We start from the raw sequence: 56,767 nt of genomic DNA on the forward strand, positions 1-56,767 counted from the left end.
AATGGATGACACAAGATCAGTCCAGCCCGACCTTGGAGGAAGATCGTGAACCATCAGCTTGCCGTCGTCGATCACGATATCGCCCTTGGAGGTGGACCGCTCCCCTTCGCGCAGTGGGATTCGAACCCGCACGTCAAACTGGGTCAGCTTGGCGCGGAACCGCCGCTTCCGGAGATTGCCGCCGAACTCCAGAAGTCGCTGCACAGCTTTGCCGAAAAGGTGATGCGGCCGATCGGCACCGAACTCGACCGGTTGAGCGCGGACGCGGTGGTGGACAAGGCCTCGCGCTACTGGGAATTCCGCCGCGCCTACGCCGACCTCGGCATCAACATGGAGACGCTGGCGTCCTTCTCGGCAGAGGAGATGCCGCACGTGTTCGCGATCCTCTTCGAAGAACTCGGCTGGGGCGATTCCGGCCTCGCCATCTCCGCAGGCGCCGGCCTGCTGCCGCACTACATGGCGGCGAAATTCGGCAATGATTTCGTGGCCCGCACCTACCCTGAGTCGCTGATCGGGAGCTGGGGCATCACGGAGCCCGACCGGGGGAGCGATTCGATCGACCCCGGCGGGCACGCCGCTCACGCCGCGGGAAAGCCGAACCGGCCGAACTGCGTTGCGCGCATCTCGGATGGCAAGATCGCTATCAACGGTCAGAAATCTGCGTGGGTTTCGAACGGGCCTGTCGCGGATCTCTGCATCCTTTACTGCGCTGCCGAGACGGGCTCCGGCTACGATCCTGCGCGCGGCGCGGTGGTCATCGTGCCGCTCGATGCGCCGGGCGTGTCGAAGGGTAAGCCGCTTGAGAAGATGGGCCAGCGCGCGCTGCCGCAGGGCGAGATCTTTTTCAACGACGTGACGCTCGACATCGATCATCTGCTGGTGGCGCCTGAGGACTATCTGAAGGGCGTTTACGCGATCCACAGCGAGGCGAACGCGCTGATGGGGGCGACGTTCGCGGGCTGTGCACGCGCCGCTTATGAACTCGCCCACAGCTACGCGCATGAGCGCCGGCAGGGCGGTGTGCCGCTCGTTCGGCATCAGGACGTGGCGCGGCGGCTGTTCCACATGGCACGCAAGGTCGAGATTTCGCGCGCGTTGGCGCGGCGGGTGACGGCGTTCAACATGAACAATGCCATGCCCGCATTGCAGGCGGCGATGTTCTCCAAGGTGACGTCGACGCAGCACGCGCTCGAGGTGACGAGCGATGCCTTGCAGATGTTCGGCGGCAATGGGCTGACGCGCGAATATCCGATGGAGAAATTGTTTCGCGATGCCCGCGCCTCGCTGATCGAGGACGGATGCAACGAGGTCATCGCGATCAAGGGGGGAATGCTGCTGACCGATCCGGATCTGCTGCCCGGCTGACGGCGGAAACACAGAAATGAAATCGCGCGGCCGAACGGGTTTTCGGCCGACGGGGAAGGTTTGTCCGAGGGGATGGAATGAAGCAGAATGCGATCATCGCCGGTGTCGGAATGACCCGCTTCGGCAAGCATCTGGACCGCAGCCTGTCCAGCCTCGCGCACGAGGCGATCGGCGAAGCGCTCAAGGATGCGAATATCGAGGCGAAGGAGATCGAGGCGGCATGGGCCGGAAACGCTGCCGCGCCGCTGGTCACCGGGCAGGCGTGTATTGCGGGGCAGGCCATTCTGCGCGGCATGGGCATCGGACGTATTCCGGTCGTGAACGTGGAAAATGCCTGCGCGACGGCCTCCACGGCGTTTCAACAGGCGTGCACGATGGTGACGCTTGGCGTTTATGATGTGGTGCTGGCGTTTGGTGTCGAGAAACTTTTCCACGAGGACAAGGCGAAGAGCTTCGCGGTGTTTCTTGGCGCGGTCGATGTCGAGAAGCCGGAAGAGCTTTACGCCTACGTGGACGGTGATCGACCGGCGAGCGACGAGCCGGGACGGCAGCGTTCGCTGTTCATGGATATCTACGCCCGCATGGCGCGCGACTACAGCGCGCGCAGCGGCGCGACGGCGCGGCATTTCGCTGAGGTTTCCGCGAAGAACTCGCTGCACGGCAGCCTTAACCCGCGCGCGCAGTTTCGCGATGTGCTCGATGCCGACGCGGTGCTCGCCGCGCCGCTGATCTCGGCGCCACTGACGCTGCCGATGTGCTCGCCGCTCGGTGATGGCGCGGCGGCGGCGGTGATCGTGTCGCCGAAGTTCGCGCGTGAACGCGGCATCGTTGATCCGGTGCATGTGCGCAGTTCGCTGATCGCCAGCGCATTCGAGCCTGCACCGGGCGCGCCTGGCATCACCGAATGGGCTGCGGGCGAGGCCTATGCGATGGCGGGTATTGCGCCCGAAGATATCGACTGTGTCGAGCTTCACGACGCAACGTCGCCTGCCGAGCTGATGTATTATGAATACCTCGGGCTGTGCCCCCGCAATGAAGGCGTGGCCTTTCTTGAAAGCGGTGCAACGGAGCTTGGCGGGCGGGTGCCGGTGAACACATCTGGCGGGCTTGTCCGCAAGGGGCATCCGATCGGCGCGACGGGCCTTGCGCAGATCCATGAACTGACCGAGCAGCTTCGTGGCCGTGCCGGTGCGCGGCAGGTTGAAGGTGCGCGGCTCGCGGTTGCCGAGAACGGCGGCGGTTTCCTTGGCCGCGATGCGGCGGCGCTGGTGATGACGGTGCTTTCACGGTGAGCGCAGCGCTCTCTTTGCGCACGCCCGTGCAGATGCTCCGCGATGGTGCGGCGGCGCGCGACGGCGCGATGTTGACGTTTGTCGATATCCGGCCGGACGGGAGTTTCGCGGAGGAAACGCGGAGCTATGCCGAACTGCTGGCGAACGGCGCGCGCATCGCGGCTGCGCTCGCAGGGGAGGGCATGAAGCCGGGCGACAGCTTCGCGCTCGTCATGCCCAACCATCCCGAGTTCGTGGACACGATGATCGGCTCCGAGCTTGCCGCGACGATCTTCGTGCCGATCGACCCGAGGACGCGCGGCGCGCGGCTGGCTTTCATGCTGCGCTTTGCCGGGTGCCGGGGCGCGATCGTGGCGCCGGAAGCGCTGCCGGCGCTCGCGGAAGTGATCGCCGATGTGCCCGATCTCGGCTGGGTGTGGGTGCTGGGCGATACGGCGTTGCCGTTGCCCGGTGTCCGGGTTGCCACGCTCTCGCAGGCACTTGCCGGTGCGGGCGCACAACCTGCCGATCTCGGCGCCGATCTCGCGCGGCCTATGCAGATGCTCTACACCTCGGGCACCACGGGCGACCCCAAGGCGATCCTGGCGCCCTATGCGCGCTATGCCGCGGTTTCCACCTTCGGGCCGCTGCTTCAGGTGCGTGGTGACGACACGCTCTATACGGGCCTTTCCTTTACGCACGCGAACGCGCAGCTCATCACGCTCGGCAATGCGCTTGCGATGCAGCTTCCGCTGGTGGTCAGTCGGCGGTTCTCGAAGTCTCGGCTTTGGGACATTCTCGCGCGCTACGGCTGCACGGTGTTCAACCTGCTCGGCGGCATGGCAGTGGCGATCTTCGCGGAGCCGCCGTCGCCGCGCGACCGGCAGCACAAGGTGCGCATGGTACTGAGCGCGGGGATGCCGCCGAGTATGTGGCGGGATTTCGAGGCGCGGTTTGGCGTTGAGGTGCTGGAGTTCTTCGGGGCGGCGGAAGGTGGGCTTACCATCAACCTGCCGGGCGAGGGGCCCATCGGGTCGATCGGGAAGCCGCCGGCCGGGACAATCTGCGCGATCCTTGATGAAGACGACCGAGACTGTGCGGCCGGGGTTTTGGGGGAAATGTGCTTTCGGCCCGAGGGGAGCGAGACACCTGCGGTCGAGTATTTCCAGAACCCCGAGGCATCGGCGGCGAAGACGCGCGGTGGCTGGTTCCGCACCGGCGACATCGGCTACAAGGACGCGGATGGCTGGGTGTTTTTCTCGCATCGCGCCGGAGATGCGATCCGCCGCAACGGGGATTTCGTGAACGCCGTGCAGATCGAGGCGGAGATCGCCGCGATGGAGGGCGTGGGCGACGTTCACGTCTACGGCGCGGCCACGGCTGAGAATGCACCGGGCGAGAAGGAGGTCGTCGCGGCGATCGTGCCCGCAGGGGACTTCGACCCGCTCTCCGTGTTCGCGCACTGCCGGGATCGGATCGGATCGGCCGCCATGCCCTCGCTGGTGCAGATCATCAGCGAAATTCCGAAGACGGCCTCTGAAAAACCGCAGGCCCGGCATCTCATCACGATGCTCGGCGCGCCGGATGCGGTAATCTTCGGGCCATCAGGACCCACAACAATCACTCTGGGGAGAGCGACGCAATGAGCGCACCTGTCATCGTTTACGGCGCCAGTGGCTACACGGGCAAACTGATATCCTGGCACCTGGCGGAGGCGGGCATCCCGTTCATCGCCGCAGGGCGAGACCAGAAACGGCTCGAGGAGCAGATGGCGCGCGTGCCCGAGCTGAAGGGCGCGAGCTTCGAATGCCGCGCGGTTTCGCACGACGCAGCGTCGCTAGCGAAGCTCTTCGCGGGCGCCAAGGTCGTCTACAACGTCACCGGCCCGTTCATGCAGCTCGGCGATCCAGTTGTGCAGGCCTGCCTCGAAGCGGGGTGCCACTATCTCGACACCACGGGCGAGGCGGACTGGATGCGCCACGTGCGCGAGACCTACGGCGCGAAATTCGCAGCAAAGGGCCTCCTTTTGGCGCCCGCGACGTCTTACATGTGGGCGGCGGGGAATATCGCGGCGGAGATCGCGCTCGAAACCCCCGGCGTCGACTCGCTCGATATCCTTTACCTTGCCGACTCCGCGACCAGTGTCGCCTCGACCAAGTCGTTCCTGCGCATGTGCACGCGGACGCAATATTACATTGAGCACCGGAAGCTCGTCGCCTGGCCAATGGCGACGTCCTACCTCGTGAAGGCGCCGGATTCGCACCGGCTGTTCCGCGGCCTGCCTTGGTCCGGCGGCGGCGAGCCGGTGTGGTACGAAGGCGATGCCCGCGTCAGCAACTGCTCGACGCTCGTCGGCTTCCGCAGCCAGGCGATGTTCGATGCGGTGATCGCGACGCTCGAAACGTTCGAGAAGGAATACAGCCACCTGCCCGACGCGGAGCAGGAGCGCATCTGCAACGAACTTGGCGGGCAATTGACGCAGGTCGAGCCGGACCGCGAGAACCCGGACGTCAACCGATCGGTGATCTCGTGCATCGGGCGCGGCAACACGTCCGGCGTATCGGTGATCCTGCGCGGCAACGCGCCGTACATCCAGACGGGGCTTCTGGCAGCGGAAGGATGCCGTCGCATCCTTCGCGGACAATTGCTCGCTGCCGGTTTCCAGTCTCCGGCGAAGGCTTTCGGCGCCCGCAATATTCTGAACGTGTGGGCGGAGCACGGGTATCACACGTGGGAGGCGCAGGCGACGTGATCGCAGGGCGCGGCAACGCGCGGGGCTGAAGCCCCAAAAATCATTGCAGACGTTACGGCCCGCCGGATGGCTCCGGCGGGAACAGGTGAGTTTTGTCCGCACAAACGATCAGGGGAGGATCATATGGACAGGAAAATGCAAACGACGCGACTGTCGCTGCTGCTGCTTTCGACGGCAATGGCCGCGCCCGCATTCGCACAGGACGCCGCGACCGAAGTTTCGGGCGGCCTTGAGGAAATCGTTGTCACCGCGCAGAAGCGCAGCCAGAATCTGCAGGATGTGCCGGTCGCCGTTTCGGCATTCACCGGCGACGATCTCGCGGCGCGGGGCGTTTCGGAAACCTCCGATCTGATGGGCACGATGCCCAACCTTCAGGTGACGACGCCCTACGGCAAGACGCAGCCGAACTTCTCGCTGCGCGGCATCTCGGTGGCGAACGAATTCACCGCCTCCACGGCTTCACCCGTGGGCGTTTACGTGGATGAGGTCTACCAGAGCTTCCGCGCCAGCCACGGCCAGCAGCTTTACGACCTCGACCGCGTTGAGGTGCTGCGCGGCCCGCAGGGTACGCTTTATGGTCGCAACACCACGGGCGGCGCGATCAGCTTCTTCACGAAGCGCCCCGATCTCGACGGCATGGACGGCTATCTGACGCTCGGCTACGGCAACTACGACACCAAGACCGCCGAAGCCGCGTTCGAAGCGACACTGGTGCCAGATAAGCTCGGTATCCGCTTCGCCGGCACCCGATCCAAGGGCGACGGGTTCATGTTCAACCCGATCCAGGACCGCGACGTCGCCACCACGGATTCGATCGCGGGGCGCGTCACGGTGCGCTTCAAGCCGACCGATGCGCTCGACATCACCGTGAAGGCTTACGCCTCGAAGGACGATCCGTGGGCGGCGCTCGCCTATTCGCAGGGGCAACTGAGCGGCGGGCGGGATGCGCTCGGCTATTCGCGCTACGATCCGCAGGCGGCGCTCGGCGGACGCCTGCTGAACCGGAACGAGGTGGCATCCGACACGGGGGGCAAATATTACAGCTCCTCAAAGGGCGTGGCGCTCACCATCGCTTACGATGTCAGCGACGAGCTGACGCTGACCTCGATCACCGGGTACGACAAGGGCAAGTACCGCAATTCGCCGTTCGACTGCGACGGATCGCCGAACGATCTCTGCTCGCTGCGGTACAATTCGAAGAGCGAGAACTTCAATCAGGACCTGCGCCTGACCTACAATGGCGACCGGATCAACGTGATCGGCGGCCTTTATTACGGCCGCGACAAGGTGGATACGCATAACGAGGTCGATTTCTTCGGCATCCTGCGTCCGATCCTGCTCGGCGCGGGGCTGCCCGGCACCTATAGCAATCCCGCGATCGCGACGCCGGATTCGATCGGCATCCTGCCCGCGTTCGCGCTCGATCCGACGCTTGCGCCGACCGATCCGGGTTTCTGCGCGCCGGTGAACGTCAATCCCACCGGGTTCCTCGATGCGCGTTCTCTCGTTGCGCTGCTGACCGACATCGCCATCGACAACAGCGGCGGCGGCGGGTTCGGCGGGGCCTTTTCAGCCGCGTGCCGTGCGGCGGGTGCGCCGCCGTTCAGCCCCATCCTCGGCGACCAATATTACACGATCACGCGGCCTTCGAAGGCGATCTACGGCGACGTGAGTTTCGACGTGACCGATCAGCTCAATATCAGCGTCGGCCTTCGCTACACGATGGACAAGGTGAAGTACTCGAACGGCCGCACGATCCTTTACGATCTTTCGGGCAACAACATCGTGGCAAGCACGATCCCGTACAGCTTCCCCTACAATCCGAGCCTCGCTGCGGTGAGCCAGCGTGAGAAGGCGAACCGGCTGACCGGCCGCATCAACGTGAGCTACGATTTCACCGACGATATCATGGGCTATGTGAACTACAGCCGCGGCTATCGCAGCGGCAGTTTCAACGGCCTTGCCTATCAGGGCACCAATCAGGTTTATTACATCCAGCCCGAGAAGGTGAACGCATACGAAGGCGGCCTGAAGACGCGGCTGTTCGATCGTAGCGTGCAGCTCAATCTCGCGGGCTTCTATTACGATTATTCGAACCATCAGGTGACGCAGGTGATCGGCGCCACCACCTTCACACGCAGTGCCAACGGGCGCCTTTACGGCGGCGAGGCGGAGCTGGCGTGGCAGGCGCTCGACACGCTGCGCTTCGATGCGTCGCTCGGGCTCCTGAACAGCAAATACAAGGGCAACGTGCTCGATCCCACCAACCCGAGCAGCCCGACGCGCAACGTGAACGGCAATCCGTTCCCGAACGCGCCGGAGATCACGTTCTCGGCTGGTTTCGACTGGGATGTCGCCGAGATCGGGAACGGCACGCTGACGCTGCGTGGCGACACGTCCTACATGGGCAAATATTATTTCGACCCGTTCAAGGACTACGGCCAATCGCCGTGCGACACGCCTGCGCCCGGCTTCAACATCCTGCAGGCCGGCCCCGCCATCGCCTGCGGCAATCCCGGCTACTGGCTGTTCAACAGCCGCCTGACCTACGACATGGAAAACGTGTCGATCAGCGTGTGGGGCAAGAACCTCACCAACAAGTTCTATTACACATACGGGCTCAACATCGATGTGTTCGGCCTCGATTATCTGAACCGGGCATCGCCGCGCACCTACGGCGTCGAAGTCACGGCGCGGTTCTGAGGCGGAGGCGATCATGCGGCGTTTCGAAGGCAAGGTCGTCGTCATCACCGGCGGGGCGCGGGGCATCGGCCTTGCCTCCGCCGAGCGGTTCGCGCGCGAGGGCGCGGTGGTCGTCATCACCGATGTGCTGAGCGGAGAAGTGGAGGCGCAGGCGGCGCGCCTTTCGGGCGAGGGCCTGGCCGTTGAGGCGGCCGTGCAGGATGTGACGCGCGAGGCGGACTGGGACCGGCTCGTCGCGGACGTGATCCATCGGCATGGCCGCCTCGATGTGCTGGTGAACAATGCCGGTATCGCGCGCATTGCTTCCGTGGAAGACACGACGCTCGCCGATTGGCGGCTGACCATGGCGGTGAACGTGGAGGGTGTATTCCTCGGCACCAAAGCCGCGATCGGCGCGATGAAGGAGAGGGGCGGGGCGATCGTGAACATCGCCTCCATCGCAGGTAATGTCGGCGAGCCCTTGCTTGCTGCCTACAACGCCTCGAAGGGGGCGGTGAAGCTGCTCACGCGCAATGCGGCGCTGCACTGTGCGCGGCACGGCTATCCGATCCGCGTCAATTCCATGCACCCCGGCTACACCGATACGCTGCTGGTGTCGGACGCTATCGGCACGATGGAAGCCGAGGCGGGGGCGGCGTTCGCGGCGGAGACGCTGGCGCGGATTCCCATCGGGCGGTTCGCGGTCCCTGACGAAATTGCGGCGCCGATCCTGTTTCTCGCGAGCGACGATGCGCGGTACATGACGGGAAGCGAACTCATCGTGGACGGAGGGTATACGGCGGCATGACCGAGCTTCGATACCGGCACCTTTATGACGCGGACATCGCGCTCACCGCGCCCATCACGATCGGCGCGACGCCGAACGGACAGCGCGCGATCTTCCCGGTAGGCGGTGGTACGATCAAAGGTGAGCGGCTGAACGGCCGATTCATTCCGCCCGGGGGTGACTGGGCACTCGTGCGCAGCGATGGGTCGATCGCGCTCGATGTGCGCGCCACGGTGGAAACCGATGACGGCGCGCTTGTCTATCTCACCTATACGGGGCGCATCGTTGCTGATCCGGCCCTGCTGCCTGCCGTGCTGGACGTGGCGGCGGCGGAGCCCGTCGATCCCTCGCGCTATTATTTCCGCACGCTCGTTCTCTTCGAAACCGGTAGCCCGGCTTATGCGTGGTTGAACGGTATCTGCGCGGTCGGGATCGGCAGCACGGGGAACGGCGGCGTGCAGTACCGCACCTACGAGATACTCTGACGGGAGGGCATCATGGCGACGACGGCAATCGGCGGAGCGGAGACGGAGCGCGAACCCGTTCCGGCGTGGGCGCGCTTCATGCTTTGGATTCATGCGAACCTAATCTTCGAGGCGAAGGGCAGCCCGCGCATCAAGGTCGCGACGGCGGTGAATCTGCACAAGATTTTCACCGTGTTCATCATCTTCGGGATGATGCGGGTGACGGACAATTTCAGCGACGCGGCCTGGGTCTATCTCGCACTGCACGGCTGCTACGGCTATTGCTGGCTGATCAAGGATCTGGGTTTCCGCGACCACCAGCTCGACCGCACGACGGCGTGGTGGGGCGCGGTGAACATGTATGTGATGCTGGTCGCGTGGTACTGGCTGATCCCGTGGCTGTTCCTCTCGCGGCATATCGATCCTTCGGGGCCGATGCTTGCCGCCGCGATTGCGCTCCATACGCTTGGCGTCGTTACGATGATCTCGGCGGACGGGCAGCGGCACTTTACGCTGAAGTATCGTTCGGGGCTTTTTACAGGCGGGCTTTATGCGTACACGCGCAACCCGAATTACCTCGGCGAGATCATGATCTATTCGGCCTATGCGCTGCTCGCGCAGCACTGGATCGCGTGGGCGATCGTGATTTACGCGACCGTCTCCACCTTCCTGCCGCGCATGTACCAGAAGGATCACGCGATCTCGCGTCATCCGGGCTGGGCAGAGTACAAGGCGAAGACGGGGCTTCTGATCCCGTGGGGCCTGCTGAACGGCCGTGCGCTCGCCGATCGCCTTCGGAAATCATAGGAGTTTCACCGCATGTTCAAGGCCATTGTTATCGACAAGACCGACGCCGGGCAGGCGGCGAGGATCGCGACGCTGGAAGATGGTGACTTGCCTCAGGGCAACGTGACCGTGCGCGTCGAATACTCGACGGTGAACTTCAAGGATGGGCTCGCCATCACCGGCGCGATCCCGCTCATCCAGAGCTTCCCGATGGTGCCGGGTATCGATTTCGCGGGCGTTGTGGAGGCGAGCGATCACCCGGACTGGAAAGCGGGCGACCGCGTGGTGCTGAACGGCTGGGGCGTCGGCGAGCGGCACTGGGGCGGGCTTGCGGGCAAGGCGCGGGTGAATGGCGACTGGCTCGTGCGCCTGCCGGATGCCTTCACGACGCGGCAGGCGATGGCAATCGGCACGGCGGGTTACGCGGCGATGCTCTGCGTGCTTCGGCTCGAAAAGCTGGGCGTGAAGCCGGGTGACGGCGACGTGATCGTGACGGGTGCGAGCGGCGGGGTCGGCAGTGTTGCGATCTCGGTGCTTTCGAAACTCGGCTACCGCGTTGTCGCTTCCACGGGACGGCCCGAAGGTGCGGACTATCTGAAGGCGCTTGGCGCGGCGGAAATCATCGACCGCAATACGCTCGCCGAACCCGGTGCGCCGATGCAGGCGGAGCGCTGGGCAGGGGCGATCGACACGGTGGGCAGCCATACGCTCGTCAACGTCTGCGCGCAGACGCGCTATGGCGGTATCGTTGCGGCGACGGGTCTTGCGCAGGGCATCGACCTGCCGGCGACGCTCTATCCGTTCATCCTGCGCAATGTGACGCTTTCGGGCGTCGACAGCGTCATGGCGCCGCGCGCGGATCGGGAGGAGGCGTGGAGTCGGCTGGCCCGCGACCTCGATCCCGCGAAGCTCGAAAGCATGATCCGCGAGATCGCGCTGGAGGACGTCATTCCCTCGGCGGGCGACATCCTCCAGGGCAAGGTGCGTGGGCGGATCGTCGTTACCGTTTAGGCCGCGCTTTCCTTGAGCATGTCGAGCGCGACGTCGACGATCATGTCTTCCTGACCGCCGACCATCTTGCGGCGGCCGAGTTCGACGAGGATCGCGCGCGTATCGAGGCCATACTCCGCCGCGGCTTTCTCGGCGTGGCGCAGGAAGCTCGAATAGACGCCTGCGTAGCCGAGCGTGAGCGTCTCGCGGTCGACGCGGACGGGGCGGTCCTGCAAGGGCCGGACGAGATCCTCCGCGGCATCCATCAGCGCGTAGAGATCGCAGCCGTGGTTCCAGCCGTGAACGTCGGCGGCGGCGATGAACACTTCGAGCGGGGCGTTGCCCGCGCCAGCGCCCATGCCCGCGAGGCTCGCATCGACACGCACCGCGCCGTTCTGGACGGCGACAATCGAGTTCGCGACGCCGAGCGACAGGTTGTGGTGGGCGTGGACGCCGCGCTGCGTTTCGGGCTTCAGCACGCGGTCGTAGGCCTGCAGGCGCGCGGCATACTGATCCATCGTCATCGCGCCGCCGCTGTCGGTGACGTAGACGCAGTGCGCGCCGTAGTCTTCCATCAGCTTCGCCTGTTTCGCTAGGGGCTCCGGCTCCGACATGTGGCTCATCATCAGGAAGCCCGAGACGTCCATGCCGAGGCCGCGCGCGTGTTCGATGTGCTGCTTCGAAACGTCCGCCTCGGTGCAATGCGTCGCGACGCGCACCGAGCGCACGCCGAGATCATAGGCGTGCTTGAGGTCGTGGATCGTGCCGATGCCGGGGAGGAGGAGCGTCGTCAGCACGCTGTGCTCGAGCACATCGGCGACGGCGGCGATCCAGTCCCAATCGGTGTGCGCGCCGAAGCCGTAGTTGAACGAGCCGCCGGAAAGCCCGTCGCCGTGGGCGACTTCGATGGCATCTACCTTCGCGCGATCGAGAACCTTCGCGATCGCCTTCACATGGTCGAGACCATATTGGTGACGGATGGCGTGCATCCCGTCGCGCAGCGTCACGTCCTGAATGTAGAGCTTGGTTTGGGTGGGGTCGAAGCTCATGCGGCGATCCTTTCCGCGATCTTCTCGGCGGTCTTCAATGCCGCGGAGGTCATGATGTCGAGATTGCCCGCGTAGGCGGGAAGGTAGTGGGCCGCGCCTTCCACTTCGAGGAACACGCTGACCTTGAGGCCGGTGAATTCGCCGTCCATCTCCGGGATCCGCAAAGGCCGGTTGGAGCCGATATGCTCGAACTGCACCTTCTGCTTCATGCGGTAGCCCGGCACGTACTTCTGCACCTCGGCGACCATCGCCTCGACGGAGGCTTCGATCGCTGCGGTGTCGCCGTCTTCGGCGAGGCAATAGACCGTATCGCGCATGATGAGCGGCGGTTCCGCGGGGTTCAGAATGATGATCGCCTTGCCGCGCGTCGCGCCGCCGACCTCGACGATGGCGCGGCTCGTGGTTTCGGTGAACTCGTCGATGTTCGCGCGCGTGCCGGGGCCTGCGGACTTGGAGGCGATCGACGCGACGATCTCGCCGTAATGCACCTTCGCCACGCGGTTCACGGCGTTCACGATCGGGATCGTCGCCTGACCGCCGCAGGTCACCATATTGACGTTGCGCTCGTCGAGGTTCGCGTCGCCGTTCACCGGCGGGATCGTGAAGGGACCGATCGCGGCGGGGGTGAGATCGATCACGCGCTTGCCGTGGGCTTGCAGGATCTCGTTGTGCTTCGCGTGCGCGCCTGCGGACGTGGCATCGAACACGATGGCGATGTCGGCGAACTCCGGCATGGCGACGAGACCGTCGATGCCGCCCGCAGTGATCGGCACGCCGAGACGCTCGGCGCGCTTCAACCCGTCCGATTCCGGATCGATGCCGACGAACGCGCCCATTTCCAGCGTATCCGACAGGCGCATCACCTTGATCATCAGGTCAGTGCCGATATTGCCCGAACCGATGATCGCGACCTTTACCTTCGCGCTCATGCGCCTTCCTTTCCGCAACTGAATGAGACGGTGCCGAGCCCGCCGATGGTGGCGCGCACGCTGTCGCCGGGCTGGATGGGGACCATAGGGCCGAGCGCGCCTGTGAGGATGATGTCGCCTGCGCGCAGCGGCTCGCCGCGTGCCGCGAGCGTCTGCGCGAGCCATGCGGCGGCGTTCAGCGGGTGGCCGAGGCAGGCGCAGCCTGCGCCCAATGAGACGAGCGCGCCGTTCACTTCGAGCGCCATGCCGCAGGTCCAGAGATCAAGACCGGCGAGGGGTTTGCGGGTTTCCGACAGCGCGAACATGGCCGAGGAGCCGTTGTCGGCGACCGTGTCGGCGAAGGTGATCTTCCAGTCGGCGATGCGGCTGTCGACGATCTCGATGGCGGCGGCGACCTCCGCGACGGCCGCTTCGACATCGGCGCGCGTGATATCCGGCCCGGCAAGATCGCTGCCGAGGATCAGGGCGACCTCCGCCTCGGCCTTGGGCTGGATCAGGCGCCCGGCCAGGATGACGCCGCCGTCGGCGACTTCCATGTCGTCGAACAGCACGCCGAAATCGGGCTGATCGACGCCCAGCTGCTGCTGCACGGCCTTCGCGGTCAATCCCACCTTGCGTCCGACGATGCGGCGGCCGGCGGCTTCCCAGAAGCGGGTGTTGATCGCCTGGACGGCATAGGCGCCGTCCACGTCGTTCGGCTCCAGCGCGTCGCGGAGCGGCGGGATCACCGATCCGGCGTAGGCATCGCGCAGCCGCGCGGCAGTGTTTTCCAAATCCCGGCCCAAGATCGGTTCTCCTGTTTTTCGCCGCTGTTTTTCGCCGCCGACCATAAGCGCAAGCAGCAGTTGCGCACAGCGAGCCAAAGGCTCTAGTTCTCATCAGGTGAAAAAGGGAATGCCATCCGTCGCTGCGCTTGAGCGGGGCCTTGCGCTGCTCGCGGCCGTCGCGCGCGATGGGGCGCGGCGATCCACGCTCGATATCGGGCAGGATCTCGGCCTGCCGATCGCCACCACGCACCGCCTCGCCACGACGCTCGCGAAGGGCGGCTATCTGCACAGGGTGCGGCGCGGCCATTTCGTGGCGGGTCCGGCGCTGCTCGCGGTCAGCGGTGCCGTCTCGGCGCATACCGCGGCTGCGGAGGCGGCGCGGCCCGTGCTTGCGAAGCTGGCACAGCGCACGGGGCTGACGGCGCATCTCGGGCGCCTTGAAAGCAACATGGTGACGTACCTGATCAAGGAAGGCGACGAGACAGGCCTGTTCACGCGCGAAGGCATTCAGCTGGAGGCGTATTGTTCGGGCATCGGCAAGGTTCTGCTCGCGCACCTGTCCGGGGAGGATCAGGCCGAATATCTCGCCAGCGCACCGTTCATCGCGCTGACACCCCGCACGATCACCGACCCGGACGCCTTGCGGCAGGCATTCGATCGCATCCGCGCGGAAGGCTATGCCGTGGATGACGAAGAGGTGGTTTCCGGCCTCACCTGCCTTGCCGTTCCGGTGCCTGCCGCGAGCGGCACGGTGACGTTCGCGATATCGCTCTCGGGCTCAGGAAACTGGCCGGCACGGCATACGCGTGTGCCGGTGCTCAGCCGCTTGCAGGAGACAGCGCTGGCGGCGGCGGAGGCGATGACGCCGTTCGCCGCGCTGCTGTAGGGCCGCTCAGCCGAGGCCCGCGAGCTTGCGCGCGTAGCGAATGAAGGTTGCGCGTTCTTCAGCATCGAGCGGTGCGAGGATCTGCTCCTGCACCTGCTTCACGCCCGCTTCCATGTCGTGCAGCAGGGCGAGGCCCTGCGGCGAGATTTCAAGCTCGTAGGCGCGTGCGTCGCGTTCGGAGCGGCGCTGATCGACGAGGCCTTTCGAGACGAGGCGCGTGATGATGCCGCCGAGCGTGTTGCGATCGGTGCCGGTGATGTCCGCAAGCTCCTGCACGCTCGTGCCGGGCTCGCGCAGCAGCGTGATGAGCAGCGCGGTCTGCTGCCGCGTGAGGCCGAAAGGCGCCATGGTTTCGTTGAAGAGTTCGTGCGAACGCTGGTGGCAGCGGCGAAGAAGATGACCAGCGGAAAAGGCGAGATCGAAATCGGCGAATGGTTTTTTTGCCATGCGCCGCTTTTAGGAACGATATTCGGGATCGTCCACCGTCAGATAATCCCACATGCGTTCGCGGATCGCACCGGCCCACGTGGCGCGCGCGGCGCAGGCGGCGGCATCGGGCGTGGGGGCGCCGGAGAGCCCGGCGGCGCGCCCGGCAAGATCGACGCGCGCCATATCTTCCAGATACCAGGTGAGCACGACGGCTTCTTCGATGGAGCCGCCCGCGACCACTGCGCCATTGCCGCGCATCAGGATGGCGCGGCCGCCGCCGAGTTGGTCCGCGAGCTGCGCGGCTGCCTCGTCCGACCGCAGGAGCTGGATATCGTTCCAGAGCTCGGGCGCGGGATGGAAATAGGTGCCGAAGCCGTGGCGCGGCACGGGCACGGCACTGTGCGCGGCGAGCGTCATCACATGCGGCGGCATCGAGCGGACGATACCGGAGACATCGGGTCGCCGCCGGTAGATCTCGCGGTGGATGCGGACCTCGCCGAGCACGTTTTCCGGCAGCGGCGCATCGATGCGGAGCAGATGGCACGGTGCGCCGGGCGGCACGAGGCCGAGCGGCATCGACGGCGAGACGAGGAAATGATCGGCATCGACGCGAAGCGAGCAGTGCCCATAGGCGTGCACGAACCCGGCGCGCGCAACGGCGCGGCCCGCGATGCGCAGCCGCCGTTCGGCTTCCGCCTGTGCCGTCATGCCTTCGCGCCCCGCTTCATGCGGCGCGCGCGTTCCTGCATCCAGATCAACAGGCCCGTGACCGACAGCAGCGTTAGCACGATGCCCGAGGCGAAGATGATGACGGTCCAGACCAGCGGGCCGTGGCCGAAATGGATGGCTTCCATGACCGTGGTGACGCGCTCGGCACGACCGGGAGCCGGCTCTTCGCGAACCGTTGCGCTGCCGTTCGTGTCGTTCACGAGAACGGTGGCGGGGCCGCCCGGCGTGCGGAGGCTGACCGCCCAGACCGGATTCGTTTCGCTCGGCGTGAATACGGTGATGACCGGTCCGGCGCCCGGGAGGGCTCCCGCTGCCTGGTGGACAGCGGCTTCGATCGAAAGTGCGGTACGGGCCATCGGCGCAGAGGCGGGCGGGCCTTCCGTGGGCGCGCGTGCGGCTTCGGCGCTCGGCTCGACAAGCTGGCCGAAGAGACGCGGAAGCGCGATCCACGTGCCGGTCGCTGCCTCAAGGATGATGACGACGGCAAGCACGGCGCCGGTCTGGCGATGCAGGTTCATGCTCTTTGAATACTGTTTCCGCCACGCGAGTGCACGAACGAGATTGCGGCGGCCGGGCCACCACAACCACACACCGACCACAGAGGTGAAAAGCAGGATCACGCCGGAGAGTGCAACGGCCTCGCGTCCCAGCGTTTTGAGCAGCAGGTGACCGTGGATCGCGTGCATGGCCCAAATGAAGCCGCCCGCGCCTTCGTTCCTGTCGAGTACGGCGCCGGTTTCGGGGTGCAGCCAGACCTGCACGCGGCTGGGCGGCCCCAGCCCCGCGGCGGGCGGGCCGTTGACGTCGCCGGCAACCAGAATTGTGCCGCTTTCGGTGATACGAAGGCCGCTGATGCGGTCGCCTTCGGGAAGCGCGGCGCGTGCCTTTTCAAGGAAGGTCTCGGTCGGCACGAAACCGGACGCGTCGACGGTCGTGTAGCGGCCGGGGTTCACCATCGCATCGAACGTGTCGGGCCAGACCAGAACCGAGCCGGTGATGCCGAACGCCGCCATCACGACGAGCAGGGCAAGGCCGATCCAGCGATGCAGCTTCAGCCAGAACAGACGGACGCGCGCCTTGCGGCTGAGCACAGGGCCGGAGCGGGCGGGGGCTGCGACGGTTGCCATGATCAGGCCACCGGCGCCTTGGATGCGCCCGCCGTGAACCAATGCTGCGGTGCTACGTCGTTGATGAGCACGCGAACCTGCGTCGGCTGTACGCCGAGATGCTCCACGGCGGCGTCTGTAACGGCGCGCGCGAAATCGCTTTTCGCTTCCTGCGAACGGCCTTCGAGGATGTTCACCTGAACGATGGGCATGGTGCTACTCCGTGACCGAGAAACCGGTGAAGCCGAGGTTTTGCACCTCGAGCGAGACATGAAGCCCGGCGCGGAGTGCACTCGCGGCGGTCGCGCCGCCCGCGAGCACGATGGAGCCGGCTTCGAGTTCGAGGCCGCGCTCGTCGGCAAGGCGCGCGGCGGCGGCGAGCGAGCGGGCAGGGTGGCCGAGGATGGCGGCGCTCGATCCGATCGCTTCGGCGCGGCCGTCGAAGCTCATGACCATGCCGAGATTGTCGAGATCGCTGTCCGGGCGGCACCATGCGCCGACGACGAACGCCGACGAGGAGCTGTTGTCGGCGACGACGTCGCTGAGCGAGAACTTGAATGCTTCGTAGCGCGAGTCGATGATTTCAAGCGCGGGGGCAACGGCTTCCACGGCATCCATTGCCTGCAGCGGCGTCAGCTTGCCGCGAATGGAGCGTTTCAGCAGGAAGGCGATCTCCGGTTCGACGCGGGGGTGCACGAAATCCGCCATGCGGATGCTGCCGCCGTCCTCCACGAGCATCGCGTCGGTGAGACGGCCGCAGATCATGTCGGAAACACCCATCTGCACCATCTTGGCGCGGCTGGTGAAACCCATCTTCATGCCGACGATGCGCTCGCCGCGCTGCAGGCGGGCGGCGATGCTCGCCTGCTGGATGCGGTAGGCGGCGTCGAGATCGAAGGCCTCGCTGCCGATGAATTGCGGCACGGCGGTTGCGGTGCGCGCGGCGTTGTCGAGGAACAGCCCGATGCGCTGGGTGTCGACGCTCATCATGCCTTCTCCCCGAAATGTGCGGTGACGGTGCCGAGGCCGTTGATGCGCGCGGTGTAGCTCGCGCCCGGCGTTACCGGGATCATCGGGCCGAGCGCGCCCGACAGCACGACATCGCCCGCCTTCAGGGGGCTGCCGAGCGCGGCCATGCGGCGTGCGAGCCAGAGCGCGGCATTGAGCGGATTGCCGAGGCACGCCGCGCCGCAGCCGACCGACACGGGCTCGCCCTTCAGTTCCATCGACATGCCGCAGAGGCGAAGATCGAGGTCGCCGATCTTCGCAGGCGAACCGCCGAGCACGTAGGCGCCGCTGGAGGCGTTGTCGGCGATGGTGTCGAGAATGGAAATCTTCCAGTCGGCGATGCGGCTGTCGACGATCTCGATGGCCGGAAGCGCGAAGGCGATGGCCGGAATGAGCTTGCCGAGCGTGATCTCGGCATCGTCGAGGTCGCGGTCCAGCACGAACGCGATCTCCGCCTCGACACGCGGCTGCAGGAAGCGCGCGAGCGGGATGATCTCGTGATCGGCGATCTCCATGTCGGCGAAGAGCATCCCGTAGTCGGGCTGATCAACGCCGAGCTGTGTCTGCACCGCCTTGGAGGTGAGGCCGATCTTGCGCCCGACGAGCGTGCGCGCACCGGCGATGGCGCGGCGGGTGAGTTCGGACTGGACGGCATAAGCGCCATCGATGCCGAGCGCGGCGATGCCGTCCTTCACGGGGGCGCAAGGCGTGCCGGATGCGGCGGCTGCGGACAGGGCGTCCGCCGCGGCGATAACGGGATTGCTGCTGTTCACGGTTTCACTCCTGCATCGGCGACAACGGCGGCGACGCCTTCCTTGTCGACGATTTCCCAAGCGCGGATGTAGGTCGGTTCTTCGCGCGAGGCATAATAATCGCGCAGCTTCGCGAGCTGCTCGGTGCGGCCGGTCTTTTCCAGAACGTAGCGTTCGAACGCGACGACGTGGATGTGCGCGCGGATCGAGAAGGGCACGTCCGCGTATTTGGCGAAGATCGGCGACTTGTGTTCGATCGCCTGCGCGTAGTGATGCATCAGCTCGTGGAAGGCGAGCAGGCCGAAATCGTGCACGTAATATTCGGTGTTCGACGCGAGGAAATCGTTCATGCGGATGATGAGCGGAAACGCCATCGAATCCGGCGCGCAGACCGAAAGCGTTGCCTGGATTTCCGCATAGGGATAGGGGCGGCCCGTCGCTTCGAGCGCGAGACGCATGTATTCCTTGCCGGTCTTTTCCCAGTGCGCTTCGAATTCCGCCTTGCGTGCGAGCAGCTCCTTGACGTCGGCCGGATTCACATCGCGATGAATCCATTCCTTGCAGACGCGGTCGAAGATCGTGCCGTGCGGACCGGGGTAGATGAAATCCACCTTCGGTTGCGGCATTTCCGCAGCGGCGGCGGGCGCAGCTGCGAGCAGGCAGGCCGCGGCTGTGATGGCCCTAAAGATGGATGCAGACATTGCGCTGCTCGGTATAGAAATCGAGGCCGTGGAGGCCGCCTTCGCGCCCGATGCCAGACTTTTTGGAGCCGCCGAACGCCGCGCGCAGATCACGCAGGAACCAGCTGTTGATCCAGAGCGTGCCAACCTCGATGCGTGCCGCGAGACGGTGCGCGCGCGAAAGGTCGCGCGTCCAGAGCGATGCGGCGAGGCCATAGGGGCCGGCGTTCGCAAGCGCGACGGCTTCGTCCTCGGTGTCGAACGGCGCGATGTGACAGCAGGGGCCGAAGATCTCTTCCTGGATCACGGCCGAGCTTTCGGGAAGCCCGGTCCAGATCGTCGGTTCGATCCAGCTTCCGCCGGCGAGCTTGCCGGGCATGTCGGGAATGCCGCCGCCGGTGACGATCGTTGCACCCTCGGCCTTCGCTTTGGCGTAATAAGAGAGCACCTTCTGACGGTGGACTTCCGAGATCAGTGGGCCGAAATTGCTCGCCTTGTCCCACGGGTCGCCGGGCTTCAGCGTCTTCACCTGCGCGGCGAGCTTTTCGACGAACGTGTCGAACAACGGGCGCTCCACATAGATGCGCTCGGTGCCGAGGCAGACCTGACCACAATTGAGAAACGCCGAGCGCATCGTGCCCGCGATCGCGCGGTCGAGGTCGCAGTCCGCGAAGACGACCGCGGCGTTCTTGCCGCCAAGCTCGAAGGAGACCGGGCGAATACCCTCTGCCGCAGCCTTCATGATCGCCGTGCCCGTCACCGTTTCGCCGGTGAAGGTGATGCCGTCGATATCGGGGTGGCTGGTCAGGAATTCACCGGTAGAGCCCGCGCCGAAGCCGTTGACGACGTTGAAGACGCCCTTGGGAATGCCGACCTCGTTCATCACTTCGCCGAGCAGCGTGGCGGTGGCCGGGGTTTCTTCCGAAGGCTTCACGACCACGGTGTTGCCGCAGGCGAGCGCGGGTGCGACTTTCCAGGTCATCAGCAACAGCGGCAGGTTCCACGGGCAGACCACCGCGATCACGCCGCGCGGTGTGCGCAGGGTGTAATTGAGTGCGCCGGCGCCGTCCGGCGTGGGGGCGGGGAAGGCCTCGCCCATCGCCATCGGCGCGGTATCGGCGAAAAAGCTGAAATTGGCGGCACCGCGCGGGATATCGAGGTGCGAAGCCATGTCCGCAGGCTTGCCCGTATCGAGCACTTCCGCGCGGAGGAACTCTTCGGAGCGCTCGGCGATACGGTTCGCGAGCTTGCGGAGAATGGCGCCGCGCTCCGCCGCCGAGAATCGCACCCATGGGCCGGAGAGTGCGGCGCGCGCGGCGGCAACGGCGCGGTCCACCTGGTCGCGGCCGGCTTCGTACGTTATGTAAGCTACCTCGCCGGTAACGGGATTGACGACGTCGAAGCGGCTGATGCCCGCATCCTCGTAGGCGCCGTCGATGAACTGTCCCAATGATTTCATGATGTTTCTCGAAGCCTGTCCGTGCATTCGCGTTCCTTGCGGCACGCGGGAGCCATTACGGCTTCGCGGCGCTATCGTGCTTCGAGATGCCTGAGGGTTTTCGAAATATCAAGCGTGATTCTGGTTATTAAGTGCCAATAACGCCAAAAATTTAGAAAATTAGTTTGGCGACCGAAAGAATGCGACGTAGACATTGCAATGGGAATTTGATGCGCCGCGAAGCGGTCGCCCACTAGGGGGTTGAGAGATGAAGATTCAAGTTCGCGCTATGGCCTGTGCAACTGTCTCGCTGGCGGCGATGCTGGCGGCCGCGCCCGCATGGTCGCAGGAGACGGCGTCCATAGAGGACGAGCTGATCGTCGTGACCGGCACCAACATTCGTGGCGCCGAAGTGATCGGCAGTGCCGTGCAATCGCTTACCGCCGAAGATCTCGCGAAGACCGGCAAGGCGACGATCGCCGAGCTGATGCGCGAGCTTCCCGTGAACTTCGCTGGCGGCGCCGCCAAATCGGACGGCAACCGCGGCGGTCAGGATACCAGCTCGGGCGGCTCGAACATGACCGGCGGCTCGGGCGTCAACCTGCGCGGCCTTGGCGCGCTGTCGACGCTGGTGCTCGTGAACGGTCGCCGCGTCGCGGTGTCGGGGCAGTTCGGTGACTATGTCGATATCTCGAACATTCCCGTTGCCGCGATCGAGCGTATCGAAATCCTGCAGGACGGCGCCTCCGCCGTTTACGGATCGGACGCTGTCGGCGGTGTCGTCAACATCATCCTGAAGCGCAAGGTCGACGGGCTTCACGCCGTGGGCCGCATCGGCACCGCCACGGAAGGCGGCGGCTTCGAATATCAGGGCAGCCTCGTCTGGGGCACGGGCTGGGACAGCGGCAACGTCGTCCTCGGCTATGAATACAACAAGCAGGAAAACGTGCTTGCCTCGCAGCGCAATTTCAACGGCGGCGACTTCTCCGATCGCGGCGGCGTCAACTGGCCGCGGTACACCAGCCGCGCGGGTACGGCTGCGAACATCTTCACCGCCGGCGCCTCTTCGAACAGTCCGGTTGCGTATACCGTTCCGGTGGGCCCGGGCACGGGTCTGACGGTCGGCTCGCTGACCCCCGCAACGGGCGGCTTCGGCAACAGCTACGACCCGTGGGAGTCGTTCGACATCCTGCCCGAAATGCAGCGGCACAGCCTGTTCATGTCGTTCGACCAGCAGATCGGCGACCGGCTCGAAGTTTACGGCGACGCTCGCTACACGCACCGCAAGGGCAGCTACAACACCGGCTACGGCGTCAGCTACAACAGCCTTCCCGCAACCAATCCGAACTACATCACGGGCGTGTCGAACAACTTCGGCGTCGTGATCGACGACCTGTCGCTTCACCGTGACGTCGCGGTAAAGAGCCTCGCGCTCGAAGGTGGGGTTCGCTACGAGATGTTCGGCGACTGGATCGCCGATGCGACTGTCTCCTACAGCCGCGAGAAGCAGTTCCGGCAAAGCCAGGCACTGCGCGATTCGAACGTGATGGAGTATCTGCCGAGCGGCGCGTTTGCGCCCAGCTCGCTCGTCTGCTCGCTGATGGGACTCAATTCGTCCAATATCGGTGCAATTGCGGTGCCGACGCAGGCGCAAACCTATTGCGCCGGTCTCAACTATGAAACGTTCAATCCTTATTCGTCGGAGCCGCTTTCGGCGGCAGTGCTCAATCAGCTGATCGGCTACGAGGATCTGACGTTCAAGTCCGACGTGATCCAGACGACGCTGAAGGCGGACGGTACGCTCATCGATCTGCCGGGCGGGCCGCTACGGCTTGCGGGCGGCGTCGATTACCGCGAGGAAAAGATCAACGGCGTCCTCGATTTCAATTACCGCAGCATCAATCCGCACGTCGTGCCTTATGGCACCACGAAGCAGAAGATCTTCTCGATGTTCGGCGAGGTTTCGCTGCCGATCTTCGGCGAGGAGAATGCGGTTCCCGGCATTCGGGCGCTCGAATTCTCGGCCGCGGTTCGGCACGAAAGCTCGAAGGGCCTGAAGGACTTCAAGACGACCGATCCCAAGTTTGGATTCCGCTATGCGCCGGTCGAGGGCTTCAACATCCGCGGCAGCTGGGGCACGTCGTTCCACGCCCCGCCGATGCGTTTCCAGTATGACGGCCCGCAGCCGGTCGGCGGCGGCAATGCGATCTTCTATGGCAACGGGCTCTATTTCGCGCCGTGCAATACGACGCTTGTCGAGCTGAATGGTTTCTCGGGAACGCCGGGCTCGGCGACGGGCAATTGCTCGTTCACCGGCATGGTCGTTTCCGGCGGTGCCGGTCCGACGCTGAAGCCCGAGACCGCCACGACATGGACGCTTGGCCTCGATATTGCGCCGCCGCCGATCCCCGGCCTGCGCATCGGCGTGAATTATTTCAACATCAAGATCGAAAACCGACTGGTGCGCATCACCGGTGGTACGCTGAGCGGCATTCTGGCGAACTATTTCGCCACGGGTACCAGCCCTTATATCAACAACCTGATCTTCAACCCGGATGATGCGCTCGTTCAGTCGCTGATGGACGATCCGCGCTTCATCGGTCTTTCCGGCGCAGGCCCGACCCGCACCGCAAGCCAGATCCAGGGTATCATCTACGCGACGCAGACCAACCTCGCGAACCTGAAGATGCAGGGCTTCGATCTTTCGCTCAACTACGCGTTCGACGCGGGATCGCTGGGCGAATTCGAACTCTTCGGCAACGGCACGCTGATCACCGGCTACGAGATCGAAGGCGTTCCCGGTGCCGGCTATGTCGACAAGCTGGGGCTTTACGAAAGCACCGGCAACCCGGTCGAGTTCAAGTCGCGTCAGGGTATCGCCTGGTCGAAGGGGGCGTTCAACGCGGTTCTTTCGGCGAACTATACGAGCGGTTACGAGTGCGTCTCCGGCTGCTACGTGCCGTCGGCGACGGGTGCCCCCATCACCAACACCTCGCCGGTCAAGATCGACTCCTGGCTGACCTTCGATCTGCAGCTGGGCGTCGACCTCACCGGCCTTGGCGGTGCCTTCCGTGATGCCGGGCTCACCTTCAACGCGCTCAACGTGTTCAACCAGGACCCGCCGTTCATCGATACCGGCCGTGTCGTGGTGAACAACGCGGCCGAGCCCTATGATCAGGCGAACGCCACGATCATCGGGCGCACGGTGTCGCTGACGCTGCGCAAGCGCTTCTAGGCAGGGCAGGCGGGGACCGGTGCAGCCTGTATCGGTCCCCGTTCTTCACAGGGGTGGTTTCCAACGGCGTGCCGTTCATTCTAGAATGCGTCGATGACCGAAGACCCTGACAGCAACGAAGACGTAGCGGTCGCCAAGACGATCGCCAATCATACGTACCAGCAGCTCCGCCGCGATATCGTGTCGGGTGTGCTCGCGCCCGGCACCAAGCTGCGCATGGACATGCTGATCAAGCGCTACGGCGTTGGCATGAGCCCGCTGCGCGAGGCGCTCGTGAAGCTCACCGGCGACGCGCTGGTGCACGCGGAAGGGCAGCGGGGCTTCTGGGTTTCGCCGATCTCGATCGAAGAGCTCGACGACACCATGGCCATCCGCACGCTTATCGAGACCGAAGCGGTGGTTCGCTCCATCGAGAACGGCGGCCCGGAGTGGGAAGAGCGTGTTCGACAGGCCTATGAGACGCTGTCGTCGCTGGAGGAACGGCTTTCCGAGAATGACGAAGGCGTGCTCGCCCAGTGGGAGCGCGCCAATGCGCAGTTCCACGAGGCGCTCGTTTCGGCGTGCGGATCGGCGTGGCTCGTGCGTCTGCGCCGGACGCTGCACCAGCATTCGGAGCGTTACCGGGCGATTTCGCTCGCGAACCGTCCGGCTGGGCGCGATGTTCACGACGAACATGAAGCCATCGCGGAGGCAGCACTCAGCCGCAAGTCGCTGCGCGCCAGCCGCCTGATCGAGGTTCACCTGCAGCGGACGGCCGATGCGGTGCGGGAAGCCATGCGCGCGCGCGCGGAGGAAACCGCGCCGCCCAAAGGCAAAAGGCGGCAACCCGCGCGCTGAAAGACGCTTTTGACGAGACCGATATTGGCTTTTGAGGATATAAAGCAACGTATACGTTGTAATGGGATGGAGGGGTATTCACTATGATAACGACCGCGCTCATCGCGCTTGCCACTGCGACGGCCGCTCCGCAGGCGACGTGTGCCACGCCCGAACAGGCCGCCGCCGTGCGCAGCTTTTATACCGCGCTGCCCAGCGCGCCGCCGCTCGTCGCGCGGCGGCACATGAACCTCGCCGAGGAAGTCGTCTCTTCGGGTTTGCCCGCGGAGTATGCGACGGGCGTTTCAGGCGCACACTTCAAGGCGGTGTGGGATTCGGTGGCCGAATGGCCCGTGGCGTTCTTCATCATGGACCAGAAGGGCTGGATCATGAAGTTCGAGGGGCCGGTGCCCGCGCTGCTCGGCAACAAGCGGAACGATGCCTTCACCGACGTGAAAGCGCCGGGCGCGAATGGGCTTATCAGCCATATCCGGCCCGACCTCGTTACCTCGATCCACGCTGTGGAGCTTCCGGGCGGCAAGGGGCGCGACGGCAAGACGCGCGAGGGTATGACGCGTGCGGTGATCTTCTACGATGCCTCGCAGGAATCGGTGTTCGGCCTGTATGCGAGCCTTGCCGGGGAGGACCTCAACAAGGCGGCGATCCCGGTGTTCGAGAAGACGATGGCGCTGATGCGCGCGCTGCCGCAGGTGTGCGGGCGCTAAAGGGGATGACGATGAAACCGCTTCTGCTCGGCCTCTGCCTCGCCGCCACGCTTTCTGCTTCGCCTGTCTCGGCGCAGGGCATTCCCGTGCCGGAGGCCTGGGACTATGTGCGGATGACGCCCGAAGAGCGCAGCGCGCTTCGCGACAGGGTGGATGCCCTGCCGCCCGAACTCAAGGAAGAGCACAACACCGCGCTTTCGAAGCAGGTCAACACGCTTCCCACGTGGCTTTACGAGGCGCTCAGCAACGAACTCGTTGCGCGGCATCATTGCACGACCGGCAGCTACAACGGCCCGATGCCCAAGCCGCCGGTGCCCGATGCGTGGGGCTATGTGAAGCGTGTGCCGCACCAGCGCTATCATTACCGCCTGCGCGCGCGGGGACTGCCCGCCGCCGAAAAGGCGGTTTACGACGCCAAGATGGCGGAGGAGATGGCGAAGCTTCCGGCGTGGCTGCAGGCCGCGCTGCAGGAAGAGGCCGTGCGGTACGATGCCTATCTCGGCCTTGATCCCTGCAAACGGCCCGGCATCGGCGCCTTTTACAGCGATGCGCCAAAGGCGGTTTCGACGCCGCAATCGGTGCAGTGGGATCTGACATCCTCCAAGGGCCAGACCTACCGCATCATGATTGCGCCACCGCTCACGCCGCCGCCGGCGGGTGGCTACCCGGTTGTCTACGTGCTCGACGGCAACGCCAATTTCGGGACGGTTTCGGATGCGCTGCGCCTGCAGGGGCGGCGACCGGAACGGACCGGGGTTTCGGCGGCACTCGTCGTCGGCATCGGCTATCCGATCGACGGGCCGTTCGACGAGAAGCGGCGCGGCTACGATTATGTCGTGCGTTCGCCGGGCGCGAATTCGCCCAAGCATGGCGAAGGCGGACAGCTCGAGCCCGATAGCGGCGGCGGGGCGGCGGATTTCCTCTCGTTTATCGAAACCGAGCTGAAACCGGCGGTCGAAAAAGCTTATGCGGTGGACCGGACGCGGCAGACGCTGCTCGGCCATTCGTTCGGTGGGTTCTTCACGCTCTACACGCTGTTCAACCGTCCGCAGGCGTTCCAGAACTATCTGGCGTTCAGCCCGTCGGTCTGGTGGAACAACCGCTCGCTTTTTGAAGACGAGCGGCGATTCATTGCCGCGCGCAAGGCGGGCGATCCGCCTGTCAGCGTGTTCGTTGCCACGGGCGGCCTCGAAGAAACGAAGCGGATACCGATGGTGACGGACAGCCGCGAGGTCGTCTCGCGCCTGAAGGCCGCAACGGGCGTGAACACGGATATCTACATTGCCGAAGGCGAGGACCACGGCTCGATCGTGCCGACCGCACTCAGCCGCGCGCTGCGTGCGCGGATCGGAGATGGCTTCAAGAAGTAGGGAAGGGCGCTATTCGGCGCGGCGGAAGCACTTGCTCTTGACTTTTTTCCGCGAACAACGAATTACAACGTATACGTTGTATATGCAAAGAGGGGACGGACGTCGTGGGAGAAGTGCTTGGTCTCGGTGTGTCGCACTATCCGCCGCTCAGCGGGCGAGATGCCGACATGGCCAATATCCTGAAGGGCCGCCTTCAGGACCCGGATGTTCCCCCCCACGAAAAGGATCCTGCCAACTGGCCCGCCGACATGCAGGCGGAGTGGGGCAGCGACGAAGGGCTTGCGGGCGCGGCACGCCACCGTGCGGCGATGCTGCACGGGCTGCGCAAGGCGCGCGAGGCGCTCGATGCCTTCAACCCCGATTTCGTCATCATCTGGGGTGACGACCAGTATGAGAATTTCCGCGAGACGATCATCCCGCCTTTCTGCGTGATGGCCTATGAGGACATGGCCGTGCATCCGTGGGGGCACGCGTCCGAATCCGCGATGTTCTCCGATAAGGAAGACGAGTGGGGCGGCGGCAAGCCCAACGTGTGGAATGAGCGCAAGGACTTCGAGATTACAGTGCGTGGCCATCGCAAGGCCGCCAAGTATCTCGCGGAGTCCCTGCTCGAACGCGACTTCGACGTTTCCTACGCCTACAAGCCGCTGCACCATCCAAGCCTGCCGCACGCATTCCTGAATTCGATTCTTTATCTCGACTACGACCGCAAGGGATTCCCCTGGCCGGTCGTGCCGTTCCAGATCAATTGCTATGGCCGCGCGGTCATCAGCTACCGCGGCTTCATCAGCCGACTTGCCGATCGCGGGCGCGAGCTTGATCCGCCGTCGCCGTCGCCGCGCCGCGTGTTCGACATGGGGGCGGAAGTCGCGCGCATCTGTGCCGAGAGCCCGTGGCGTGTGGCGCTGATCGCGTCGTCGAGCTGGAGCCATGCCTTCCTCGTCGATCGGACCTACCGGATGCAGCCGGACGTGGAGCTTGATCGCAGGCTTTACGATGCGCTCGTTGCCGGTGACTGGGACGTGTGGCGCAATCTCAGCCTGCGCCAGATCGAGGAGTCCGGCGATCAGGAACTGCTCAACTGGTTCGCGCTTGCGGGTGCGATGAACGCACTTGGCCAGCGCTGCGAATGGTCCGATTTCGTGCAGACCTACGTGTTCAATTCGAGCAAGGTGACGGCGGTCTTTCCGCCGGTGGGAGGGGTGAAGGCATGAAGACAAAAACAGCACTTGGGATCATATTCGCCGCGGCTGTCACCGTGATGGCGGCGGCGCCTGTGGAGGCGTTGGCGCAGACGGCGCAGGCATCCGTGCTGCCGGATACGACCTCTTGGGAAGTGACCTCAAAATCCGGGCATCGCTACCAGATCTTCGCGGCGTGGCCGAAGGGCGAGGCCCCCGCTGGCGGCTGGCCCGTCGTTTACGTGCTCGATGCCAACATCATGTTCGGCACGATGGTGGATACGGTGCGCGCGATGGAACGCCGCGAGGCATCGCAGCCGGCGGTGGTCATCGGGATCGGTTATCCGCTGGATCTCGACCCACGCATCGAACGCGCGCGCGATTTGACCGCGCGCCTCGGCACGCAGGAACCGACCTTGCCGGGAACGGGCGGTGCGGAATCCTTCGCGGATTTCATCGCGAACGAGCTGAAGCCGTCGATCACGGCACGCTTCCGGATTGATCCAGCGCGTGAGACGATCTTCGGACATTCCTATGGCGGCCACTTCGTTCTCTATACGCTGGTGAACCGGCCCGAACTGTTCGACAACTGGATCGCCGCGAGCCCCTCGCTGTGGTTCGAGAACCGGCTGCTTGCCAATCACAACGTTCGCGACCGCATCGGCCCCAAGCTGGCGGCGACCCGCGCGACGGGGCGCGTTCTCGTTACTGCGGGCGAATACGAGCAGGGCGTCGATCCGGAATTCCCGAATCCGCGCCTGCCGCTGCTGATGGAACGCAAGATGGTGGATAACGCGCGCGAGTATGCCGAATTCCTCGCCGCGCAGCCCGGCATCGAAGCGCGCTTCGAAAAGATCGCGGGCGAAGATCACGGCAGCGTCATTCCCGTGGCGATGACGCGCGGCATACGCTTTGTGTTCGCGCCCGGCGCGAAGCAGCCGGCGCCTGCGCCGAAGCCCGCACCGTTCAAGAACCCGACACGCTACAAGGTGCCGGATGCCGCGAGTTATCTGAAGATGACGCCCGAGGCGCGTTACGACCTTCGCATGAAGGTGCGCCGTTTGCCGGAAGCTCAGCGCAAGGCGTGGGTGGAGGCGTTAGATCGCAGCCTGCAGACCGGGCTCACCTATGGTCCGCACCGCGTGCTCGCGGAAGAGCGGATTGCGATGGACAAGAAGCACGGCACCGCGCCGGTCGATTGAACGACCGGCGCGGCTTCATCGCCGTTATCCGCAAATCCGCGGCATGGATGCGATCAGCGCACGCGTGCGCTCGAAACCGGCGACGGCCTTGTCGTCGAACGGATCGCTCTTGATCGAGGCGTAGACGCCGATCACCAGATGACCGTCCGGTCCGAAGAGCGAGATCGCGCGCGTCTTGAAGCCGGGCTTCGGATCGGCAAGCTCGGTGGCGTAGATAGCCGCGACCTGATCGAGCTGGATGTGCGAGTGCACGCCGCGGCCTTCGTCCGCATAGACGTCGATGTAGCCGTCCTTCGCATCCTTCTGCGTGATCGGAACGAGGCTCGGGAAAGCGAAAGCGTGCTTGCTGCCGGGTGATACCACCAGCGACACGCGCGTCGTCGCGCCCCACGCATCGATCGAACTCCAGATCGTCTTCACCTGATCGGGCGTTACCGCCGTGCCGACGCTGAGCGAAGCGGGGAGACCGCTTGCGATCACGAATTCGGGGACGTTGAAGAAGCGGCTGGAAACCGCGAGCGGCACGCCGGGGCGGGTCTTTTCGTAGTAGGCCCTGATGTTGCTTGCCTGCTCCGTGGTGGCGCAGGCGGGGGCACCTGCGAGCGCGGGGGCCGTGAACGCGGCGGTCAGCAGGAAGGCAGAGATACGTGCGATCATCTTTTCATGGTCTCCGGATTGTGCGTGACAGGTTGACGGCCAGCACGGCGGTGAGCAGTGCGGGCAGCGACACGGCGATGAAGATGCTGGAAAGCGGCCAATCCGCTGCCAGCAGAAGGCCCCCGACGGTTGGTCCGACGATCGAGCCGATCCGCCCCACGGCAAGTGCGCCGCCGAGCGCGGTGGCGCGGATCTCGGCGGGATAGAGCCCGGCGTTCGCTGCGTTCATTGCAGTCTGTCCGCCGATCGTGAACAGGCCGGCGATGAACGCCAGCGTCATCAGCAGAACGGTCTGATTGCCGACGAAGCCGATCAGCACGAGGCTGATCCCGGCGATCGCGAAACCGACGGCGAGCGTCTGGAACGGCCCGAAGCGATCGGCGAAGCGGCCGAGCACGATGCCGCCGATGGCGCCGCCGAGGTTCAGGAACACTGCCGAGATGATCGCGGTGTCGAGCGCGAGTCCGGATTCGCGGGCAACCGTGGGCAGCCAGCTCATCAGGAAATAGATCATCAGAAGGCTGTTGAAATAGGCGAGCCAGAGCTGCGCGGTTGTGCCCGCAAGGCCGCCCGCGAACAGTGCGCGGTAGCCGGGCGGCTTGGCCGTGCCCGGCGACGGGGCAGGGGTTTCAGGAAGTGGCGCGCGGTCCGGCCCCGCCATCCTGTCCAGCAGGCTTTCGAGACGCGGGGTGCGCCCTTCGCGGCGGAGCAGATGATGCGGGCTTTCCGAAAGCCACGGTAGCAGTGCGAGCAGCAGCACCAGCGGCGCGGCACCGCCGAGGATGAACACGCTTTCCCATCCGAAGGCGGGGATGAGGTGGCTGCTGATGTAGCCGCCGATCGCGGCGCCGAGGGGGAAGCCCGCGAACATCGTGGTGATCATCGTGGAGCGTGCGCGCGGCGGCGCGACTTCGGCAGTCAGCGCGATGATATTGGGCGTCGCGCCGCCGAGCCCAACACCCGTGAGGAAGCGCAGCAGGAGAAGCACGATCCAGTTGTCTGCAAGTACCGTCGCGAAGCTGCCGATGCCGAAGGCAACCGTACAGGCGATGATGACCGGGCGCCTGCCCCAGCGATCCGATAGCGGGCCGAGCACGACCTGCCCAACCATGATGCCGACGAGGCCGGCCGCGAAGATCAGGCCGAAACGGTCCGGCGTGATGCCCCATTCCTGGCCGAGAACCGGGGCCACGAAGGCGACCGACTGCGTATCGAAGCCGTCGAGCATGGCGACGAGCGCGCAAAGCAGCGCCACCCGGATCTGGAACCAGCCGATCGGTGCGCGATCAAGGATCGCGTCGATCGGGGTTGCGTTTCCTGTTGCTGCCGGCGCCGCCATCCCCCACCTTTCAGATCATATTATTCGGCATTTATTTCGAAAATAAAACTTGAGGTCAATGCGGAATCCCAGCAATTTTCGCCCCTTTTGCGTTAAAAATTTCGATAAATGAAAGGCAGACTACTGCCTATGCGCCCCATGGGCCGCCAGCGCGTCCAGACCGGCTTGCGCCACTGCCGCATCGATGTGCGAGGGCGAACCGCTGACCCCGATCGCGCCGACGATCTTGCCGTCGTGAAACACAGGCAGGCCGCCTTCGATCGGCAGCATGTTGTCGATGGCGAGGATGAGGTTGTCGCCTCTCGCAACCATCTCCTGAATCACTTTCGTCGGCTGCCGGGTGAGGGCAGATGTCATCGCCTTGCGGCGCGCGATCTCGAAGCTGTGCGGCAATGCGCCGTCCATGCGGCGGGCGAGCACGATGCTGCCCTGCTCATCGACGACGATGATGGCAAGGCCGAGCTTGCGGGTTTCGGCTTCCTTTGCGGCGGCATTCACCAGCGTGTCGGCCATGCCGATGCTGATCGTGGTCCGTGTCTGCGGCCCTTGTGCAGCGGCAGGTGGGCTTAGTGTTAGAACAGCGAGCGCGATGATGATTGTTTTCTGCATTGTCGATTGCTTTCCTTTCAGTCTCCGCCAAGTGAGCTTTAGTTTGCGGGCGCCTGACCGTCCTATTCGATCCGCCAATTAAAATTTTCGAAAATCAAACAGATTATTGCGCTAAAATGCGTAATGATGCAGCATAATATGGAAAATTGGACGAGAGAGGGTTTGCGATGAAGTGGCGCTGCGCGTTGACTCCGGTTCTGCTCGCTTCGGCGGCGCTTCCCGCGCGGGCCGAGGTGCTGCCCGATGTCGACAGCCGGATCGAAAACGTCACGCCGCGTGTCGTCGCGTGGCGGCGGGATATCCACCAGCATCCCGAACTCGGCAACCAGGAGGTCCGCACTGCGAAGCTGGTCGCGGCGCATCTGAAGAAGCTCGGTTTCGACGAGGTGCGCACGGGCATCGCGCATACGGGCGTCGTCGGTGTGCTGAAGGGCAAGCGCCCCGGCGGCGTGCTGGCGCTGCGCGCGGACATGGACGCGCTGCCGATCCGTGAGGTCACCGGCCTGCCGTTCGCCTCGAAGGTTGTCGTCGACGTGAATGGAACGCCGACGCCGGTGATGCACGCCTGTGGACATGATGCGCATACGGCGATCCTGATGGGCGCGGCGGAAGTGCTGGCTGGGATGCGCGATCGCATTGCGGGTACGATCCTGTTCGTGTTCCAGCCCGCGGAGGAAGGCGTTGCCGGGCAGGAAGCCGGCGCGCAGCTGATGCTGAAGGAAGGCGCATTCTCGCCGATCAAGCCGGATGCGATTTTCGGGCTTCATGTTGAGCCGGGCCGGGTGGGCGAGATCGATGCGCGGCCGGGGCCGATGCTTTCGAGCGCGACCGGAATCTCGATCAAGCTCAAGGGCCGCCAGACGCACGCGGGGCGGCCGTGGGAAGGCACGGATCTCGTCAATCTCTCCGCGGACATCGTGAAATCGCTGAACACGATTGCCGCGCGGCAGGTGAATGTTTTCGAGTTCCCGAACGTGGTTTCCATTGGCGCGCTGCGTGCTGGGAACCGCAGCAACATCCTGTCCGGCGAAGCGACACTCGACGGTACGATCCGCACGTTTGATCTTGCGCGTCGTGACGACCTCAAGGCACGGATTCGTAACACGGTTGCAGGTCTTGCGGCGGGATATGATGCGCAGGCAGATGTGAATTTCGAAGATGTCGCGCTCGTCACCGGAAACGACCCGGCGCTGCTCGACCTTGTTATGCCCGCGCTGAAGGCCGCGGCGCCGAAAGGCGTCAACACCGATGCGCTGATGCGCGGCGCGGCGGAGGATTTCTCGTTCTACCAGGCCGAGGTGCCGGGGCTCTATTACATCCTTGGTTCGACCCCGCCGGGCATTCCGATCGAGAAGGCGCCGACGAACCACAGCGACAGTTTCGATATCGACGAGGCTGTGCTGCCGATCGGCGTAAAGGCGCATGTGCTGACGGCGCTCACCTTCCTCGATTCGCGGGCAGAATAGCCGGGAGGTTCAGCCTTCGCGGCAATACGCTTCGGTGATGGCACGATGCATGGCGGTGTGGTCGACCTTCGGTTCGACATCGCCTTCGTAAAGCATCAGCGCCATCATGCCGTAGTCCTGATGCTTGGCCTGATGGCAGTGGATGAGCGTCGGGCCGGGATTGTGCGCGACGAAATCGAGTTCGGCGGTGGTGAAAGGTTTCACGTTGATCGTGTCCTTCATCAGTCCCGGGCAATGCTCCTTGTCCCAGCGCACGACCTCGAAATGGTGCCGATGCAGATGCATCGGGTGGCCGAGATCGGTCTGGTTGTTGTAGACGATCCGATATCGTTTGCCTTTTTCAACACGGATGCGGTCGGTTTCCGGCCACGACTTTCCGTTGATCGTCCATCTGTTGTATCCGCCGGGCCCGCCCGGAACGCGCCCGATCGTAAGCTCGATCCGTTCGTCGGGTTCGGGCACGGCGCGCGTGTCCGCAAACCGCTGGAAGCTCCATGTGCGTTTCGCCGGCGTCCAGCGCGGGTCGCCGCTCGCGCCCGCATACTCGATGATCATGCCCATGCCGCGCTCGCGTTCCCTGTCGTCGGTGGAACCGAGAATCCATTTGCCTGGATTGTTCATCTCGACGATCACGTCGGCGCGTTCGCCCGGCCCCATCATCAGCACGTCGATGTCGCAGGGTGTCGGCACGGGATAGCCGTCCATCGCGACGACGCGCATGGTATGGCCCGCAAGGCTGATCCAGTTGATTTCGGTGGCGCTTGCATTCAGCATGCGAAACAGCACGCGCTGACCCTGCCGCACACGCACCGGCGCATCGTGTCCCATCAGGCGGCCGTTCATCGTGCCGTAGTCGAAGCCGACCTCGAGCCCATGCTCAGGATCGTTCGGGCGCAATGTCTGCCCCGGCACCCAGCGCGACCCCCAGTGGTGCATCGCGACACAGATTTCCTGATCGTAGGCGCCGGGATCATCACTTTCGACGATGACAAAGCCGAACAGCCCGCTGTAGGCGCCGAACATCAGCGCCTTATCTGCGATCATGTGCGTGTGATACCAATGCGTGCCGCCGGGCGTTGGCGCGAATTCGTAGCGGCGTGTCTGGAGGGGTGGCACGGGAGGTGTGCCTTCCTCCTCCGCACCGTCGACGTTCGATGGGATTTCGAGGCCGTGCCAATGCACGAGTTCGGGCGCCTGCAGCAGGTTCGTTACCTCAACGCCTGCATTCCTGCCTTTTGGCAACCGGATGACAGGACCGGGCACCTGATCGTTGTAGGCGAAGGTATCGTAAACGATGCCTGGCGCGAGTTCGACCTTGTGCGGCGCGATCGTCAGGCGGACGTCGGGCGCGAGTTCCGCCAGACCGCCGATCGTGCGCGGCGCGGTGCACGACCCGAGCAGAAGCCCGACACCCATCTGCGTCACATCGCGCCGGGTCAGCATCGTCAGGCTTCTCCGCGCGCCGGCGTACCGCGCTCGAGCGCCAGCCGGATGCCGGAGATGATGTCTTCGATATGCGGGCGGCCCCATGGCGCGCTGTTTATACCGGCGTAGAAAAGGGTCTTGTCCGGTTTCACGAGGAACAGGCCGGGTTCGCTGAACACGGGCGGTTCGCCCTCGCGGATGGCGGCGGAAAGGAACAAGCCCCATCTGCGCGCGTCCGCTTGGGCGAGACCGTGGCCCAGTCGCAATCGTTTCAGGTTCCAGTCCCGGGCCGCCGTTTCGGCCTTCTCTGCCGTGTCCATGGAAACGGCGACGGCCTCGACGCCGAGCGACGACAGCGTGTCGAGTGCGGTTTCGAGTTCGGCAAGCTGCCTGCGGCACAGCGGGCAATGAAGCCCGCGATAGAAAACGATGAGATCGAATGTTTCGGGGGTGCTGGCGGCAAGCGACCAGTGGCCGCCCGCCGTCAGCGGGAAGGCAAGAGGCGGAGCACTGCTCCGCGTCTTCACCTGGTTTCCTTTGGCGTCACGCGCTTGAAGCTGGATGCGACGTTGGGGTCGCCCTTGCCCTTGTATTTCGCGTAGGCGGGGTAGGGGTACATCGGGCGGGTGCGCTGGGTCGGGTCGGCCGGGCCGTCGGTCAGCAGGAATTCCGTCGGCGTGACGCCTTCTTCCACCCACTTCACGAGCGCATCCTGCGTATCAAAGACATAGGGGCCGGATCCGCCGCTGCCATGGTTCGCGCCCGGCACGAGATAGAGCTGCGCAAACTTCGAGACGGTGTCCTTGCCCATGTGCGCGCGGACCTTTTCGAACCAGTCGATCGTCATGTTCGCGGTGATCATGGCATCGCCCCAGCCGTGCACGATGAGGAGCTTGCCGCCGCGCTTGTAGAACGCGCTGAGATCGATCTCGTCGGGATCGAAGATCGTGGACATGTCGTCGATCTTCGCTTTTTCCGCAACGTAATCGAACTGGGTCCAGTCGTAGTTCGGGCCCGGTGTGTCGCGCGTCACGAAATAGCGGATGCCGGTCGCCGCGCCGTTGAGCGCGAAGGGAACGCCGACCTCGTTGCTGCCGGGGATCGGCAGGATCGAGCGGGCCCAGTCATGCTCGGAGCCGATGTCTGTCGGATAGTCGAAATAGACATCTCCGCGCGCATTCACCGGCTTTGCGTAGAGCTTGCGAACGGCATCGACCTGCGCCTGATTGAGGCACTCGTTCTTCGCTTCGGACTGGCCCGGTTTGCAAAGCAGTGCGACGGGATCGTACTTGCACTTGCGAGGATCGTCGATGACGCCGTCCTTGAGGCCGTCGATCGCATCGCAGGCGTCGTTGGCACCCTTCATGAGCAGCGGGATCTTGTCGGCCTTGAGCAGCGGCGTCTTGCCGTCCGGATGCACGGCGAGCGCAATCCACGGGAAGTGCGCGGCATTCTTCGGATTGTAGTTCACGACTGGCGCCTTCACGAACACGCCGTCGAAATCCTCGGGGTATTTTTGCACCGCGAACAGACCCGCATTGCCGCCCTTCGAGAAGCCTGTGATGTACGAGTATTTCGGAGCGCTGCCGTAGAAAGCCTTGGTGATGAACTTGCCGACCTGCGCCGAGACATGGTTGGCGCGGTACGCGAAATCTATACGGCCCTGATCGTTCTTGTACGCCCAGATCCCGTCGAACGGCGCGCGGCCATAGTGACCGCCATCGTTGGTGATCGTCGCGTAGCCATCGTAGAGGCCGGGCATGACGATATCCTCGCCGACCTTGCCGCACCATGCGTCGCAGGCGGCGAGCAGGAAGCGGCCGTTCCACGTGTCCGTGAGCGGCAGCAGCAGGTTGAACTTCACGGCCGGGGTCACGTAACCCTCGACGCGGCAGTGTACGGGGAAGGTGTCGAGCTGCGGCGTGACGTTGCCCTGCGAATGGCCGCGCTTCATGAACATGATCTTTTCAGGCGGCGTCGCCTTGCGATCCTTTACCAAGGTCGCGGCGACGATGTTGCCGGGCGTATCGGCGGCATTTTCAATGCTGAGGCCGTTCAGCGCTTCGCAGCGCGCAGCGAAATCGTCGATAGCGGCCTGAGTTGTCGCGGGCGGCGTGGCGGCGTTGGCGGACGCCGAGACGAGGCTGCCGACGAGCGGCAGAAGTGCATGACGGACTGTGCGGATCATTGGACTCGAAACCCCTCCTGTTGCTCTCTTGTGCAATAGGATAATTTCGAAAATAAATTCGTCCAGATAGATTCTAACCGGAAAGTATCGATTTATTTCGATATTTATATCCGATTCCCGTCCGGTATCCTTCCGCGCCGAGGCTCTCGACCCCGAGGACGGAGATGCCCACCCGTCTATTCGTCGACTGGTGCAGTGCCGTATTTCTCATCCATGCGCACGCGCTCTTCGTGCAGGCGCCGGTGCTGATCGTAGGTGAGGCCTGCGCCGAGCTGATACTGGAAGCGATCGTTCCAGGCTTTGTGCTGGGCTTCGGGCAGGGCGCGGATGCGCAGGCGGAGCTGGTAGCGCCCTTCGTCCGTCATGCGCATGTAGGTCGGGGCGTCAGGCACGGGAATTCCGGTCGGGTTGTTGAACTCCGCGGGCTTCGGCGCAGGAGCAGGCATCTTCGCGGTGCGTGAGTAGGCGAAGTGGACGCCGTGGCCGATGGCGGCCGGGATCACGCTGCCGTGATCGAGACCCTCCACTTCGATGAACTTCGCTTCGATGCCGGGCAGGCCCGCGAGCCAGCCTGCAAATTCGCGAGCGTTGTCCACCTGCGTGCGCTGCTGGAGATCGCGTGGGGATTCGGGCGGGAAATCGGGGTCAGGATCCTGCTCGTACTCGCCAACGGTGATGAGCACGCGCGCCGAAAGACCCTGCGTTTCCATCTTGGGGCCAAGCCGCCCACGGAAGTTGCCGCGCTTCACCATGCCGTCTTCGAACCAGATCGAGGGGCTCGCCGCGACATAGGTGTCGAACGTGTCCGGGCGATTGATGAGCGTGTAGAGCGTGAACAGGCCGCCGAGCGAATGGCCGAACAGCATTTCGCGCTTGCCGTCGATTTTCCAGCGCTTGCCGATCGCGGGCTTCAGCTTGTCGTGGACGAATGTGAGGAAGCCTTCTGCACCACCGGTGCCGGGGGTTTTGTTGGGCTGGGAGCCGAACGCGGGCGTGTAATCGATGGCGCGTTCCTTGCGCGGATCGGCCCCTGCCGGGTAGCCGATACCGACGATGACGCTTTGTTCGCCCACATCCTGCCGCCGCGCCATCAGCCGCACCGATTCGGTCATCGCGCCGAACATGATGTGCGGATCGAGGACATAGACCACCGGATAACCTGCGGCGGGCGCGGGGCCCGTCGGCGCCGCGACGACGATTTCGTACGGTCTGCCGTTCGCGGCGCTGAGCGAGAAGGTCTCGATTGCTTCATGCGCCATGCGTGCCGGCGTTTCGGCGTGCGCGGGCGATACGACGACAATCGCGGCGGCAACGAGACAGAGCGCACGGTACATGCTGGTCATGATCCTCTTTGCAAACGATCGGGTGCGTATCAGCGCGGATCGAGCGCGAACCGGAGCGCGGCATTGAGTGCGGCGGGCAGCATCGATACGTGCTCCTGTCCCTCGATTTCCTTGTAGTAGACGCGCATCGGCGCCACGGATTTTACCATCTCGCGGGCATCCTGAACGATGTATCCGAGTTCCTCGGCGCCGACGATCAGCATGAGTTCGTTGTTGCGATCCTGCTTCTCTCGTTCCGCGAGATAGCGGTCGCGCTCGGTGAGGAGCGAGCGGTTGTTCCACCAGATAGAGGGGCTGCCGGACACATATTTCTGGAACGCATCCGGGCGGTTGAACAGCACGTGGAGAACGAACTGCCCGCCGAGCGAATGGCCAAACAGCGTCTGCCGCTTGGGATCGATCCGGTAGCGGCTTTCAACGAGCGGTTTTACGCGATCGAGAAGCAAAGAGAGGAACGCCTCGCGCCCACCGGTGCGCTGCACGTTCTTCATCTTGCCGGGCACGTATTTCGGATCGGTCTTCGGCGTCATGTCGAAGAAGCGCCGGGGTCCATCGAATGCCGTCTCGATCGGATAGCCGACCGCGACGATGATCGCGGGACCGATGCGGCCTGCCTGCAGCCGCGCCGCGTCCACCATCGATCCGAACACCGAATTGCCGTCGAGCAGGTAGATCACCGGATAGCCGCCTGCGGGTTCCGGGCCGGTCGGCGCGGAAACGAAGACGCGGTAGGTGCCGTTTTCGGATGTGATGTCGAATTGCCGCGCGCCGCTGATCGCGGCGGGTGCCTCGACGGGAGGCGGTGAAACGTCACCACCTCCCGCCACCGCAGCGGCCTGCGTCGCCGCTACGGTCAGGAGTGCGCTTGCGACGGGGACAAGCAGGCCGTGTATCTTCATGGAACGTCTCTCCCTCTTCATTCAGACCTTTTCGCGCGCTCGTGGCGTGATCGTCAATAAATTTCGAAAAAAATGGCACATTCGGTGAATTATTGTTATCAATGGTCTTTATTTTGGAATTTTATCGATATTCAACAAGCGGGAGGGGGCGTTGCGCAAGCTCATGTTTTGGCTGTGGAAGCGGTGTCGTGACGAACTGCGGAGTGGAGCAGGTGTGACTGCTGGGGTGCCGCGAATCGTACACTCGGTTGTCTGTCTGGTTGCCGCATGCCTCATGTGGCTCGTGCCGGTTGAGGCGGCTGAGGCTGAGCCCGCGAAGCTTCCGGATGCCGTGACGCGTCAGGCGTCTGTTCGTCTCAGCGACGGCAAGGCGCTCACTTACCAGGTCACTGCGGGTGCGCTTCCAGTTGAAGGGCCGGGCGGTGAGCTTCTCGGAGAGGTGAGTTACACGGCCTATGTGGCCGCGGGGCAGGACAGGGCGCGCCGCCCTGTGACCTTCGCGTTCAATGGCGGGCCCGGTGCGTCTTCGGTGTTTCTCCACATCGGGCTCCTCGGTCCGAAGCGCGTCGACTTCGCCGTGGCCGGCTCGACGCCCTCCGATGCGACGCCGCTTCTCGATAATCCCGACACTTGGCTCGCCTTCACCGATCTCGTGTTCGTCGATCCGGTCGGCACGGGTTTCAGCAAGGCGCACGTGACGCCGGATGCTGCGCGCAAGCACTTCTTCGGGACGCAGCGGGACGCGGATTATCTCTCCGGTTTTGTGGCGCGCTGGCTCGCCAAGAACGGCCGGATGGCTTCGCCCAAGTATCTCGTTGGCGAGAGCTACGCGGGTATTCGCGTGCCTAAAATGGCCTATCGACTTGTGAAGGTGGAAGGCGTCGCGGTTTCAGGAATCATCCTGCTGTCGCCGCTGCTCAACTCCGTGATGTCGGTGGAACCCGATATCTCGCCGTTGCCCTGGGTATCGCGCCTGCCTTCGATGGCGGCGACGCATCTCGAACGGCAGGGCAAACTCTCCGAAGACGCGATGCGCGAGGTTGAAGCCTATGCGCGCGGCGAGTATATCCGCGATTTGATGCTCGGCCGCGAAGATCCCGCCGCCGTCACCCGTGCGGCAGACAAGGTCGCCGAGATGATCGGACTGCCTGCAGAAACGGTCCGCCGGCTTGGGGCACGCGTCAACAATCTCTTTTACACGCGCGAGCTCGAGAAGGAGAAAGGTGTGTTCGTCAGCGCCTACGATCCGGTGGTGACGAACTTCGACCCCTATCCGATTTCCGCCGAGCGGCAGGGTGACGATGCGATCCTGCAGGGCAGCATCGCGCCGCTGACCTCCGCGATCGTCCACTACGTAACACAGGACATCGGCTGGAAGCCGCAAGATCTCTACATGACGCTCAACATTCCGCTCAACCGCGGCTGGGAAAACGGCGAGGGCCTTCAGGAATCGGTCAGCGATCTGCGCAAGGCAATGGCGATGGATGGCAACATGAAGCTGCTCATCTCGCACGGCTATACCGATCTCCGCACACCCTATTTCGCAAGCAAGCTGGCGTTCGGGCAGATCCCGCCGATGGGCGACGTGGGCCGTGCGCGCTTCACGGTCTATCCCGGCGGCCACATGTTCTATTCGCGAGCCGACAGCCGCGCAGCGTTCATGCGCGACGTACGGCAGGTCTATGCGCCGCGGCGCTAGCAAGGATATTGCCATGAAATCACGTTCAATCGCCTTTCTGCTTTTGGCTGTCGGGCTTCCCGTGAACGCGGCAGTGCAGGCCGAAATCAAGCAGGCCGTACCGGTTGCGCTCGAAGGGACGGAGGTTCGTTGGCTCCAGTCCGCTGAGGGCCTCGATTACCGCATCTTCATTTCCACCCCCACCGAGCAGGCACCGCCGAACGGCTGGCCCGTTGTCTATGTGCTGGACGGCAACGGTTGGTTCCTGCCGTTCGCGCAGCTTGCGCGCATGGTGGGCCGTCGCCCCGATCACAACGGGCGGCTGCCTGCCGTTGTCGTCGGCATCGGCTATCCCGGCGAGCGGCCGTTTCACACCGAGCGGCGGACGTGGGATTTCACGCCACCCGTCGCGCTCCGCGAACCGCCGCCCGCGCCCGGCGGCAGGCCGTGGTCGCGCACGGGAGGGTCCGAGGATTTCCTTGCGTTTCTCAAGACGCGCGTGAAGCCGATGATCGAGGCCGAATTCAAGATCGATACCAGCCGGCAGGCGCTCTACGGCCATTCGCTCGGCGGTCTGTTCACGCTCCACGCCGCGTTCACGCGCCCGGAGAGCTTCCAGTATTTCGGTGCGATGAGCCCGTCGATCTGGTGGAACAAGGCGTATGTGACGGACGAGGAGAAGGCGTTTCCGGCCGCGCTTGCGAAGCACAAGGGGCGGGCCAACCTCTTCATGGGTATCGGTGCCAGCGAGCTTCCGCACATGGTCGGCGATGCGGATGCCATGGCGAAGCGCATCGCGGCGGCGAAATATGACCGGCTCGATTTCACCTATGTGGCGTTTCCGGGCGAGGAGCATATCTCTGTCGCGACGCCCGCATTCACACGTTTCTACGACACTGTTTTCGCGGCGACGGACACGGACAAGGCGAGCTACCTGAAGGCGTATGATCTAGGCGCCGACGCAAAGGCGATCGAGGATGCGGACGCCTATTTCAAACTGACGCCTGAGCGGCAGGCCGCTGTACGCCGCGCCGGACGTAGCCTCGCCAATCCAGAGCCCGCAGCATTCGACCGCCGTCTGCGCGGCTGGATCGCGGCGCTTCCGGCGCACGAGCGCGAGGCTGTACAAAAACAGCACGACCGCTGGGACCGAAAGACCGGCACCGTGCCGGTTCCCTATTGATCCGATGGCTTCGTCCTTCGAACCCGGGCGTTTGCCCACACTCGCCGATGTCCAACAGGCCGCGCGCGCAATTGCCGGCGCGGTTGCGGACACGCCGTTCATGCTCAGCGAGACCCTGTCGGCAAGCGCGGGGTGCAAGCTCTATCTCAAGTTCGAGAACCTCCAGTTCACCGCCTCGTTCAAGGAGCGCGGCGCACTGAACAAGCTGTTGTCTCTGTCGGCGGCGGAGCGCGCGGCGGGCGTCTGTGCGATGTCCGCCGGCAACCACGCGCAGGGAGTGGCGTATCATGCGCACCGGCTCGGCATCGCGGCGACGATCGTGATGCCGGCAGGTACGCCGCTCACCAAGATCTCGCGCACGCGCGATCACGGCGCGAACGTCATCGTGCACGGCAGCAATCTGAATGCCGCGCTCACCCTGGCGAAGGAGCTTGCTGCACGCGACGGGATGACGTTCGTTCATCCTTATGCTGATCCGGCGGTGATCGCGGGGCAGGGGACGCTTGCGCTCGAAATGCTGGGCGCAGTGCCGTCGCTCGATGTCATCGTCGTGCCTGTGGGCGGCGGCGGGCTCATCTCGGGCATCGCTGTCGCGGCGAAAGCGATCAAGCCTTCGATCCGCATCATCGGCGTGCAATCGGAGGTGTATCCGTCGATGGCCTGCGCGATGGCGGGAACGCAGCCGCCCGCTGCGGATCGGCTCACGATCGCCGAGGGCATCGCCGTAAAGGAGGCGCACCCTTATACGCGGGAGATCATCTCGCATTTTGTCGACGAGATGCTCGTTGTCGAGGAGGCTGCGATCGAACGCGCCATCGCCGACCTTCTCGCCATCGAGAAAACCGTGGCCGAAGGCGCGGGCGCGGCGGCGCTCGCCGGGGTAATCAGCAACCGGGAGCGGTTTCGCGGCCTCAATGTGGCTGTGCCGCTCAGCGGCGGCAACATCGATCTCAGGGTTCTCGCCTCGGTCGCGATGCGCGCCCTGGTGCGCGGCGGGCAGCTGATGCGCTTCAGCATCGCGGTGAACGACCAGCCCGGAACGCTCGCCCGTCTTGCGACGCTGCTCGGCCAGCTTGGCGCGAACATCATCGAGATCATGCACGACCGGTTGGCGCTGTCATCCAGCCCCAAAGGCGCGGTGATCGATGTGGTCGTCGAGGTGCAGGACCACGCCCACCGCGCCGTCATCGTGGAACGGCTGCGGGAGGAAGGCTTCACGCCGACGCTGTGGCAGGATGCGATCTGAGCAGTCGATGCGTTTCAGGATGCGCGGCGGGTCACATGACCCACGCACGCTAGGAAAGCGACGCGAGCAGATCGGGGATGCGCATGAAGGCGAACGCCACGGTGCTGTCGGCGATGCCGTAGGGCATGAAGATGCAATCCCGGTGGCGTAGCGCGCCGCAGGTGTAGACGACGTTCGGCACATAACCCTCCCGGTCCGCTTCGGATGCGGCGAGAAGGGGTGTGGCGGTGCGGCCGAGTACGCGGGAGGGGTCTTCCTTGTCGAGCAGCACGGCGCCGATCGAGTATTTGCGCATGGCGCCGACGCCATGGGTGAGTACGAGCCAGCCCTCGTCGAGTTCGATCGGGGCGCCGCAATTGCCAATCTGAAGGAGTTCCCAGGAATAGCGGGGGGCGAGCAGCAACGTGCCTTCGTCCCAATGGGTGAGGCTGTCGGATGCGATCAGGTAAAGGTTTTCGCCGTCCTGCCGTCCGATCATCATGTAGCGACCATCGATCTTGCGCGGAAAAAGACCCATACCCTTGTTACGGGCGGCGCGGCCGGTGAGTGGGGTCAGGTGGAAGCTGCGGAAATCCCGTGTCGAGAGCAGTTCGGAGCGGATTTCGCGGCCGTTATAGGCGGTGTAGGTGCCGAGCCATTCATAGCTGCCGTCTTCATGTTCGAAGCGCAGCAGGCGAAGGTCTTCAAGGCCGTTGGTCTGCGCCGGTGTGATCGGAAACAGCACCGTGCCCGAAAGTGTGCTGTCGGCATGGCGGTATACGCAGACGGGGCCTTCCTGCAGCCTGTCTTCGGGGCTCTGCGCGTCCGCGGCTGTCGCAAACGGCGGTTGCGGCGCGAGTTGAAGCTTGCCTTTCGATCCCAGAATGCCCTCACGAAAGGCGACGGAGGAAATATGTCCTTCGCCTACGGCGCGCAGCGACAGCACGATGCGCACGCTATCCTTTTCAAGGCCGCTTTGATCGACATGCGGCACGACGCTCGGGTTCATGAGCGCGGCGGCGGCATAGCTGTATTCGTGGCAGAAATAGGCGCCGATCAGCTGCCGCCGCGCCGCGCTGAGCAGGCATGTATCCAGCGCCAGCATCGCAGCTACCTCGTCGCAGCGGGTAACGAATACCTTCTCCGTCTGCCAGTGCCGCGCCTCGAAATCGCGCATCACGAGCGCAAGTTCGTCCGCGACCGTCTGCTCGTCGAGGGCAAGCACCGCATCGACGATGCGACGGCTTCGGCTCGGCGCAGCGCTGGTCGCCTGCCAGCCGAGATGGAACGGGCGCACCACGACCCGCGAGGGGTCTGCGGTCAGGCGGAGCGGCAACGTCTGGATTGCTTGCAAGGATCGGCCCCGTCTCTCCGGCTTAGGCGGAGAGCTTCTCCGCCGGGCGCTGTTGTGCCACCGATTCGGCCAGTTTCGAAAGCCTGATCATGGCGCAGGAGGACAATTGCAGCGCAAGCAGCGACTCCGCGCCCTGATTGAGGTTGACGCCGACCGGGGTCAGCCCGTCGAAACACCCGCCGTCACCGCGCGTGGCGAGCGGGGTGCCGTGATCGTTATGGCCGAGGAACCACTGGTAGCAGCTTCGCCCCATCTCGACCCAGTGCATGTCGGGTGCCACCTCGAAAGCTGCGAGGCACGCTTCAAGCGTGGCATGCGCCTCGAGCGGTTGCTGATCGAACGGCAGGGGGTGCTTGTAGAGGCGTCCGAAACTCTCCGTGCCGACTGCGCGGAAATGGCCCCCCGGCGCGGTCTGTCGCTCCATGATCCAGCGCAGCGTCGCAAGGCCTGTTTCGATGAACGTGGGATTCTGCAGCCGTTGTCCGGCCGCCAGAAGCGCCTCTGGAAGCCGTGCATTGTCGTAAGCCAGCATCGCCTCGAACCATGCCCAATCGGGACGGCGCGCGGTAGCGAGGATTGCCAGCAGCTGATCGCCGGATCGTTCGATAAGTTCGCGGGCCATGACATGATGCGGCACCGCATCGAGCACGGCCGCCGCGCCCAGCATCGTGAAGGCCATGGCGCGCGGTGCATCGAGTGTGATGTCGCGGGCTGCTGTTTCGAAAAGGCGCAGGCCCCATTCCCGGTGTTTACTCATAGGCGCCTCGCGCGCCGTAACGCCGAGCGCCCACAGTGCGCGGCCGCAAGAGTCTTCGGAACCTTCCTCTTCGCACCACCTGCGGTCATAGGTCATGAAATTCCGAAACCGGCGGCGTTCAGGGTTCCACGCGTGCTGAAGGAAAGCCGCGTAGACCGCAGTCCAGCGATCGCGCACAGCGTCGTCAAGCGAAGGCAGGCGGTGCATCAGGATGAGCGCGCGGGCGTTGTCGTCCGTGCAATAGCCGTGGTTGCGATCCGCTACGGCGAAGGCGCCGTGCTGGAGAAGCCCGGTGGCATCGCTCATGCGCAACACGGCGCTCGCATCCGGCGGCAGGATGGTTTGGGCGGGCCGGGGCGAGAGTCGGGCGGGCCTTTCCGCCTCTGCTGCGACGAGGAGCGCATGTGCGCTGCGGGCCAGTTCCGACCAGAGCATCGAACGGCCTCGCGCATAGGCGCGCGCGCTGTAGGCGAGGCGGGTGCGCGTGTTCGAAAACAACCCGGATATGGCTTTTGCCATAGCGTCGCTGCTGCGGAACGGAACGAGGATGCCGTGATCGGCATCGAGGATCTCGGTTGCATGAAGGTAGGGCGTTGATACGACCGGCTTACCGAGACCCACTGCATAGCTGAGCGTGCCCGAGGTAATCTGCGCGGGATTTACATAGGGCGTAACATAGATATCCGCAGCTTGCAGGTAATCGAGAAGTTCGTCGCGTGGTACGAACCGGTCGATGAAGGCAATGTGCTGATCCACGCCAAGCTCGTGGCCGAGCGCTGTCAGCCGTTGCCGGTACGTCTCACCTTCGGTCCGCAGCAAGTTGGGGTGCGTGGCGCCAAGAACGACATAAAGCGCATCCGGATGTTGCGCCGTGACCGACGGCATCGCGCGGATCATGGTATCGATGCCCTTGTCCGGGGCAAGCAGCCCGAAGGTCAGGATGACCTTGCGCGTTTCCCAGCCGAAGAGGGGTTTCACAGTGTCTGGGTCGACACAGGCGCGGTCGGGAACGCCGTGCGGGATAACGCTGATCCGCCCGGATGCCATGCCATAGCATTCGGAGAGGATGCTGCGCCCACGTTCCGCCATCACCATGATGCGGCTGCTGCGGGCGAGCACCGCGTTCATTACGCGGCGTTGGTCCGCATCGGGATGTTCGAGCACGGTATGCAGCGTAGTGAGGAGCGGCAGATTGGTGCGTGCGAGCAGGTGCAGAATGAAATCCCCGCAGCTCCCGCCGAAAATGCCGAATTCGTGCTGCAGCCAGATCGCCTGAGCACCGCTTTCCTCTATGACCCGTGCGGTCTCGGAATAGGCGGACAGATCCTGATCATCCAGAAGGCGGACATCGTCGGCATAGCTCTCGCCGGCCTTATCTGTCATGGCGTAAAGATCGACCCGAAGCTCCGGGAGCACGGCTTTCAGCGCATTTCGGCAATCGGTGGTGAACGTGGCGATGCCGCACCGCCGCGGTTCGCTGTTGCCGATGAGCGCGATGTGGCGAAGTGTGGGCGGAAACAGGGCCTCCGCCGCACCGCGCTCGTCCCTCATGCTGCGACCAGCTTCAGCGTATTGGGCTTGGCCTTGGGGAGCGGTTTGTCGGCGGCCTTGGCCATCAGCGCTTGTTTGCGCGCGAGCATCTCATCGCGCAGTGCGACGAGGTCGACGTCGGTTTTGCGTGCCTGCGCAAACATCCCTTCCGAAGGACGCTCTTCCTCGGCAACGTGGTGTTTGATCTCCTCGGAGAGCACGGTGACCTTCGCATCGTAAAACTGCTCATCCGGGAACGCGTTCTGAAGTTCGTTCACGAGCACCTTCGCGCCATCATGCTCAACGTAGCCTTCATCGAGCATGTCATCCTCTATCTTGCCACGCAGCGCGGGATAGAAAATCTCTTCCTCGATCATCGTGTGCACTTTGAGCTCGGTACAGATTTCCTGAACGATCTCGCGCTTGCGTTTGCTGTCGCGCGCTTTTTCGAAGGCTTCGAACAATGCTTCGACCTTGCGATGGTCCGCCTTCAGAAGGGCGATCGCATCGGTGTATTCCGTCATAGCTGTATCTCCTCGCCGCAAACGGGTCTTGCGAATGCCGAATCATGTTCATGGTGCGGTTGGTCAATCAAACGCGCGGAGAGCACGGCGTGTTCCCGCGCTTCGCCGCAGCTTCTGCTGCGGCGAACGGAGCAAGGGAGAGCCGCTGCGGGCGAAAGTTTTGCAAGCCGGCGAGGGTTCGCGCCGTGAGACCTGATTGTCGAGGAGGGGGAGGCCTTGCCTCGTGACGGCGCCAGCTCTGGCCGCTTGATGGTGAGGGGGCCATGCATCGTCGAGCGCTACAACGGACATGAGGTGGCCGCGCTCGATGGCGATGGTTTTTTCGATACCGGCGACATCGCGACGATCGACCCGCTCGGCTACATGCAGATCACGGACCGCGCCAAGGACGTGATCAAATCCGGGGGCGAGTGGATCAGCTCCGTTCAACTCGAACATGCTGCGTTGGGCTGCGAAGGCGTGGCGGAGGCCGCTGTTGTGGGCATCCCGCATCCTAAATGGGACGAACGCCCGAAGAGTTGCCGCATTCGGCAACCGGAAAAGTGCTGAAAACCGTGCTTCGCGAACGTGTGCGTGTGCACGTCGAGATCGCTTGAGCGTGTAAAGGAAACGTAGAAGAAACAGCTGTTTATACAGGGGGCTTACCGGGCCGAGGCAGCCCTTCCGGACTTGCGGTAAAACAGAACGCTATTGAACGCAGGTGGGCGCGTGGCAGGCACGTGCTTTACTCTTGCGCGGCTATGGGTCTAGTGCAGACTCCATACAGTCAATTGCATTCAAGTGCCTGGGAAGGAACAGTCGTGGAAGCGCCGACCGCTGCAATGAAGGGCGAGTGGAAAGGAATCGGGAGCCGCCATCGTTCTCTCAACGACGTGGTGGCCGATGCGCTTCGCGAGGCGATCCTTTCCGGCCAGTTCAAGCCGGGTGACCGTCTTCCGGAGCCGCAGCTCGCCGAAATGTTCGGCGTCTCGCGCAATCCGATCCGTGAAGCGCTGCACATCCTCTCCCACGAGGGGCTCATCGAGATCAACCGCCGCAAGGGCGCGCGGGTGCAGATGATGAGCTACGAGGAGGTTGCGGAAACGATCGAGCTGCGGGCCGAGCTGGAAGGGCTCGGTGCGCGCAACGCGGCAAGGCACTGCGATGCGGCGCTGAAGGCGAAGCTGAGCGCGCTGCTTGATGCGGGCAATGCGGCGCATGAAACGCAGAACCTTGATGAGTTGCGTGTGCTCAACAATCGCTTCCACCTGGAGCTCGCGGATGCGGGGCGCAATCGTTACCTCGCGGAGTTCGTGCGGACGCTGCGCGATCGGACGTACTGGCTGTTTTCCGCCAAATCTTACGAGCGTGCGCTCGAATCGTGGATGGAGCACGCGAACGTGCTGAAGGCCGTGATCGCGGGCGACGAGCAGAAGGCGGCGACGTTGGCGACGGCGCATGTGAAGGGCATTGGTGATGCGCTTCTTGTTGACATTGCCGCGCGGGAAGCTGCGGACGCCTGATCGCTGATACGGTCGACTGATACGGTGCGGGTGCTTGACACCCGCGGTTCGTGTATACAGTATGCTTTCACTGTCCGTTGTCCGATTCAGGGGAAAATCGTGATCACCAAGAACGTGCTGAGCCTGGCCGAAGCCGAGCTGCTGCTCGATGCTGCGCAGAAGAAATCCGAGGAACTGGGGGGGATTCACGTCATCTGCATCGCGGATGACGCGGGCTATCCGATCGCGCTGCGCCGGCTAGACAAGGGCAAGGTGACGAGCGTGCAGATCGCCGAGAACAAGGCGTTCACCGCCGCCGCGCACCGCCGCGTGACGCATACGTTCACGAACACCTACCCGGGCGAGGAGGCGTGGGGCATCTTCACGCAGCACGGCGGCCGCATCACCGTGTTCGTGGGCGGCTACCCAATCTACGTGGACGGCAAGGTCGTCGGCGGCATCGGCGTTTCGGGCGGCAATGGCGAGCAGGACATCGCGGTGTGCGAAACGGCGATCGAGGCGTTCGCGGAGCACATGCGCCAAACAGGCGGCGGCGTCGTGACCATTCCGGAGCAGGCGAAGAAGGCATGAGTGCTTTTCTGAATTTCATCGGCGGCGCATGGGTTGCCGCCGCTGACGGCGCGACGTTCGAGCGGCGCAACCCGGCGGACGGCAGCGATCTCGTCGGGCTGTTTCCGAAATCGTCGCCCGCCGATGCCGCCGCAGCGGTCGCCGGGCTGCAGAAGGGCTGGCGCGCGTGGGCCGCGACGAACCCGGAAGTGCGCGTCGAGGTTCTGAACCGCGCCGCCGACATCATCCTGACGCGTGTCGACGATCTGGCGCGGGAACTGACCCGCGAGGAGGGCAAGACGCTCGCGTCCGCCGCGACCGAATGGAAGCGCGTGGCGGCGAACTTCCGCCTCTACGCGGGCGAGGCGCTGCGCACGCGCGGGGAGACGTTCCCGGTCGCGGACAGCATGGTATATTCTGTGCGGGAGCCGGTGGGCATCGTGCTCGTCATCACGCCGTGGAACTTCCCGGTGTCGCTCCCGTCACGCAAGATCGGGCCGGCGCTCGCGACCGGCAATGGCGTGCTGTTCAAGCCTTCGGAAATCTCGCCCCTCTCGGGTCAGCGTATGGTCGAGATCCTGCTTGAAGCCGGTGTGCCAGCCGGAACCATAGCACTGGTACAAGGCCACGGCCCCGAACTTGGAAACGCGCTTGTCGAAGCGCCTTCCGTGCGGGCCGTCACCTTCACCGGCTCCTATGCGACCGGCTGCGCCATCCACCGTGCCGCCGGCCCGGACAAACGCCTGCAGCTCGAAATGGGCGGCAAGAATCCGTGCATCGTGCTTGCCGACGCGGACGCGGACAAGGCCGCGAAGATCATCGTGCAGGGCGCCTTCTCGCTGACGGGGCAGGCGTGCACTGCAACCAGTCGCGCGATCATCGTGGGCGACATCTATGATGCGATCGTCGAGAAGGTGGTCGCGGCGGCGAAGGGGTTCGTGCTCGGCAGCGGGCTCGATGCCGCGACGACGATGGGGCCGGTGGCCACGCGCGCGCAGTACGACAAGGTGCGCGATATGATCGCGGTCGGCAAGGCGGAAGGGCTGAAAATGCTCGCCGGGCCGGACGATCTTCCTGATCTCGATGAGACGAAGGGCGGGTTCTTCATTCCGCCGACGGTGTTCGTGGACGTGCCGCCGTCTTCGCGGCTGGCGCGCGAGGAAATCTTCGGCCCCGTGCTCGCCTTCCACCGGGCGGCGAACTACGCCGAAGCGGTCGCGCTTGCGAACGACGTGGAATACGGCCTTGCCGCATCGATCGTTACGCGCGATCTCTCCTCGATCCTCTCGTACGCGAAGGATATCGAGGCGGGCATCATCAAGGTGAACAGCGCCACGGGCGGCGTCGCCGGCACGGCGCCCTTCGGCGGCATCAAGCATTCGAGCAACCAGACGTACAAGGAACAGGCCGGGCATGGCGTCATGGACTTCTACACGCTCACCAAGGCGGTCTATCTCGGCGCGTAACACCCGGCTGCGTTCGCCATGCTGAGCGGCATTGCCGCCAGCCTTCCGCCTGTCGACTGGACGCTCCTCACGCTTGCGGCGTTCGCCGTGCTCGTGGGCGCTGTCGTGCAGGGATCGAGCGGGATGGGGCTTGGCCTCGTTTCCGCGCCTGCGCTCATCATCATCGATCCGAACCTCGGGCCGGGGCCGGTTCTGGTCCTTACCGTCATTCTCTCGTCGGTGATGATCTGGCGCGAGTTCGGCTCGATCGACCGGCCCGGCCTTGCGATTTCCTTTTCCGGCCGCGTCGTCGGCTCGGTGGTCGCGGGCGCGATCTACAGCCTGTTGCCGCTCTCCGCCTATGAGCTGGTGTTCGGCGTCCTCATCCTCGGCGCCGTGCTGCTGAGCGTGTTCGGCGGGCGTATCGAGCGCACGCCGCGCAATCTCGTGTTCGCAGGGTTCACCTCCGGGATCATGGGCACGCTGACGTCCGCCGGTTCACCGACGATCGCGCTCGTCTATCAGAAATCGGGCGGGCCGGTGATCCGGGCGACGCTTTCGGCCTTCTTCCTGCTGAGTTCGATGTTCTCGCTGCTCGTGCTGATCGTGATCGGCAAGTTCGGCATGAAGCAGCTGACGGCGACGGCGGCATATGTGCCGGTGATGCTGGTGGGTTTCGCGCTTTCGAACCTCGTTGTCCGGCACGTTTCGAACGATGCCGTCCGGCGTTTCGTTCTCGTGCTTTCCGGCGCTTCGGCACTGGTGCTGATCGCCCGGGCGATGGTGAGCATCCTGTGACGGACGCCTGCGTTACGCTGATCACCGGCGCGGCGAGCGGCATCGGCGCAGCGACCGCGCGCCGGATCGCGGGAACGGGAACGCGCCTGCTGCTGCACGCAAGCGGGCGCACGGAAGCGAAAATCCGTGCGTTGAATGACCTGGCGGAGACACTGCGGAGCGGGGGCACGCCCGTTGAAACCGTGTTCGCGGATTTCGACACGCCGGGTGCGGCGCAGACTGTGGTGGATGTCGCGCTTGCCCGTTTCGGCAGGCTGGACGCGCTCGTCGCCAATGCAGGTTTCGCGGATCGGACGCCGCTTCGGCAGGCGGCGCCCGAAACGCTGAGCCGGTCGCTGCGCGGTATGACCGAAGCCTTCTTCGCGCTGGCGACCGCCGCCGCCGAACCGCTCGCGCGCGGAGGCGCGGGGCGCATCGTGGCGATCAGTTCGTTCGTGGCGCATCGCTTCGCGGAAGGCGAATTGTTCCCGGTGACGGCCGCTGCCAAGGCGGGGATCGAAGCGATGGCGAAAGCGCTCGCCGTCGAACTCGGGCCGGAGGGCGTTACGGTGAACTGTGTCGTTCCCGGCTACACGCGCAAGGATGCGACCGGGCATCGCGCCATGTCCGCCGAAGCGATGGAGGCGATGGCGGCCAGAACGCCGACGCGGCGCATCGCGGAACCGGACGACGTGGCTGCGCTCGTGGCGTTCCTGCTCGGCGCGGACGCCCGGCAGATCACAGGGCAGTGTATCCACGTCGATGGGGGGCTTTGCCTCGGTTAGCGCTGTTCCGTTTCAGGTTGAATCGAAAAAGCCCTAAAGCGCGACGCAGGCACCGACGGTGCGTGGGTCTGCTGCCGCGGCTGTACCCTCATCCGGCGAGCGGCGGAGGATCTGCATGGCCGATCGTGTCGCCCAGCGATCCACGGTCTGAACGGCGGGCGCGGCGGCGGCGAAATTCGTGAGGGTTTGCGCGTCGAAACCCTCCTCGACGATCACGGAGTCATCGCCCGGTTTCCATTCCCAGCGCGGCGCGGCAATCAGGCGGCCGACATGGGTTTCGCCTGCACCGATGCGTGCGAGCGTCTGCGCGTTCCACGGCATCTGGTTGGCGCCGCCGGGGGTGGCGCCGAGGAAGCGGGTGCCGTCTGCCTTCCCGACCGCCCACGCGTGCAGCGTTGTCGCCGGGCGGCGTCCGGCTTCCGGGAAATTCGGGTGACCCGGCGTGCTGTTGAAACCGCGCCCGGCGCGGTTGGCGAGGATCAGATCGAAATCGCCGACGATGATGCCGCTGCCGAAGCGCGGGTAGGAATTCGAATGGATCACGGTGACCATCGTGCCGTCCGCGTCCACGGCGGAGACCATCGACGTGCCCGACAGGCCGGAGAGTTCGCGCCGCCGCTTCGCGATCGCCGCGACGGCGTGGCGGTAGACTTCGGGCTGCGATGCGGCCGTCTCCGCATCGAGCCCGGCCACGGCATCGGCGAGCGACGCGCCGTGCGTGGGGAGCGGGGTAACGAACAGGTCGTGTCCGCAAAGCTTTGCCTGCGCGGCGTCTGCCCAATCCGCGCTCGCGCTCATCAGGTCGGCGGCGGTCACGATGCCGCCTGCCTCGGCAATGCGTGCGACGACGGCGTTTCCAACCGGACCGCCGAAGAAGCCTTCGCGCCGTTCGACGAGTTCGCCGATCATACGCGCCATGCCGGGCAGGCGCATCGTCGTTCCCGGTGGGATCACCTTGCCGCCCGGATAATAGACGGTGCCCGCCGGGTTCATGGACGCGACGAGCGCGCGGGCCTCTTCCGACAGCACCGAGCAGATGCGTGACCAGGCAAAGCCGCGCCGCGCGAGATCGATCGCGGGGGCGGCGAGGTCGCCCAGCGGCAGGCGCCCGCGCGCCGCGAGCGCGAGATAGCCCATGGGCGCGGCGGGCACGCCGATCGATGTGGGGCCGGTTTCTTCCATTGCGCCGCGCGCCGCGACATCGGCGAGCCCGGCGGGTGCGCCGCCGATGGCGAGGAGCGCTTCGGGCGCGCTCTGCTCCGGCGCCCATGCGAGCGCGATCAGGTCTCCGCCGAGCCCGCATTTCGGAGGCAGCAGCACGGTTTCGGCGAGCGCGGCAGCGACCACGGCATCATAGGCGTTGCCGCCCGCGCGCAATGTTTCGGCACCGATGAGGGCGGCGGTCGGCGCGGCGGCTGCGACGATGCCCCATTCGCCGCGCGCCTGGCACTGCTCCGCCATGATCGCTTCGGCGCCTGTTTCACGCCAGCGGACGGTACTGGCTGCGCTCGATCCATCGTCGCCTTTTGCCATTTCCGCTATCCTATTCCAGCATCAGCGCGGCGACGATGCCGACGGTGAGCAGGCCGAGGAACACGGGGATGAGATTGCGGCGGGCAAGCTCCTCCGGCGAGACGCCGGCGATGCCCGCGACGGCGCAGACACCCGACCACGGGATGATGGTGCCGCCGCCGACCCAGACGCTCGCGATCTGCCCGGCACCCGCGAGGATCGCGACGTTTTCGGGCGATACGCCCGCGAGCGCGGCGCTGAGCGCGCCGGTGAGCGGCAGGCCCGAAAAGCCCGATCCTTCCACGCCGGACAGCATCCCGATGAGGAGGATGCCGAAGGCGAGCAGGGTGGTGTTGCCCTCTATGCTTTCGCCGACGATGCGACCGACATCCATCAGATAACCGGGCGTGCCGTCGCCAAGCACGGTGATCGCGTGCTTTGGATCGCCGAGCAGGAAGAAGGCGACGATGGGGATAACGGGCGCGAAGATGCGGATGGCGAAGAGGAAGCCCTCCGTCAGGTGGATGACGATGCCTTCGAGAGCACGGTGGCCTTCATGCGCGAGGCTCGCAAGGATGAGAAGGCCGACGGCGGTGCCGCCGAGAAGCGCGGTCGCATCGCTGCCGTAGATCGCCTTGTCGGGCGTGAACACGGCCCGGTAGATCATCAGCGCGCCGACGCCGAGCAGCACGAGCGGCACGCAGAAAGCGAGCAGGCGGCTGAACCGGCCGGGCACGGGCGGGGCGCCTGCGGTGACGACGACGCTGACCGAGATCGAGATCGCCGGGCCCTCCTCGAGGCGGCCTTTGCGCATATCCCGGTGCAGGAGCAGCGCGGCCACCGCGAACGCGACGACGCCGAGGATCGTGGAGAACAGCGACGTGTAGGGCATCACCGCGCTCGACGGCAGATTCGCGGCGCTGGCGCTGATGCGGGTCGCGGCCTGGATCACGGGATCGGCGGAAAGCGCCATGCCGTGCCCGGCGATGTTCATGGCGACCGCGGCGCCCATCGCGGGGAGGCCGACACGGGCAGCGACGGGGATCAGCACCGTGCCGATCAGCGCCACGGCGGGCGAGGGCCAGAAGAACACCGACGCGATGTACATGGCCGCGCCGATCACGAAGAACGCCGACCACGGCCCGACCATGAACTTGCGCAGCGGCGCGACCATCATCTCGTCGACACCCTGCGCCTGCAGCGAACGCAGCATGGCGAGCATCAGCGCGATCAGCAGCACGATGTCGAAGAGCTGCGTGCCCGACATCAGCATCGCCTTGAACACGCTCTGCACGGCAAAGATCGTGCGATCCACCGCACCGGTTCCGGCGTTCACGGACTGGAAGCCCAGCGCCACGATGCCGAGGATCGACAGGATGATCACGCCGCGGCGAAACGCCATGGCCAGAATGATTGCAACGACCACCAGAACGAATGTCCAGTGCGCAGGCGTCATGCCCATACTCAACACCACCGCCCCCTTTTTCCGGCCCTCCGCAGGTCCGGCCCTCTCTCGGGTTGGTTTGTATGCTCGCTATTTTTTTGTTCGGTAACCTACGAAACCTTGACGTAAATCTGCCCGTCCTTCTCCAGCGTGGGATAGGTGCGGACCGGCCGGGTCGCCGGCGGATTGATCGGCACGCCCGTCTCCAGCTCGAAGATCGATCCGTGGCACAGGCAGGTGAGCCCCTTGCCCTCCACCTTGCCGGACGCGAGGTGGCAGGCGAGGTGGGTGCAGAGATTGTGCAGAGCGTACACCTTGCCGCTGGCGCGCGCGACGGCGATCTCGGTGCCTTCCACCGAAAAGCGGCGCACCATGCCTTCGGTCACCTGCCCGCTACGGGCGACGCGCTGGAAATCGTCCGGTGAGGCTTCGGCGGGGGAGGTGTCATCTTCGTCCGGCTCTTCCTTGCCGAAAATGATCTCGGTCATCTCGGTGTCGTCGTCGGCGAGGAGGGCGGGGTCTATACCGCGCTTGTCGGCGATCAGCGTCTTTGCGTGCATCACGTCGCCGCCGCGGTCGAGCCCGAAGACGGCGACCACGTGGCCGTCCTTCAAATAGAAGGCGCTGAAGTCGCGGCCTTCGACATCGCCGCGGAAGACGATCTCGTCCCACTTCGCGGCGTGCCCTGCGAACTGGAGGTTGTGATCGTATTGATCGGACCAGAACCAGTGCACGTCGGTGTATTCCGTGCGGATGCCGAGCATGTTGGCGGCGGCGGCCTGTGCCTGGCGCGTGGCGTTGTCGAAATGCTCGACACGGACGCGGCCCGCGACCGGGTGCGCGTGATTGGCGATGTCGCCCGCCGCATAGACGCCGACCGCCGACGTGCGGCAGAATTCATCGACGCGGATGCCGTTGCCGACGGTGATTTCGGAGGCTCGGGCGATCTGGTCGTTGGGGGTGACGCCGATGCCGACGACGACTATGTCGCCTTCGAGTGTCGTGCCGTCCTTCGTGCGCACGACGAAGCCGGTTGCGGTGTCTTCGATAGCGTCCACCATCACGCCGCAGCGGATATCGACACCCTGATCCTTGTGGATGCGCGCGACGATGTCGCCGATGTCCTTGCCGAGGATGTGTTCGAGCGGCGTTGCTGCGGCTTCGAGGACGGTGACGT

At 64.6% G+C, this 56,767-nt stretch carries 51 protein-coding genes (1 of these 51 only partly in view); 26 read left to right on the top strand and 25 right to left on the bottom strand.

The genetic code is table 11. The features are described 5' to 3' along the window. The first annotated feature begins 45 nt into the window (after nt 1–45). From ACE3TJ_RS17440 to ACE3TJ_RS17480, 9 genes are all read left to right on the top strand, one after another. Entirely contained in the window at nt 46–1,365 is a 1,320-nt protein-coding gene (locus tag ACE3TJ_RS17440; RefSeq protein ID WP_374598452.1) for an acyl-CoA dehydrogenase family protein, read from the top strand. Nucleotides 1,366–1,442: 77 nt separating this feature from the next. Then, nucleotides 1,443–2,657: a thiolase family protein gene (locus ACE3TJ_RS17445; RefSeq protein WP_374598454.1), complete on the top strand. Its 1,215-nt coding sequence runs from the start codon at nt 1,443–1,445 to the stop codon at nt 2,655–2,657. Then, on the top strand, nt 2,654–4,282 hold the full coding sequence (locus tag ACE3TJ_RS17450) for an AMP-binding protein (protein WP_374598456.1): 1,629 nt from the start codon (nt 2,654–2,656) through the stop codon (nt 4,280–4,282). Before ACE3TJ_RS17445 ends, ACE3TJ_RS17450 begins: the two co-directional genes overlap by 4 nt. Continuing rightward, nucleotides 4,279–5,388, top strand: a complete 1,110-nt coding sequence (locus tag ACE3TJ_RS17455) for a trans-acting enoyl reductase family protein (protein WP_374598458.1) — start codon at nt 4,279–4,281, stop codon at nt 5,386–5,388. Before ACE3TJ_RS17450 ends, ACE3TJ_RS17455 begins: the two co-directional genes overlap by 4 nt. A 135-nt stretch (nt 5,389–5,523) precedes the next feature. Continuing rightward, a complete protein-coding gene (locus tag ACE3TJ_RS17460; protein WP_374598460.1) occupies nt 5,524–8,091 on the top strand; it encodes a TonB-dependent receptor in 2,568 nt (855 codons plus the stop codon). Between the two features lie 13 nt (nt 8,092–8,104). Then, nucleotides 8,105–8,878: a glucose 1-dehydrogenase gene (locus ACE3TJ_RS17465; RefSeq protein ID WP_374598462.1), complete on the top strand. Its 774-nt coding sequence runs from the start codon at nt 8,105–8,107 to the stop codon at nt 8,876–8,878. Beyond that, nucleotides 8,875–9,342: a DUF3237 domain-containing protein gene (locus ACE3TJ_RS17470; protein WP_374598464.1), complete on the top strand. Its 468-nt coding sequence runs from the start codon at nt 8,875–8,877 to the stop codon at nt 9,340–9,342. The genes ACE3TJ_RS17465 and ACE3TJ_RS17470 overlap by 4 nt, the downstream gene beginning before the upstream one ends. A 12-nt stretch (nt 9,343–9,354) precedes the next feature. Continuing rightward, the gene (locus tag ACE3TJ_RS17475) at nt 9,355–10,128 is read left to right on the top strand and encodes an isoprenylcysteine carboxylmethyltransferase family protein (protein WP_374598466.1); all 774 of its coding nucleotides are present in this window, start codon (nt 9,355–9,357) and stop codon (nt 10,126–10,128) included. A 12-nt stretch (nt 10,129–10,140) separates the two neighbouring features. Then, nucleotides 10,141–11,118, top strand: a complete 978-nt coding sequence (locus ACE3TJ_RS17480) for an MDR family oxidoreductase (protein WP_374598468.1) — start codon at nt 10,141–10,143, stop codon at nt 11,116–11,118. Here the strand turns inward: ACE3TJ_RS17480 and dmpG are convergent. From dmpG to ACE3TJ_RS17495, 3 genes are read right to left on the bottom strand one after another with little or no spacing between them, the layout of a single operon-like run. Continuing rightward, nucleotides 11,115–12,146 carry a 4-hydroxy-2-oxovalerate aldolase gene (gene dmpG / locus ACE3TJ_RS17485; RefSeq protein WP_374598470.1) on the bottom strand — a complete coding sequence of 344 codons (1,032 nt, stop codon included), beginning with the start codon at nt 12,144–12,146 and terminating at the stop codon, nt 11,115–11,117. The genes ACE3TJ_RS17480 and dmpG overlap by 4 nt on opposite strands. Continuing rightward, nucleotides 12,143–13,075: an acetaldehyde dehydrogenase (acetylating) gene (locus ACE3TJ_RS17490; protein WP_374598472.1), complete on the bottom strand. Its 933-nt coding sequence runs from the start codon at nt 13,073–13,075 to the stop codon at nt 12,143–12,145. The genes dmpG and ACE3TJ_RS17490 overlap by 4 nt, the downstream gene beginning before the upstream one ends. Further along, nucleotides 13,072–13,860 carry a 2-keto-4-pentenoate hydratase gene (locus ACE3TJ_RS17495; protein ID WP_374598474.1) on the bottom strand — a complete coding sequence of 263 codons (789 nt, stop codon included), beginning with the start codon at nt 13,858–13,860 and terminating at the stop codon, nt 13,072–13,074. Before ACE3TJ_RS17495 ends, ACE3TJ_RS17490 begins: the two co-directional genes overlap by 4 nt. A 109-nt stretch (nt 13,861–13,969) precedes the next feature. On the opposite strand from ACE3TJ_RS17495, the gene ACE3TJ_RS17500 reads away from it, so the two are divergent. Beyond that, nucleotides 13,970–14,728 carry an IclR family transcriptional regulator gene (locus tag ACE3TJ_RS17500; protein ID WP_374598476.1) on the top strand — a complete coding sequence of 253 codons (759 nt, stop codon included), beginning with the start codon at nt 13,970–13,972 and terminating at the stop codon, nt 14,726–14,728. Nucleotides 14,729–14,734: 6 nt separating this feature from the next. On the opposite strand, the gene ACE3TJ_RS17505 is transcribed toward ACE3TJ_RS17500, so the two are convergent. From ACE3TJ_RS17505 to ACE3TJ_RS17540, 8 genes are read right to left on the bottom strand one after another with little or no spacing between them, the layout of a single operon-like run. Beyond that, nucleotides 14,735–15,175, bottom strand: a complete 441-nt coding sequence (locus tag ACE3TJ_RS17505; RefSeq protein ID WP_374598478.1) for a MarR family winged helix-turn-helix transcriptional regulator — start codon at nt 15,173–15,175, stop codon at nt 14,735–14,737. A 9-nt stretch (nt 15,176–15,184) separates the two neighbouring features. Beyond that, nucleotides 15,185–15,865: a class II aldolase/adducin family protein gene (locus ACE3TJ_RS17510; protein WP_374598480.1), complete on the bottom strand. Its 681-nt coding sequence runs from the start codon at nt 15,863–15,865 to the stop codon at nt 15,185–15,187. Beyond that, complete coding sequence (locus ACE3TJ_RS17515) at nt 15,862–17,013, bottom strand: PepSY-associated TM helix domain-containing protein (RefSeq protein WP_374598482.1); 1,152 nt, start codon at nt 17,011–17,013, stop codon at nt 15,862–15,864. The genes ACE3TJ_RS17510 and ACE3TJ_RS17515 overlap by 4 nt, the downstream gene beginning before the upstream one ends. Nucleotides 17,014–17,015: 2 nt before the next feature. Then, entirely contained in the window at nt 17,016–17,204 is a 189-nt protein-coding gene (locus ACE3TJ_RS17520) for a 4-oxalocrotonate tautomerase family protein (protein ID WP_374598484.1), read from the bottom strand. A gap of 4 nt (nt 17,205–17,208) precedes the next feature. Next, the gene (locus tag ACE3TJ_RS17525) at nt 17,209–17,979 is read right to left on the bottom strand and encodes a 2-keto-4-pentenoate hydratase (protein WP_374598486.1); all 771 of its coding nucleotides are present in this window, start codon (nt 17,977–17,979) and stop codon (nt 17,209–17,211) included. Further along, nucleotides 17,979–18,773: a 2-keto-4-pentenoate hydratase gene (locus ACE3TJ_RS17530; protein ID WP_374598488.1), complete on the bottom strand. Its 795-nt coding sequence runs from the start codon at nt 18,771–18,773 to the stop codon at nt 17,979–17,981. Before ACE3TJ_RS17530 ends, ACE3TJ_RS17525 begins: the two co-directional genes overlap by 1 nt. After that, entirely contained in the window at nt 18,770–19,453 is a 684-nt protein-coding gene (locus ACE3TJ_RS17535) for a hypothetical protein (RefSeq protein WP_374598490.1), read from the bottom strand. Before ACE3TJ_RS17535 ends, ACE3TJ_RS17530 begins: the two co-directional genes overlap by 4 nt. Further along, entirely contained in the window at nt 19,434–20,891 is a 1,458-nt protein-coding gene (locus tag ACE3TJ_RS17540) for a 2-hydroxymuconic semialdehyde dehydrogenase (RefSeq protein ID WP_374598492.1), read from the bottom strand. The genes ACE3TJ_RS17535 and ACE3TJ_RS17540 overlap by 20 nt, the downstream gene beginning before the upstream one ends. A 247-nt stretch (nt 20,892–21,138) precedes the next feature. Here ACE3TJ_RS17540 and ACE3TJ_RS17545 point away from each other — a divergent pair, with 247 nt between their 5' ends. From ACE3TJ_RS17545 to ACE3TJ_RS17570, 6 genes are all read left to right on the top strand, one after another. Then, nucleotides 21,139–24,105, top strand: a complete 2,967-nt coding sequence (locus tag ACE3TJ_RS17545; RefSeq protein ID WP_374598494.1) for a TonB-dependent receptor plug domain-containing protein — start codon at nt 21,139–21,141, stop codon at nt 24,103–24,105. A gap of 93 nt (nt 24,106–24,198) precedes the next feature. Next, nucleotides 24,199–24,942, top strand: coding sequence for a GntR family transcriptional regulator (locus ACE3TJ_RS17550; protein ID WP_374598496.1), 744 nt, complete (start codon nt 24,199–24,201; stop codon nt 24,940–24,942). Between the two features lie 83 nt (nt 24,943–25,025). After that, nucleotides 25,026–25,646 carry a ChuX/HutX family heme-like substrate-binding protein gene (locus ACE3TJ_RS17555; protein ID WP_374598498.1) on the top strand — a complete coding sequence of 207 codons (621 nt, stop codon included), beginning with the start codon at nt 25,026–25,028 and terminating at the stop codon, nt 25,644–25,646. Nucleotides 25,647–25,657: 11 nt separating this feature from the next. Further along, nucleotides 25,658–27,016 (top strand): alpha/beta hydrolase, encoded by a 1,359-nt coding sequence (locus tag ACE3TJ_RS17560; protein ID WP_374598500.1) that lies wholly within the window; start codon nt 25,658–25,660, stop codon nt 27,014–27,016. A gap of 104 nt (nt 27,017–27,120) precedes the next feature. Next, the gene (locus ACE3TJ_RS17565) at nt 27,121–28,230 is read left to right on the top strand and encodes a hypothetical protein (RefSeq protein ID WP_374598502.1); all 1,110 of its coding nucleotides are present in this window, start codon (nt 27,121–27,123) and stop codon (nt 28,228–28,230) included. Further along, nucleotides 28,227–29,399, top strand: a complete 1,173-nt coding sequence (locus ACE3TJ_RS17570) for an alpha/beta hydrolase (RefSeq protein WP_374598504.1) — start codon at nt 28,227–28,229, stop codon at nt 29,397–29,399. The genes ACE3TJ_RS17565 and ACE3TJ_RS17570 overlap by 4 nt, the downstream gene beginning before the upstream one ends. A 24-nt stretch (nt 29,400–29,423) precedes the next feature. Here the strand turns inward: ACE3TJ_RS17570 and ACE3TJ_RS17575 are convergent, their stop codons facing one another. The 3 genes from ACE3TJ_RS17575 to ACE3TJ_RS17585 form a co-directional block, all read right to left on the bottom strand. Next, nucleotides 29,424–30,056, bottom strand: a complete 633-nt coding sequence (locus ACE3TJ_RS17575) for a ChuX/HutX family heme-like substrate-binding protein (RefSeq protein ID WP_374598506.1) — start codon at nt 30,054–30,056, stop codon at nt 29,424–29,426. A gap of 4 nt (nt 30,057–30,060) precedes the next feature. Beyond that, the gene (locus ACE3TJ_RS17580) at nt 30,061–31,395 is read right to left on the bottom strand and encodes an MFS transporter (protein WP_374598508.1); all 1,335 of its coding nucleotides are present in this window, start codon (nt 31,393–31,395) and stop codon (nt 30,061–30,063) included. Nucleotides 31,396–31,515: 120 nt separating this feature from the next. After that, nucleotides 31,516–32,004: a heme-binding protein gene (locus ACE3TJ_RS17585; RefSeq protein ID WP_374598510.1), complete on the bottom strand. Its 489-nt coding sequence runs from the start codon at nt 32,002–32,004 to the stop codon at nt 31,516–31,518. Nucleotides 32,005–32,171: 167 nt separating this feature from the next. Here ACE3TJ_RS17585 and ACE3TJ_RS17590 point away from each other — a divergent pair, with 167 nt between their 5' ends. After that, the gene (locus ACE3TJ_RS17590; RefSeq protein ID WP_374598512.1) at nt 32,172–33,470 is read left to right on the top strand and encodes an amidohydrolase; all 1,299 of its coding nucleotides are present in this window, start codon (nt 32,172–32,174) and stop codon (nt 33,468–33,470) included. Nucleotides 33,471–33,479: 9 nt separating this feature from the next. Here ACE3TJ_RS17590 and ACE3TJ_RS17595 read toward each other — a convergent pair whose 3' ends face one another. From ACE3TJ_RS17595 to ACE3TJ_RS17615, 5 genes are all read right to left on the bottom strand, one after another. Beyond that, nucleotides 33,480–34,913: a multicopper oxidase family protein gene (locus ACE3TJ_RS17595; protein ID WP_374598514.1), complete on the bottom strand. Its 1,434-nt coding sequence runs from the start codon at nt 34,911–34,913 to the stop codon at nt 33,480–33,482. Between the two features lie 2 nt (nt 34,914–34,915). Then, nucleotides 34,916–35,422 (bottom strand): redoxin domain-containing protein, encoded by a 507-nt coding sequence (locus ACE3TJ_RS17600; RefSeq protein WP_374598516.1) that lies wholly within the window; start codon nt 35,420–35,422, stop codon nt 34,916–34,918. Continuing rightward, complete coding sequence (locus tag ACE3TJ_RS17605) at nt 35,419–37,083, bottom strand: tannase/feruloyl esterase family alpha/beta hydrolase (RefSeq protein WP_374598518.1); 1,665 nt, start codon at nt 37,081–37,083, stop codon at nt 35,419–35,421. Before ACE3TJ_RS17605 ends, ACE3TJ_RS17600 begins: the two co-directional genes overlap by 4 nt. A 176-nt stretch (nt 37,084–37,259) precedes the next feature. Next, nucleotides 37,260–38,426, bottom strand: coding sequence for an alpha/beta hydrolase (locus ACE3TJ_RS17610; protein WP_374598520.1), 1,167 nt, complete (start codon nt 38,424–38,426; stop codon nt 37,260–37,262). A gap of 29 nt (nt 38,427–38,455) precedes the next feature. Continuing rightward, nucleotides 38,456–39,325, bottom strand: coding sequence for an alpha/beta hydrolase (locus ACE3TJ_RS17615; protein WP_374598522.1), 870 nt, complete (start codon nt 39,323–39,325; stop codon nt 38,456–38,458). Nucleotides 39,326–39,599: 274 nt separating this feature from the next. Here ACE3TJ_RS17615 and ACE3TJ_RS17620 point away from each other — a divergent pair, with 274 nt between their 5' ends. Genes ACE3TJ_RS17620 through ACE3TJ_RS17630 form a run of 3 tightly spaced genes read left to right on the top strand, consistent with a single transcriptional unit; the run spans nt 39,600 to nt 43,432 of the window. After that, a complete protein-coding gene (locus ACE3TJ_RS17620; protein WP_374598525.1) occupies nt 39,600–41,024 on the top strand; it encodes a S10 family peptidase in 1,425 nt (474 codons plus the stop codon). Between the two features lie 13 nt (nt 41,025–41,037). Beyond that, a complete protein-coding gene (locus tag ACE3TJ_RS17625) occupies nt 41,038–42,186 on the top strand; it encodes an alpha/beta hydrolase (RefSeq protein ID WP_374598527.1) in 1,149 nt (382 codons plus the stop codon). Nucleotides 42,187–42,217: 31 nt separating this feature from the next. Then, nucleotides 42,218–43,432, top strand: a complete 1,215-nt coding sequence (locus ACE3TJ_RS17630; protein WP_374598529.1) for a threonine ammonia-lyase — start codon at nt 42,218–42,220, stop codon at nt 43,430–43,432. 49 nt (nt 43,433–43,481) lie between these two features. Here ACE3TJ_RS17630 and ACE3TJ_RS17635 read toward each other — a convergent pair whose 3' ends face one another. From ACE3TJ_RS17635 to ACE3TJ_RS17645, 3 genes are read right to left on the bottom strand one after another with little or no spacing between them, the layout of a single operon-like run. After that, complete coding sequence (locus tag ACE3TJ_RS17635; RefSeq protein WP_374598531.1) at nt 43,482–44,765, bottom strand: glycoside hydrolase family 130 protein; 1,284 nt, start codon at nt 44,763–44,765, stop codon at nt 43,482–43,484. A gap of 22 nt (nt 44,766–44,787) precedes the next feature. Further along, nucleotides 44,788–47,073 carry a glycosyltransferase gene (locus ACE3TJ_RS17640; RefSeq protein WP_374598533.1) on the bottom strand — a complete coding sequence of 762 codons (2,286 nt, stop codon included), beginning with the start codon at nt 47,071–47,073 and terminating at the stop codon, nt 44,788–44,790. Continuing rightward, nucleotides 47,070–47,576: a hemerythrin domain-containing protein gene (locus tag ACE3TJ_RS17645; protein ID WP_374598534.1), complete on the bottom strand. Its 507-nt coding sequence runs from the start codon at nt 47,574–47,576 to the stop codon at nt 47,070–47,072. The genes ACE3TJ_RS17640 and ACE3TJ_RS17645 overlap by 4 nt, the downstream gene beginning before the upstream one ends. A gap of 294 nt (nt 47,577–47,870) precedes the next feature. On the opposite strand from ACE3TJ_RS17645, the gene ACE3TJ_RS17650 reads away from it, so the two are divergent. The 6 genes from ACE3TJ_RS17650 (at nt 47,871) to ACE3TJ_RS17675 (ending at nt 52,634) form a co-directional block, all read left to right on the top strand. Next, complete coding sequence (locus ACE3TJ_RS17650; protein ID WP_374598536.1) at nt 47,871–48,125, top strand: hypothetical protein; 255 nt, start codon at nt 47,871–47,873, stop codon at nt 48,123–48,125. Between the two features lie 251 nt (nt 48,126–48,376). Then, nucleotides 48,377–49,078: a GntR family transcriptional regulator gene (locus ACE3TJ_RS17655; RefSeq protein WP_374598538.1), complete on the top strand. Its 702-nt coding sequence runs from the start codon at nt 48,377–48,379 to the stop codon at nt 49,076–49,078. Nucleotides 49,079–49,177: 99 nt separating this feature from the next. Beyond that, nucleotides 49,178–49,648, top strand: a complete 471-nt coding sequence (locus ACE3TJ_RS17660; protein WP_374598540.1) for a heme-binding protein — start codon at nt 49,178–49,180, stop codon at nt 49,646–49,648. Beyond that, nucleotides 49,645–51,093: an aldehyde dehydrogenase gene (locus ACE3TJ_RS17665; protein WP_374598542.1), complete on the top strand. Its 1,449-nt coding sequence runs from the start codon at nt 49,645–49,647 to the stop codon at nt 51,091–51,093. Before ACE3TJ_RS17660 ends, ACE3TJ_RS17665 begins: the two co-directional genes overlap by 4 nt. A gap of 18 nt (nt 51,094–51,111) precedes the next feature. After that, nucleotides 51,112–51,870 carry a TSUP family transporter gene (locus ACE3TJ_RS17670; RefSeq protein ID WP_374598544.1) on the top strand — a complete coding sequence of 253 codons (759 nt, stop codon included), beginning with the start codon at nt 51,112–51,114 and terminating at the stop codon, nt 51,868–51,870. Beyond that, a complete protein-coding gene (locus ACE3TJ_RS17675) occupies nt 51,867–52,634 on the top strand; it encodes an SDR family NAD(P)-dependent oxidoreductase (protein WP_374598546.1) in 768 nt (255 codons plus the stop codon). The genes ACE3TJ_RS17670 and ACE3TJ_RS17675 overlap by 4 nt, the downstream gene beginning before the upstream one ends. A gap of 33 nt (nt 52,635–52,667) precedes the next feature. Here the strand turns inward: ACE3TJ_RS17675 and ACE3TJ_RS17680 are convergent, their stop codons facing one another. The 3 genes from ACE3TJ_RS17680 to ACE3TJ_RS17690 form a co-directional block, all read right to left on the bottom strand. Beyond that, nucleotides 52,668–54,167, bottom strand: coding sequence for a gamma-glutamyltransferase (locus ACE3TJ_RS17680; RefSeq protein ID WP_374598548.1), 1,500 nt, complete (start codon nt 54,165–54,167; stop codon nt 52,668–52,670). Between the two features lie 10 nt (nt 54,168–54,177). Continuing rightward, on the bottom strand, nt 54,178–55,617 hold the full coding sequence (locus tag ACE3TJ_RS17685; RefSeq protein ID WP_374598550.1) for a hypothetical protein: 1,440 nt from the start codon (nt 55,615–55,617) through the stop codon (nt 54,178–54,180). Between the two features lie 83 nt (nt 55,618–55,700). Further along, nucleotides 55,701–56,767: the 3' portion of an FAD-dependent oxidoreductase gene (locus ACE3TJ_RS17690; RefSeq protein ID WP_374598552.1), read on the bottom strand. Its footprint extends 496 nt past the window's final position; the window shows 1,067 of its 1,563 coding nt (coding positions 497–1,563); its start codon lies beyond the right edge, outside the window; its stop codon occupies nt 55,701–55,703.

Source organism: Sphingosinicella sp. (assembly GCF_041916975.1).
Lineage (GTDB): Bacteria > Pseudomonadota > Alphaproteobacteria > Sphingomonadales > Sphingomonadaceae > Sphingosinicella.

Coding starts and splice junctions, on each gene's coding strand:
- ACE3TJ_RS17445 (WP_374598454.1), top strand. CDS start 1,443: ATGAAGCAGAATGCGATCATCGCCGGTGTCGGAATGACCCGCTTCGGC.
- ACE3TJ_RS17455 (WP_374598458.1), top strand. CDS start 4,279: ATGAGCGCACCTGTCATCGTTTACGGCGCCAGTGGCTACACGGGCAAA.
- ACE3TJ_RS17460 (WP_374598460.1), top strand. CDS start 5,524: ATGCAAACGACGCGACTGTCGCTGCTGCTGCTTTCGACGGCAATGGCC.
- ACE3TJ_RS17465 (WP_374598462.1), top strand. CDS start 8,105: ATGCGGCGTTTCGAAGGCAAGGTCGTCGTCATCACCGGCGGGGCGCGG.
- ACE3TJ_RS17470 (WP_374598464.1), top strand. CDS start 8,875: ATGACCGAGCTTCGATACCGGCACCTTTATGACGCGGACATCGCGCTC.
- ACE3TJ_RS17475 (WP_374598466.1), top strand. CDS start 9,355: ATGGCGACGACGGCAATCGGCGGAGCGGAGACGGAGCGCGAACCCGTT.
- ACE3TJ_RS17480 (WP_374598468.1), top strand. CDS start 10,141: ATGTTCAAGGCCATTGTTATCGACAAGACCGACGCCGGGCAGGCGGCG.
- dmpG (WP_374598470.1), bottom strand. CDS start 12,146: ATGAGCTTCGACCCCACCCAAACCAAGCTCTACATTCAGGACGTGACG.
- ACE3TJ_RS17490 (WP_374598472.1), bottom strand. CDS start 13,075: ATGAGCGCGAAGGTAAAGGTCGCGATCATCGGTTCGGGCAATATCGGC.
- ACE3TJ_RS17500 (WP_374598476.1), top strand. CDS start 13,970: ATGCCATCCGTCGCTGCGCTTGAGCGGGGCCTTGCGCTGCTCGCGGCC.
- ACE3TJ_RS17505 (WP_374598478.1), bottom strand. CDS start 15,175: ATGGCAAAAAAACCATTCGCCGATTTCGATCTCGCCTTTTCCGCTGGT.
- ACE3TJ_RS17510 (WP_374598480.1), bottom strand. CDS start 15,865: ATGACGGCACAGGCGGAAGCCGAACGGCGGCTGCGCATCGCGGGCCGC.
- ACE3TJ_RS17515 (WP_374598482.1), bottom strand. CDS start 17,013: ATGGCAACCGTCGCAGCCCCCGCCCGCTCCGGCCCTGTGCTCAGCCGC.
- ACE3TJ_RS17520 (WP_374598484.1), bottom strand. CDS start 17,204: ATGCCCATCGTTCAGGTGAACATCCTCGAAGGCCGTTCGCAGGAAGCG.
- ACE3TJ_RS17525 (WP_374598486.1), bottom strand. CDS start 17,979: ATGAGCGTCGACACCCAGCGCATCGGGCTGTTCCTCGACAACGCCGCG.
- ACE3TJ_RS17535 (WP_374598490.1), bottom strand. CDS start 19,453: ATGTCTGCATCCATCTTTAGGGCCATCACAGCCGCGGCCTGCCTGCTC.
- ACE3TJ_RS17540 (WP_374598492.1), bottom strand. CDS start 20,891: ATGAAATCATTGGGACAGTTCATCGACGGCGCCTACGAGGATGCGGGC.
- ACE3TJ_RS17545 (WP_374598494.1), top strand. CDS start 21,139: ATGAAGATTCAAGTTCGCGCTATGGCCTGTGCAACTGTCTCGCTGGCG.
- ACE3TJ_RS17550 (WP_374598496.1), top strand. CDS start 24,199: ATGACCGAAGACCCTGACAGCAACGAAGACGTAGCGGTCGCCAAGACG.
- ACE3TJ_RS17555 (WP_374598498.1), top strand. CDS start 25,026: ATGATAACGACCGCGCTCATCGCGCTTGCCACTGCGACGGCCGCTCCG.
- ACE3TJ_RS17560 (WP_374598500.1), top strand. CDS start 25,658: ATGAAACCGCTTCTGCTCGGCCTCTGCCTCGCCGCCACGCTTTCTGCT.
- ACE3TJ_RS17570 (WP_374598504.1), top strand. CDS start 28,227: ATGAAGACAAAAACAGCACTTGGGATCATATTCGCCGCGGCTGTCACC.
- ACE3TJ_RS17575 (WP_374598506.1), bottom strand. CDS start 30,056: ATGATCGCACGTATCTCTGCCTTCCTGCTGACCGCCGCGTTCACGGCC.
- ACE3TJ_RS17580 (WP_374598508.1), bottom strand. CDS start 31,395: ATGGCGGCGCCGGCAGCAACAGGAAACGCAACCCCGATCGACGCGATC.
- ACE3TJ_RS17585 (WP_374598510.1), bottom strand. CDS start 32,004: ATGCAGAAAACAATCATCATCGCGCTCGCTGTTCTAACACTAAGCCCA.
- ACE3TJ_RS17590 (WP_374598512.1), top strand. CDS start 32,172: ATGAAGTGGCGCTGCGCGTTGACTCCGGTTCTGCTCGCTTCGGCGGCG.
- ACE3TJ_RS17595 (WP_374598514.1), bottom strand. CDS start 34,913: ATGCTGACCCGGCGCGATGTGACGCAGATGGGTGTCGGGCTTCTGCTC.
- ACE3TJ_RS17605 (WP_374598518.1), bottom strand. CDS start 37,083: ATGATCCGCACAGTCCGTCATGCACTTCTGCCGCTCGTCGGCAGCCTC.
- ACE3TJ_RS17610 (WP_374598520.1), bottom strand. CDS start 38,426: ATGACCAGCATGTACCGTGCGCTCTGTCTCGTTGCCGCCGCGATTGTC.
- ACE3TJ_RS17615 (WP_374598522.1), bottom strand. CDS start 39,325: ATGAAGATACACGGCCTGCTTGTCCCCGTCGCAAGCGCACTCCTGACC.
- ACE3TJ_RS17620 (WP_374598525.1), top strand. CDS start 39,600: ATGTGGCTCGTGCCGGTTGAGGCGGCTGAGGCTGAGCCCGCGAAGCTT.
- ACE3TJ_RS17625 (WP_374598527.1), top strand. CDS start 41,038: ATGAAATCACGTTCAATCGCCTTTCTGCTTTTGGCTGTCGGGCTTCCC.
- ACE3TJ_RS17640 (WP_374598533.1), bottom strand. CDS start 47,073: ATGAGGGACGAGCGCGGTGCGGCGGAGGCCCTGTTTCCGCCCACACTT.
- ACE3TJ_RS17645 (WP_374598534.1), bottom strand. CDS start 47,576: ATGACGGAATACACCGATGCGATCGCCCTTCTGAAGGCGGACCATCGC.
- ACE3TJ_RS17665 (WP_374598542.1), top strand. CDS start 49,645: ATGAGTGCTTTTCTGAATTTCATCGGCGGCGCATGGGTTGCCGCCGCT.
- ACE3TJ_RS17670 (WP_374598544.1), top strand. CDS start 51,112: ATGCTGAGCGGCATTGCCGCCAGCCTTCCGCCTGTCGACTGGACGCTC.
- ACE3TJ_RS17680 (WP_374598548.1), bottom strand. CDS start 54,167: ATGGCAAAAGGCGACGATGGATCGAGCGCAGCCAGTACCGTCCGCTGG.